General features: G+C 61.9%; 48 protein-coding genes. 18 read left to right on the forward strand and 30 right to left on the reverse strand.

The window, feature by feature from the left end:
* Positions 1–105: 105 nt before the first annotated feature.
* The 5 genes from cysB to QMX88_RS17175 all read right to left on the reverse strand — a co-directional run bounded on the left by cysB (position 106) and on the right by QMX88_RS17175 (position 4,100).
* The gene (gene cysB / locus QMX88_RS17155) at positions 106–1,080 is read right to left on the reverse strand and encodes an HTH-type transcriptional regulator CysB (protein ID WP_122534560.1); all 975 of its coding nucleotides are present in this window, start codon (positions 1,078–1,080) and stop codon (positions 106–108) included.
* 151 nt (positions 1,081–1,231) lie between these two features.
* Complete coding sequence (locus tag QMX88_RS17160) at positions 1,232–1,723, reverse strand: universal stress protein (RefSeq protein WP_282371408.1); 492 nt, start codon at positions 1,721–1,723, stop codon at positions 1,232–1,234.
* Positions 1,724–1,816: 93 nt separating this feature from the next.
* Complete coding sequence (locus QMX88_RS17165; protein WP_282371410.1) at positions 1,817–2,737, reverse strand: 5'-nucleotidase; 921 nt, start codon at positions 2,735–2,737, stop codon at positions 1,817–1,819.
* 46 nt (positions 2,738–2,783) lie between these two features.
* Positions 2,784–3,752, reverse strand: a complete 969-nt coding sequence (locus QMX88_RS17170) for a putative 2-dehydropantoate 2-reductase (RefSeq protein WP_282371412.1) — start codon at positions 3,750–3,752, stop codon at positions 2,784–2,786.
* 12 nt (positions 3,753–3,764) lie between these two features.
* Positions 3,765–4,100: a thioredoxin family protein gene (locus QMX88_RS17175; protein WP_282371413.1), complete on the reverse strand. Its 336-nt coding sequence runs from the start codon at positions 4,098–4,100 to the stop codon at positions 3,765–3,767.
* A gap of 212 nt (positions 4,101–4,312) precedes the next feature.
* Here QMX88_RS17175 and QMX88_RS17180 point away from each other — a divergent pair, with 212 nt between their 5' ends.
* The gene (locus QMX88_RS17180; protein ID WP_192172424.1) at positions 4,313–5,389 is read left to right on the forward strand and encodes a 3-deoxy-7-phosphoheptulonate synthase; all 1,077 of its coding nucleotides are present in this window, start codon (positions 4,313–4,315) and stop codon (positions 5,387–5,389) included.
* A gap of 65 nt (positions 5,390–5,454) precedes the next feature.
* Here QMX88_RS17180 and QMX88_RS17185 read toward each other — a convergent pair whose 3' ends face one another.
* The gene (locus QMX88_RS17185) at positions 5,455–5,736 is read right to left on the reverse strand and encodes a GNAT family N-acetyltransferase (protein WP_065988521.1); all 282 of its coding nucleotides are present in this window, start codon (positions 5,734–5,736) and stop codon (positions 5,455–5,457) included.
* A gap of 645 nt (positions 5,737–6,381) precedes the next feature.
* Here QMX88_RS17185 and oprI point away from each other — a divergent pair.
* Positions 6,382–6,633 (forward strand): outer membrane lipoprotei OprI, encoded by a 252-nt coding sequence (gene oprI / locus QMX88_RS17190; protein ID WP_003199355.1) that lies wholly within the window; start codon positions 6,382–6,384, stop codon positions 6,631–6,633.
* Between the two features lie 77 nt (positions 6,634–6,710).
* Here the strand turns inward: oprI and QMX88_RS17195 are convergent, their stop codons facing one another.
* The 5 genes from QMX88_RS17195 to QMX88_RS17215 all read right to left on the reverse strand — a co-directional run bounded on the left by QMX88_RS17195 (position 6,711) and on the right by QMX88_RS17215 (position 10,887).
* Positions 6,711–7,679 carry a L,D-transpeptidase family protein gene (locus QMX88_RS17195; protein ID WP_282371420.1) on the reverse strand — a complete coding sequence of 323 codons (969 nt, stop codon included), beginning with the start codon at positions 7,677–7,679 and terminating at the stop codon, positions 6,711–6,713.
* 84 nt (positions 7,680–7,763) lie between these two features.
* Complete coding sequence (locus tag QMX88_RS17200) at positions 7,764–8,060, reverse strand: hypothetical protein (RefSeq protein ID WP_192172422.1); 297 nt, start codon at positions 8,058–8,060, stop codon at positions 7,764–7,766.
* 71 nt (positions 8,061–8,131) lie between these two features.
* Positions 8,132–8,596 (reverse strand): thiol-disulfide oxidoreductase DCC family protein, encoded by a 465-nt coding sequence (locus tag QMX88_RS17205; RefSeq protein ID WP_282371422.1) that lies wholly within the window; start codon positions 8,594–8,596, stop codon positions 8,132–8,134.
* Between the two features lie 165 nt (positions 8,597–8,761).
* Positions 8,762–10,072, reverse strand: coding sequence for a hypothetical protein (locus tag QMX88_RS17210; protein ID WP_282371424.1), 1,311 nt, complete (start codon positions 10,070–10,072; stop codon positions 8,762–8,764).
* A 209-nt stretch (positions 10,073–10,281) separates the two neighbouring features.
* Positions 10,282–10,887, reverse strand: coding sequence for an arylesterase (locus QMX88_RS17215; RefSeq protein ID WP_282371426.1), 606 nt, complete (start codon positions 10,885–10,887; stop codon positions 10,282–10,284).
* Positions 10,888–10,897: 10 nt separating this feature from the next.
* Between QMX88_RS17215 and QMX88_RS17220 the strand changes: the two genes are divergently transcribed.
* Complete coding sequence (locus QMX88_RS17220) at positions 10,898–11,581, forward strand: ABC transporter ATP-binding protein (protein ID WP_192172418.1); 684 nt, start codon at positions 10,898–10,900, stop codon at positions 11,579–11,581.
* The gene (locus QMX88_RS17225; protein ID WP_282371430.1) at positions 11,581–14,094 is read left to right on the forward strand and encodes an ABC transporter permease; all 2,514 of its coding nucleotides are present in this window, start codon (positions 11,581–11,583) and stop codon (positions 14,092–14,094) included. The genes QMX88_RS17220 and QMX88_RS17225 overlap by 1 nt, the downstream gene beginning before the upstream one ends.
* Positions 14,095–14,155: 61 nt before the next feature.
* On the opposite strand, the gene greB is transcribed toward QMX88_RS17225, so the two are convergent.
* Positions 14,156–14,629, reverse strand: coding sequence for a transcription elongation factor GreB (gene greB, locus QMX88_RS17230; RefSeq protein WP_172613149.1), 474 nt, complete (start codon positions 14,627–14,629; stop codon positions 14,156–14,158).
* A 102-nt stretch (positions 14,630–14,731) separates the two neighbouring features.
* Positions 14,732–15,715, reverse strand: a complete 984-nt coding sequence (locus QMX88_RS17235) for a GlxA family transcriptional regulator (protein ID WP_282371495.1) — start codon at positions 15,713–15,715, stop codon at positions 14,732–14,734.
* A 261-nt stretch (positions 15,716–15,976) separates the two neighbouring features.
* Here QMX88_RS17235 and QMX88_RS17240 point away from each other — a divergent pair, with 261 nt between their 5' ends.
* On the forward strand, positions 15,977–17,155 hold the full coding sequence (locus QMX88_RS17240; protein WP_282371432.1) for a GGDEF domain-containing protein: 1,179 nt from the start codon (positions 15,977–15,979) through the stop codon (positions 17,153–17,155).
* Positions 17,156–17,179: 24 nt separating this feature from the next.
* Positions 17,180–17,704 carry a GNAT family N-acetyltransferase gene (locus QMX88_RS17245; RefSeq protein ID WP_282371434.1) on the forward strand — a complete coding sequence of 175 codons (525 nt, stop codon included), beginning with the start codon at positions 17,180–17,182 and terminating at the stop codon, positions 17,702–17,704.
* Between the two features lie 366 nt (positions 17,705–18,070).
* Here QMX88_RS17245 and QMX88_RS17250 read toward each other — a convergent pair whose 3' ends face one another.
* Positions 18,071–19,210: a sensor histidine kinase gene (locus QMX88_RS17250; RefSeq protein WP_282371436.1), complete on the reverse strand. Its 1,140-nt coding sequence runs from the start codon at positions 19,208–19,210 to the stop codon at positions 18,071–18,073.
* 290 nt (positions 19,211–19,500) lie between these two features.
* Here QMX88_RS17250 and QMX88_RS17255 point away from each other — a divergent pair, with 290 nt between their 5' ends.
* From QMX88_RS17255 to QMX88_RS17265, 3 genes are all read left to right on the forward strand, one after another.
* Entirely contained in the window at positions 19,501–19,854 is a 354-nt protein-coding gene (locus QMX88_RS17255) for a hypothetical protein (RefSeq protein ID WP_282371438.1), read from the forward strand.
* A 236-nt stretch (positions 19,855–20,090) separates the two neighbouring features.
* Positions 20,091–20,573 (forward strand): DUF2938 family protein, encoded by a 483-nt coding sequence (locus QMX88_RS17260; protein ID WP_282371440.1) that lies wholly within the window; start codon positions 20,091–20,093, stop codon positions 20,571–20,573.
* A gap of 136 nt (positions 20,574–20,709) precedes the next feature.
* Positions 20,710–21,771 carry an SDR family oxidoreductase gene (locus QMX88_RS17265; protein WP_282371442.1) on the forward strand — a complete coding sequence of 354 codons (1,062 nt, stop codon included), beginning with the start codon at positions 20,710–20,712 and terminating at the stop codon, positions 21,769–21,771.
* Between the two features lie 91 nt (positions 21,772–21,862).
* On the opposite strand, the gene QMX88_RS17270 is transcribed toward QMX88_RS17265, so the two are convergent.
* From QMX88_RS17270 to QMX88_RS17280, 3 genes are read right to left on the reverse strand one after another with little or no spacing between them, the layout of a single operon-like run.
* Positions 21,863–22,072 carry a DUF2945 domain-containing protein gene (locus QMX88_RS17270; protein ID WP_282371444.1) on the reverse strand — a complete coding sequence of 70 codons (210 nt, stop codon included), beginning with the start codon at positions 22,070–22,072 and terminating at the stop codon, positions 21,863–21,865.
* Positions 22,073–22,097: 25 nt separating this feature from the next.
* Positions 22,098–23,948, reverse strand: coding sequence for a glycoside hydrolase family 15 protein (locus tag QMX88_RS17275; RefSeq protein ID WP_282371446.1), 1,851 nt, complete (start codon positions 23,946–23,948; stop codon positions 22,098–22,100).
* On the reverse strand, positions 23,941–24,741 hold the full coding sequence (locus tag QMX88_RS17280) for a glucose 1-dehydrogenase (protein ID WP_192172409.1): 801 nt from the start codon (positions 24,739–24,741) through the stop codon (positions 23,941–23,943). Before QMX88_RS17280 ends, QMX88_RS17275 begins: the two co-directional genes overlap by 8 nt.
* A 343-nt stretch (positions 24,742–25,084) precedes the next feature.
* On the opposite strand from QMX88_RS17280, the gene QMX88_RS17285 reads away from it, so the two are divergent.
* The 8 genes from QMX88_RS17285 (at position 25,085) to QMX88_RS17315 (ending at position 34,479) form a co-directional block, all read left to right on the forward strand.
* Positions 25,085–27,517, forward strand: coding sequence for a type VI secretion system Vgr family protein (locus QMX88_RS17285; RefSeq protein WP_282371450.1), 2,433 nt, complete (start codon positions 25,085–25,087; stop codon positions 27,515–27,517).
* A complete protein-coding gene (locus tag QMX88_RS17290; protein ID WP_282371452.1) occupies positions 27,514–28,341 on the forward strand; it encodes a DUF4123 domain-containing protein in 828 nt (275 codons plus the stop codon). The genes QMX88_RS17285 and QMX88_RS17290 overlap by 4 nt, the downstream gene beginning before the upstream one ends.
* A gap of 137 nt (positions 28,342–28,478) precedes the next feature.
* Positions 28,479–28,856 carry a DUF3304 domain-containing protein gene (locus QMX88_RS29750; RefSeq protein WP_442969469.1) on the forward strand — a complete coding sequence of 126 codons (378 nt, stop codon included), beginning with the start codon at positions 28,479–28,481 and terminating at the stop codon, positions 28,854–28,856.
* Positions 28,857–28,931: 75 nt separating this feature from the next.
* Positions 28,932–29,432: a DUF3304 domain-containing protein gene (locus tag QMX88_RS17295; RefSeq protein WP_282371454.1), complete on the forward strand. Its 501-nt coding sequence runs from the start codon at positions 28,932–28,934 to the stop codon at positions 29,430–29,432.
* Positions 29,419–31,320, forward strand: coding sequence for a T6SS phospholipase effector Tle1-like catalytic domain-containing protein (locus QMX88_RS17300; RefSeq protein WP_282371456.1), 1,902 nt, complete (start codon positions 29,419–29,421; stop codon positions 31,318–31,320). Before QMX88_RS17295 ends, QMX88_RS17300 begins: the two co-directional genes overlap by 14 nt.
* Positions 31,317–31,808: an META domain-containing protein gene (locus QMX88_RS17305; RefSeq protein WP_282371458.1), complete on the forward strand. Its 492-nt coding sequence runs from the start codon at positions 31,317–31,319 to the stop codon at positions 31,806–31,808. The genes QMX88_RS17300 and QMX88_RS17305 overlap by 4 nt, the downstream gene beginning before the upstream one ends.
* Positions 31,808–33,418, forward strand: a complete 1,611-nt coding sequence (locus tag QMX88_RS17310) for a type VI lipase adapter Tla3 domain-containing protein (protein ID WP_282371460.1) — start codon at positions 31,808–31,810, stop codon at positions 33,416–33,418. Before QMX88_RS17305 ends, QMX88_RS17310 begins: the two co-directional genes overlap by 1 nt.
* A gap of 137 nt (positions 33,419–33,555) precedes the next feature.
* On the forward strand, positions 33,556–34,479 hold the full coding sequence (locus tag QMX88_RS17315) for a LysR family transcriptional regulator (RefSeq protein ID WP_192172408.1): 924 nt from the start codon (positions 33,556–33,558) through the stop codon (positions 34,477–34,479).
* 145 nt (positions 34,480–34,624) lie between these two features.
* Here QMX88_RS17315 and pstB read toward each other — a convergent pair whose 3' ends face one another.
* The 8 genes from pstB to QMX88_RS17355 all read right to left on the reverse strand — a co-directional run bounded on the left by pstB (position 34,625) and on the right by QMX88_RS17355 (position 42,787).
* Positions 34,625–35,404 carry a phosphate ABC transporter ATP-binding protein PstB gene (gene pstB / locus QMX88_RS17320; RefSeq protein ID WP_122623165.1) on the reverse strand — a complete coding sequence of 260 codons (780 nt, stop codon included), beginning with the start codon at positions 35,402–35,404 and terminating at the stop codon, positions 34,625–34,627.
* On the reverse strand, positions 35,404–36,282 hold the full coding sequence (pstA, locus tag QMX88_RS17325) for a phosphate ABC transporter permease PstA (RefSeq protein WP_192172407.1): 879 nt from the start codon (positions 36,280–36,282) through the stop codon (positions 35,404–35,406). Before pstA ends, pstB begins: the two co-directional genes overlap by 1 nt.
* Positions 36,279–37,274, reverse strand: a complete 996-nt coding sequence (gene pstC / locus QMX88_RS17330; RefSeq protein WP_192172406.1) for a phosphate ABC transporter permease subunit PstC — start codon at positions 37,272–37,274, stop codon at positions 36,279–36,281. The genes pstA and pstC overlap by 4 nt, the downstream gene beginning before the upstream one ends.
* Positions 37,275–37,344: 70 nt before the next feature.
* Entirely contained in the window at positions 37,345–38,364 is a 1,020-nt protein-coding gene (pstS, locus tag QMX88_RS17335; RefSeq protein ID WP_282371469.1) for a phosphate ABC transporter substrate-binding protein PstS, read from the reverse strand.
* A gap of 389 nt (positions 38,365–38,753) precedes the next feature.
* Positions 38,754–39,644, reverse strand: coding sequence for a class A beta-lactamase (gene bla, locus QMX88_RS17340; RefSeq protein WP_282371471.1), 891 nt, complete (start codon positions 39,642–39,644; stop codon positions 38,754–38,756).
* Between the two features lie 200 nt (positions 39,645–39,844).
* The gene (locus tag QMX88_RS17345) at positions 39,845–40,048 is read right to left on the reverse strand and encodes a hypothetical protein (protein WP_192172403.1); all 204 of its coding nucleotides are present in this window, start codon (positions 40,046–40,048) and stop codon (positions 39,845–39,847) included.
* A gap of 29 nt (positions 40,049–40,077) precedes the next feature.
* Positions 40,078–42,135: a 2Fe-2S iron-sulfur cluster-binding protein gene (locus tag QMX88_RS17350; RefSeq protein ID WP_282371473.1), complete on the reverse strand. Its 2,058-nt coding sequence runs from the start codon at positions 42,133–42,135 to the stop codon at positions 40,078–40,080.
* 28 nt (positions 42,136–42,163) lie between these two features.
* The gene (locus QMX88_RS17355) at positions 42,164–42,787 is read right to left on the reverse strand and encodes a glutathione S-transferase family protein (protein WP_282371475.1); all 624 of its coding nucleotides are present in this window, start codon (positions 42,785–42,787) and stop codon (positions 42,164–42,166) included.
* Positions 42,788–43,089: 302 nt separating this feature from the next.
* On the opposite strand from QMX88_RS17355, the gene QMX88_RS17360 reads away from it, so the two are divergent.
* Positions 43,090–44,382: an MFS transporter gene (locus tag QMX88_RS17360; protein ID WP_282371477.1), complete on the forward strand. Its 1,293-nt coding sequence runs from the start codon at positions 43,090–43,092 to the stop codon at positions 44,380–44,382.
* 5 nt (positions 44,383–44,387) lie between these two features.
* Here the strand turns inward: QMX88_RS17360 and QMX88_RS17365 are convergent, their stop codons facing one another.
* From QMX88_RS17365 to cydP, 5 genes are read right to left on the reverse strand one after another with little or no spacing between them, the layout of a single operon-like run.
* Entirely contained in the window at positions 44,388–44,690 is a 303-nt protein-coding gene (locus QMX88_RS17365) for a cyd operon YbgE family protein (protein ID WP_282371479.1), read from the reverse strand.
* A complete protein-coding gene (cydX, locus tag QMX88_RS17370) occupies positions 44,680–44,796 on the reverse strand; it encodes a cytochrome bd-I oxidase subunit CydX (protein WP_065988546.1) in 117 nt (38 codons plus the stop codon). Before cydX ends, QMX88_RS17365 begins: the two co-directional genes overlap by 11 nt.
* A 25-nt stretch (positions 44,797–44,821) precedes the next feature.
* Entirely contained in the window at positions 44,822–45,964 is a 1,143-nt protein-coding gene (cydB, locus tag QMX88_RS17375; protein ID WP_282371487.1) for a cytochrome d ubiquinol oxidase subunit II, read from the reverse strand.
* A gap of 10 nt (positions 45,965–45,974) precedes the next feature.
* Entirely contained in the window at positions 45,975–47,567 is a 1,593-nt protein-coding gene (locus tag QMX88_RS17380; protein WP_282371489.1) for a cytochrome ubiquinol oxidase subunit I, read from the reverse strand.
* Positions 47,564–47,761, reverse strand: a complete 198-nt coding sequence (gene cydP, locus QMX88_RS17385; protein ID WP_282371491.1) for a cytochrome oxidase putative small subunit CydP — start codon at positions 47,759–47,761, stop codon at positions 47,564–47,566. The genes QMX88_RS17380 and cydP overlap by 4 nt, the downstream gene beginning before the upstream one ends.
* Positions 47,762–48,076: the final 315 nt, after the last annotated feature.

A 48,076-nucleotide genomic window follows, 5' to 3' on the forward strand; every position in this document is an offset into this window, starting at 1 on the left:
CGCGATGACGGTCTGGCAGACGCCGTTCAGCGCCTGAATTGACGCATCGCGAGCAAGCTCACTCCTACAGGTCAAGCGCAAGGCGTGACCCGCAGGTCGGGCCTGTTAATGCTCCGGCAGTTCAACCCCGGCAAACAGCTCTTCCAGCTCCTGCTTGTTGTGGCACTGAATGGCTTTGGCCATGACGTCGCGGGTCAGGTGCGGGGCGAATTTCTCGATGAAATCGCACATGAAGCCGCGCAGAAAGGTGCCGCGGCGGAAGCCGATCTTGGTCACGCTGGCTTCGAACAGTTCGCTGGCGTCGAGCACCACCAGATCGCTGTCCAGCTTCGGATCGACGGCCATTTTCGCGACGATGCCAACGCCCAGTCCCAATCTCACGTAGGTCTTGATGACGTCAGCGTCGGCGGCGGTGAACACCACTTTCGGCGTCAGGCCACGGTGGCTGAATGCTTCGTCGAGTTTGGAACGGCCGGTGAAGCCGAACACGTACGTCACGATCGGGTATTCGGCGAGAATCTCCAGGGTCAGCTTCGGCACCTTGGTCAGCGGGTGGCCCTGAGGGACGACCACGCAGCGGTTCCAGGTGTAGCACGGCATCATCACCAGATCGCCGAACAATTCCAGCGCTTCCGTGGCGATGGCGAAATCGACCGTGCCGTCGGCGGCCATTTCGGCGATCTGCATCGGTGAGCCCTGATGCATGTGCAGCGCGACGTCCGGGTACTGCTTGATGAAATTGCTGATCACCGGCGGCAACGCGTAACGCGCCTGGGTGTGGGTGGTGGCGATGGACAGCGTGCCCTTTTTCTCGTTGGAGAATTCCTGGGCGATCTGCTTGATGCTCTCGACCTTGCGCAGGATCTCGCCGGCGGTGGTGATGATGCGCTCGCCTGCCGGGGTGACGCGGGTCAGGTGCTTGCCGCTGCGGGCGAAGACTTCGACGCCCAACTCGTCTTCCAGCAGGCGGATCTGCTTGCTGATGCCTGGCTGCGAGGTGTAGAGGCTTTGCGCGGTCGCTGAAACGTTGAGGTCGTGGTGCGCCACTTCCCAGATGTAGCGCAATTGTTGGAGCTTCATATGTATCCCTCAAAGCCGGAAGACGCCACGGGCATCAGCGACGGTATATAACTGGATTATTGGTCAGGAAGGCAAAGCTAGAACTTTTTATCACTTTTATCCAGTAATGGCACGCAGCTTTTAACGCCCTTGGCACATTCCCGGAACGCGATCACGTTTGTGTACGACTTTGCAGCATCGGCACCATGTACACCGGCACGCCGGCCAGTTGCAGCACTCGCGCCGCCGTTCGGCCAATCGGCGTATCGCCCTCCCCACCGTGACTGCGACTGCCCACCACCAGCAGATCAACGCCGAGCAGGCGCGCCTGATCGAGTATCACATTGGATGGGTCGCCCTGGACCACGCGAACACTGCGAATCAGCGCCAGGTCCTCATGGCCCTCGCCCAGTTCCTCGCGAAAACTGGCCAGCACCCGCGCCTCAATGCCGTCGATGACCGTGTTGACGCCCTCGCTGTGCAGTTGTTTCAAGACGTCTGCCGCCAGATAGCTCTGCAGCACGGACTCGGCAAACACGCCCATCTCCACCACATGCACAACGTGCAGCTCGGCGTCGAAGGTCCGCGCCAACACCAGCGCGTGCTGCAACACATACGGCGCATAAGCACCGAGGTCCGTGGCGTAGAGCATCGAACGGATCATGGGACCCCCGGCAGCCTGTGAAGTGAAGACTTCATCAGCGTAGCAGCGCGCTGCGCACTGCGACGGCCGACTGCTGCTTTTCGGTCTAACGCCTCAGGGTTTTAGCTCGTTGCTGATGCCGTGGGGCACGTGCCCGGTCGCCACCACCTCGCGTGCACGCTCGCAGTGGCCCGGCTGATCGTCGAAGAACACGTCCGCGGCGAAGGCTTCGAGAAACGCCGATTTGTCCAGGCCGCCGAGAAACAGCGACTCATCCAGACGGATATCCCACTCGCGCAGCGTACGGATCACCCGTTCATGAGCCGGAGCCGAGCGCGCGGTCACCAGCGCCGTGCGAATCGGGCAGGACTCTTCGGGGAATTCGCGCTGCAAGGCGTTCAATGCCGCGAGAAAGGGTTTGAACGGGCCACCGGGCAACGGCCGTCGCGCCGCCTCGCGCTCGTTGGCCTGGAACGCCTCCAGCCCTCCGGACTGATACACGCGCTCGGACTCATCGGAGAACAGCACGGCGTCGCCGTCGAAGGCAATACGCAGCTCGGCACTGGCCGCACGACGGGCGCCACCGGAGAGGATGGTCGCGGCGGCGAACCCCGCGTCCAGCGCACTGCGCACGTCGTCGGCGTGGGTCGACAGGAACAGATGACTGCCGAAAGCGGCCAGATACGGAAACGGACTGCGGCCGCCGACGAACGCCGCGCGGGAAATGTCGAGGCCGTAGTGCTGAATCGAATTGAACACGCGCAAGCCGGTGTCGGCGCTGTTGCGTGAGACCAGCACCACTTCCACCCGGGACTGGTTCAGGCTGGCGTTCAGGCTGAGCAGTTTTTCCACGAGCCGGAACGCATCACCGGGCTCGAGAATTTCGTCTTCGTGGTCGATCTGGTACTGACGATAGGCAGCGACCCCATTGGCCATGTAAACGTCATGGCTTTCCCGCAGATCAAACAGCGCCCGCGAGGAAATCGCCAGCACCAGTTTGCTCCCCGGGGTTTTAACATTCAGCTCGGTGCTCATCAGTCTTCCTTAAAGCAGCAGTTGGGCAAGCGCACGGCCATGGCCGTCAACGATTGCCGCGATCAATGAACGCCAGCGCGTGGTACAGGGCGCGCACCTTGGGCATGTCACAGCCAGCGGCAAGCGCAGCTGCGAGGGGCCGGGCATAGATGGCGTCGAGTTCCAGCGGGCGTTTTTCGGTGAAGTCGTGGTACATGCTCGGCCGGTAATCCGGCATATGGCCGGTGACCTTAAGCAATTGCTCGGCGTAACCCACCGGCAGCACGTGGCCGCACGCCTCGGCGCCTTGCACCACTTCCGCCATCAGGCCCTGAATCAGCGCGCGACTGTCGGCATCGGCCATCAGCGGCGTGGTGCTGGCGTTGAGCAGCACGGAAAGCCCGTTGTAGGGAACGTTCCACACCAGTTTCTGCCAGCGCGCCTTGTCGAGGTTGTCCATCGCCACAGAGTCGACGCCGGCCTGGTGAAACAGCGACGCCCCCTCCTCGACCCAATGCCCGCGCGTTGCCGTATCGGCCGGCCCGCTGTGATAGCCGATATTCACGGCACCGAAGGCCTGATGGGTAATCTGGCCCGGACCGGTGCGATGCACGCAGACAAAACACAAGCCGCCCAATAGATGAAGGGAATCCGGTAGCTCGGCGCGCAGCTCTTCCTCGACGCCCAACCCGTTTTGCAGCAGCAGAACTTTGGCGTCCGGCGCCGCGGCCTGAACGATGGCGGAGGCCACCCCGCCGTTGCCGGTGGTCTTCGCGCCGATCAGCAACCAGTCGCAGGGCGGCATGTCGGCGGCGGAGGCGTAGGCCTGGACATTTTCCAGCACTAACGGGCCATGCACATGGCTGTCTACCCGCAGGCCGTTGCGGGCGACGGCCTCGAATTCGCTGCGCAGCAGAAAGTGCACATCGAAGCCGGCCCGGGCCAGCATCACGCCGTAGAAGCCGCCGATCGCGCCGGTGCCGATGATGCCGATCCGGGGTCTGGTTGAGCTTTCGCTCGCTGTGCTCTCGCTCATGGAAACTCCGCTTCAGGGTAATTCGTCTGGCGGCGTCGCCAGCGCGTGGGCCAGGCCCGGGACAATGGCCTCGGCGGACATCTGCGTGCGAAGGGGCCCGAAGAAGGCACCTTCGCGGATCACAAACATCGTCGGCAGATGAAACACGCCGTAGCGCTGCACCGCGCCGCCGTTTTCTTCGGCATCGATCCAGCACAGGCGGTCAACAGGCAGCGATTGCTCGGGTAAATGATGCCGGGCCCAGCGACAACTGGAGCAGCCCAGGCTGGTGAAAATCAGCAGTGAGACGCCGGGCAGGTTGAGAAGTTGCTGGTCGAGGTCGAAGTCCGTCAGTTGCAATTGATCCACGCGCTTCTCCTCTGAATGATGTTCGGGTGATGCCTGTCGCCACCCCAGACAGGTCAGACAATGCCGCAACCGTTGGACGAAAGCCACGTTTACCCATTGTCGAACCACCGGCTAACGCGCTAAGGTTCGGCTCCCCCGTTGCGCTCAATCATGCTCGGCTCCGCCGCACGGGGACGCTGGCGGCCAGCATCCGTGACCTGATGAGTAACACGATGGCTGATTTACCGATTGACGACCTCAACGTTGCCTCCAACGAGACACTGATCACCCCGGATCAGCTGAAACGCGAAATCCCGCTGACCGCCGCCGCCCAGGCCACTGTCAGCCAGGGCCGCGAAGTCATCCGCAACATCCTCGATGGCAAGGATCACCGCCTGTTCGTCGTGATCGGGCCCTGCTCGATCCACGACCTCAAGGCCGCCCACGAATACGCCGATCGCCTGAAAGCACTCGCCGCCGAGGTGTCCGATACGTTGTATCTGGTCATGCGCGTGTATTTCGAGAAGCCACGCACCACCGTCGGCTGGAAAGGCCTGATCAACGACCCGTACCTGGACGACTCTTTCAAGATTCAGGATGGTCTGCACATCGGCCGTCAATTGCTGCGCGACCTGGCCGAAAAAGGCCTGCCGACCGCGACCGAAGCCCTCGACCCGATTTCGCCTCAGTACCTGCAGGACCTGATCAGTTGGTCGGCCATCGGCGCGCGCACCACGGAGTCCCAGACTCACCGGGAAATGGCCTCGGGCCTGTCCTCGGCAGTCGGCTTCAAGAACGGCACCGACGGCGGCCTGACCGTTGCGATCAACGCCCTGCAATCGGTGTCCAGCCCCCATCGCTTCCTGGGTATCAACCAGGAAGGCGGCGTGTCCATCGTCACCACCAAGGGCAATGCCTACGGCCACGTCGTGCTGCGCGGCGGCAACGGCAAGCCCAACTATGATTCGGTCAGCGTTGCGCTGTGTGAACAGGCGCTGAACAAGGCGAAGATCAAGCCGAACATCATGGTCGATTGCAGCCACGCCAACTCCAACAAGGACCCGGCGCTGCAACCGCTGGTGATGGAGAACGTCGCCAACCAGATTCTCGAAGGCAACCAGTCAATCATCGGCCTGATGGTCGAGAGTCATCTGAACTGGGGCTGCCAGGCCATTCCCAAAGACCTCGCCGACCTGCAATACGGCGTGTCCATCACTGATGCATGCATCGATTGGGAAAGCACTGAAAAGACCCTGCGCAGCATGCACGCCAAGCTCAAGGACGTATTGCCCAAGCGCAAGCGCGACTGACCTGCCCGCAGAAACGACAACGCCGAGCACATGCTCGGCGTTTTACTGTGTGACGCGCGCCTGGGTCAGATCTTGGCAGCCTGGCGCTGGTTGCGCTCCATGTAGCGTTCCACGTAGGAGCACGAAGGAATCACGGTGTAGCCGATCCGGTCGGCGTAGTCGAGGGCCACCTTGGTCAAGGCTGCCGCTATCCCACGTCCGCGCAATTCGTTGGGAACGAACGTACGGTAGATATCCAGGGTCTCTTTACCCAGGTCCATGTAAGTGAGATAGGCACGGTAGCCGTCAATATTGACTTCGAACTGGTGACCGGTCTCGTCATGGTGGATGGACAACGCCTCGCTCATCACTACTCCTCGCGGGTCTTGGAATTGGACCCTTACCTTATCGACATTTTCCCGGCGAAGGAACCTCTACAGGCAGTATGAGAACTATTGCCTTCTGCAATAGCGACTTCTGCAGTAGAGCTGACTGCGCCACCCTGTGCCGTTTGGACACCGCGAAGAGCGTCGCTGTTCTCAAACAATTTGAGCACAGGCAAATAGTAGGCGCCCTGAGCAAGTGCGCTCAAGTGAATCAACTGTTAATTGCGCTGCCGCACATCTGAAGGCGTGCACCATGGAACCTGTTGTCGCCGGGCAATGTCCATTGAGACGCAACGCCCGCACTCAAGTCACTTGAAGGTCATTAAAACCGCCCTCAGGGATGCGCCTGTCACGATAATCGACTATACAAAAATGGTCGCCGGTACGTCGCTGGTAGTGGGAAATCGCCTGGGCCGGAGTCACCTGACAGACACCACCGCCTGGGGCTGTTTGCGTGCGAAGAAAAAGCGTGAGGAGTTGCACGGAACACGTTCATACCCAAGAATTTTCTGCAGATCTTGCGCGCGGTCCGTTTACTTACTACAAACAATGAGTAAGATGTACGCCGGTCATTTTCTCACTCTCGAGAGATGACTAATTTGATAGAAGTCCTTTAAGGGGAACACGATGAACAACGTTCTGAAATTCTCTGCTCTGGCCCTGGCCGCAGTTCTGGCTACCGGTTGCAGCAGCGCATCCAAAGAAACCGAAGCTCGTCTGACTGCAACTGAAGACGCAGCCGCTCGTTCGCAAGCCCGTGCCGATGAAGCCTATCGCAAGGCTGATGAAGCTCTGGCTGCAGCTCAAAAAGCTCAGCAAACTGCTGACGAAGCCAACGAGCGCGCTCTGCGTATGTTGGACAAGGCTAGCCGTAAGTAATAATCCCCCGGGATTATTGATAAGCCGACCCGTTAACGGGTCGGCTTTTTTATTGCCCGGCGTTTGGCGTCGCAGCGTTACTGCAGCGTCATCGGCGCGCCGCCCACCGCGGGCGCAGGCGTGGTCGGCACGGCAATCTCGACCGGCATGCCGTCTTCGGCAGCCACCACGTCCCGCACTTCGTCCCAATTGATGCGCAGGCTGTTGGCCAGGTCTTCACGCTTGAGCAGTGCGTTGATCACGGCGGTGTGCTTGTCGACTACCGACGGCTTGCCGCTTTCGTCCAGCGGCGTGTGCGCTTCGAGGTAGACCTTGCCGCCGCTGACGCCGAACTTATAGGGCTCGCTCATGATGCGCACAGTGGTGCCCACCGGGACCATGTCCGCCATTACCAGCACGTTGTTGTTGTACATGCGGAAGCAGCCGTGACTGGTGCGCATGCCGATGCCGAACTTCTTGTTCGAGCCATGGATCAGGTAGCCCGGCAAGCCGAGGCCGAATTTGAACGGGCCCAGCGGGTTGTCCGGCCCGGCCGGGACCACGTTGGGCAGGATGTCGCCGTCGGCGGCATGCTCGGCCTTGACCGACGCGGGCGGCGTCCAGGTCGGGTTCGGCGTTTTGGCGGTGACCTTGGTGGTGGAAACCGGCGAACCCCAGCCCTCGCGACCGATACCCAGCGGGAAGGTGTAGACCACGTTCCGACCTTTCGGGTAGTAGTACAAACGGTACTCGGCCAGGTTGATGACGATGCCTTCGCGCGGACCCGGCGGCAGGATGAAACGCGTCGGTAACACTATTTGAGTGCCTGCGCCCGGCAGCCAGGCATCGACGCCCGGATTGGCGGCAATCATTTCCAGATAGCCCAAGTCGTAGCGGGTGGCCAGATCGGCGAAGGTGTCTTCGTACTTGGCGGTGACGGTCTGCACCTGACCGATGATGTCCTCACCGGGCGGCGGCAACGGAAACTCCAGGGCGGAGACGGGGCCGGCCGCGCACAGCGCAGCGAGCGACAGACAGCGGGCGAAAGCTGGAATGCGCGACAACATCCGGAGAATCCTTGGTAAACGGAAGGCTTGATTGTGCGCGATTGTACACGCACGCCTGCGCATTCGGGGAGTGCGCGCGAGCCCTTAAACGCCGGTTTCCAGTTCCGGCCAGATCGGGTGCCAGCCGCGCCGTTGCGCGTCTATGATCGCCCGGCACAGCGGGCACAGTCGCTCATCCTGATAAACCGTCTGCCGGACTTCCGACCAGCGCGGCTGGGCGGGCAGCAAGGTGCCGCACAAGGTGCGGTCGGCGGAGCCTGCCAGCTCGAGCTGGCGAGCGACCAGATGCACGAGGATTTCCTGGCACGCGAACAGGTCGAGCTGTTCGTCGGGCTCGATCAGTTGATAGGCATAAAGGGACCAGGAAGGACGGCGCGGCATTGGGGGCTCCAGAGCGGGGGCGCCACATTAGCCGAAAGCCCCCGTCCGGAAAAGGCCTGCAGGCCTTTAAATCAGCGGTTTTGGTCTGAAGGTCGGGAAACCGCGCAACGGTCGTCGCGGCATCGGCGACTCCCGTCCGGATGAGGCAGCCACGCCAAGTGGGGACGCCAGCGGCAGAACAAGCGATAACCGACGTTCAGCAAGGGCCTCAGTGGCCGCCACGACAGCGGCGCAGCCCAAATGCCAAGACCGGCTGCGCGCCAGCTCCAGAGGGTGGCGTCCAGGCCCGTGACCCAGGTGCCATCGTCGAATCGGGCGTGCAATACCGCCTCCATCTGTTCACGGGTAAATCCGAGCGCCCTGGCGTCAAACCCCTCTTCGCTGATGTCGACGAACATCAATCGCGCTGCGGTTGCGTCTGCGTCTGCCGACACGTGCGCCGATGCGTGAGAACACAGGAGCTTGATCTCCCGCGCGCAAAGCGGGCAGTCACCGTCGAAGTACAGCGTGAGTGGCCACTGTTCTTTCTTGTACATCTTTTGGGTCCTGTACAGGTTTGCGCCACCATAGGCGCAAACGGGGCCGCTGACAATGGACGAGACGTCACCCTGAACACGGGCCACGCCACAAGACCATTGGAGGTCTCACGCCAGGCCGAGAAAGACGCCTATGGTCCATAGTCTGTCCCCAGACAGTCCCGTTTAATTTATTAAAATGTCCGACTCATCGACCGGTTTGTCGAAGAAGTGCCGTGGAACCATCACGGTAGGCCGGAACAATCCATTCATTACGCGATTAACAGATTCGCCTTCTAGCAGCTCGCGACTCATGTCGTCTGGCATGCTGTTTCTACAGGTTTGAATAATGGACAAGGCGAGCCCTATTTTCATATGCCGGCCATGAAATGTCGCTTCGCCAGGGGTGAACGCGCGCGATTCAAGTTTATCGATAGCGTCCGCTGCCTCTTCTTCGTCCATATGGTCTTCAATGGCGTCAAAGCGTGAGCCCACAGAGGGCGGTACGGCGGTCAATGGGTCGACAAGATGCAGAGTCGCATGGCTGAGGATCTTGGGCTGATCAAACTTGAATCTCATCAATTTGTCGCCAAACCGGCTGCTGTCTTTCTGAGGTTGATCACCCGCCTCAAGTGAAAAAAACACGTGATCATCGTTGGCAAGCATGGCGATATCGTGGTCCGTCGTGTTTTCAGTGTTGAATTCTATTTGTCTTTCCTCCAGCTTTCTTCTGGAAAATAACGAAACCGTACCGTCCGGACGTTTTATGTCGGCATCAGATGGTGCTGCGTGGGTGATGTAAAGCGGCTCATCAATCAGGCTTTTAATGAAGGCCTTTTCATAATCTTTAAGGCTTGCAGCGTTGACCTCGCTTCTCAGGGCGTCGATGTTTTCAGCTGAAAGCTTCTTCAGCGTCAGGTCTTCCCCGGATTCCAGTTCCCAATACCATTTCGGACCGTTTTTCAGCATCGATGCCTGGACGTTATCCGCGGTTTTCGACCTCAATCCTGAGATTAGTTTTTCTGCAAAGTGGCCGAGCTTGCTATCAAACCGGAGATCCAGAACCGTTTCTCTATCGGAGACTCGGGCTGCCACGAGTGATTTAAGGTACTTATTTTGATCCACGTCAACGGACACGGCTAAAACATCTGGCCCGGGCGTCTGGTTTTCTTCGGTCTCGTGCTGCACCAAATAGGAAACGATTCCGTCCTGACGTTGCGTGGTAGGCGTGTTTTCGTCTGGATTCAGCGCCGTACGCAAATAGGCTCTTGACTGAGCATCAAGCCGGCTTCTGAGCGTTCCTATCAGAAAGGAATCTCCGCCTACTTTCACCTTTGAAGGCATCGCTACGGAACGGTTTCTGGAAGGCGCCAAGTCGGCTGGATAAGTTTGGTTCGACGAACGCGCTGAGGTTGGGGCATTGGAACCATGCGGCTGCGCGCTTTCAGGAATGTGGAAAGCAGGTTGCTGACCTTGATAGGGGCGAATGGGATTCATGTGGGCCTCCTGGTGCCTGGAAGCATATAGGTGGTCTAAGGCGGTCCCCCGGTTCCCAGCGTGATCATTACTGCTCATCACATTGGGCGTCACCGTCGCTGATGAGAGCATTGATTGTCACAACGGTGGGACAAAGCTGTAATAAACCGCATTACGAGCCGACTGAGGCACCAGAAGGGAACTCCATCCTGAAGCCTCAGAGATTGCATTTAAAGAAGTGGCTCAAGCACCGGCCACACGTTATCCAGCAGGTAAGGCTGAGCCTGGACGTTGGGGTGAATGCCGTCTTGCTGGGTCATGTCAGGCCTGCCGCCCACGCCTTCCAGCATGAAGGGCACCAGCGCAGCGTCGGTGGCTTCGGCGACTTTCGGGTACACCGCCGCGAAGGCCGTGGTGTAGCGCTCACCGTAGTTGGGCGGGATTTTCATGCCCAACAACAGCACCTTGGCCCCCGCCGCTTTGGACTGCTCAACCATGTCGGTAAGGTTTTGTTGCAATTGCGCCGGCGGCTGCCCGCGCAGGCCGTCATTACCGCCCAGTTCGAGGATCACCAGATCCGGTTTGTGCTCGGCAAGCAGCGACGGCAGCCGCGCCTGGCCTCCTGCACTGGTGTCGCCGCTGACCGATGCATTGACTACTTCTTCCTTGAAGCCTTCCTTTGCCAGACGCTGTTCCAGCAGACTGACCCAACCCAACCGGGTATCCAGGCCGAAAGCCGCGCTGATACTATCCCCAACGATCAGCACCGTGCCTGCCATCGCGCCTTGTGATACCAGCAGCAAACCCAGGCCAGCACTTAAAAACCACGCACGCATCGGATTCTCCATGAGCGAAAGTATTCTCAGTGCTCGGAACCTCAGCAAAGTGGTCCCAAGCACCGAAGGTGACTTGACCATCCTGCACGAACTCTCCCTGGAACTAAACAAGGGCGACACGCTGGCCATTGTCGGCGCGTCGGGCTCGGGCAAATCCACCCTCCTCGGTCTGCTGGCCGGCCTCGACCTGCCCAGCGCCGGTTCCGTCGTCCTGTCGGGACGCAATCTCAGCGACCTGGACGAAGACCAGCGCGCCCGGGTTCGCGCCGAACACGTGGGCTTTGTGTTCCAGTCCTTCCAGTTGCTCGACAGCCTGAACGCGCTGGAAAACGTCATGCTGCCGATGGAGCTGGAAGGCCGCAAAGACGCCCGTGATCAGGCCCGGCATCTGCTGGAACGCGTCGGCCTGGGTCAGCGTTTGACCCACACGCCACGGCAACTATCGGGCGGCGAGCAGCAACGCGTCGCCATCGCCCGTGCGTTTGCCGCCGACCCGGACGTTTTGTTCGCCGATGAGCCCACCGGCAACCTGGACAGCCACACCGGCGAGCGCATCAGCGATCTGCTGTTCGAGCTGAACCAGGAGCGCAACACCACCCTGGTGCTGGTCACCCACGATGAGCGTCTGGCCCACCGTTGCCGTCGCCTGATCCGTCTCGAGGGTGGCCGACTGGTCGCCCCCATGGAGCCTTAATGGCACGCCTGCCTTTTTCCCGTCTGCTCAGCCTCGCGGCGCGCCAGCTCATGCGCGATGCCCGCGCCGGCGAGCTGCGTGTGCTGTTCTTCGCCCTGGTGGTGGCGGTTGCCGCCAGCACGGCCATCGGATATTTCGGCGCACGCCTCAACAGCGCCATGCTGCTGCGAGCGACGGAGTTTCTCGGCGCCGACCTCATTCTCGGCGGCTCCGCACCGGCGACGCCTGCACAGATCGACGCCGGCAAGGCGCTGAAGCTGGATCATTCGCAGATCGTGATTTTCTCCAGCGTGGTTGCCACCGATAACGGCATTCAGCTGGCGAGCGTCAAGGCCGTGGACGCGGCGTACCCGTTGCGCGGCGAGCTGAAAAGCGCCCCTGCCCCCTATGAAGCCGAAACCGTGGGCGGTGAGCCCCAAGCCGGCGAAGCCTGGGCGGAAGCGCGGATTCTGGTGGCGCTGAACCTGAAAGTCGGCGACAGCATCGACGTCGGCTCCAAGACCTTGAAGCTGACCCGGGTGCTGACCTACGAACCCGACCGCGCCGGCAACTTCTACAGCCTGACGCCTCGGGTGATGATCAACATGGCCGACCTTGAAGCCACCAAGGTCGTGCAGCCCGGCAGCCGCGTCAGTTATCGGGAGCTATGGCGCGGCACGCCCCAGGACCTCGCCGCGTACCGCAAAGCGATCGAACCCGGGCTGGCGCCGAATCAGAAGATCGACGACGCCCGCGATGGCAACCAGCAGATTGGCGGCGCGCTGGGCAAAGCCGAGCGTTACCTGAACATGGCCAGTCTGGTCGCCGTGCTGCTGGCCGGCGTGGCCGTGGCCTTGTCGGCGGCGCGTTTCGCGGTGCGCCGCTTTGACGCCAGTGCGTTGCTGCGTTGCCTGGGTCTGTCGCGCAATGAAGCGCTGGTGCTGTTTGGCTTGCAACTGGCCATGCTCGGCGTCGTGGCCAGCGCGGCGGGCGCTTTGCTCGGCTGGTTCGCCCAACTCGGGCTGTTTCATTTGCTGGAAAACCTGCTGCCCGCTGCCGTCCCGCCCGGAGGCTGGCTGCCCGCAGTCGCCGGAATCGGCACCGGACTGGTCGCCCTCGCCGGCTTCGCACTGCCGCCCCTGGCTGCTTTGGGTCGCGTGCCACCGCTGCGGGTATTGCGTCGGGACATGCTGCCCATCCCGGCGAGCACCTGGCTGGTCTACGGCGCGGCATTGTTCGCACTGGGCCTGATCATGTGGCGCCTGAGTCTGGACCTGGTGCTGACCTTCGCCCTGCTCGGCGGCGGTCTGATCGCGGCGCTGATACTCGGCGGCGTGTTGCTGCTGGCCCTGAAAAGCCTGCGCCGTTTGCTCGCCGGGGCCTCGCTGCCGTGGCGTCTGGGCCTGGGTCAGCTGTTGCGCCACCCCATGGCCGCAGCCGGCCAGTCCCTGGCGTTCGGTCTGATTCTGCTGTCCATGGGGCTGATTGCGCTGCTGCGCGGCGAGCTGCTCGACACTTGGCAGAACCAGCTGCCCAAGGATGCGCCGAACTACTTCGCGCTGAACATCCTGCCCAACGACAAAGACAACTTCGCGGAACGCATCGGCCGCCTGTCGACCCACAGCGCGCCGCTGTACCCGATGATTCCGGGGCGCTTGATGACCATCAATGGCGAGCCGGTGAGCAAGTTTGTCACCAAGGACTCCCGTGGCGAAAACGCCACCCAGCGCGACCTCAACCTGACCTGGGCGGCGACGCTGCCGGAAGGCAACAGCATCACCGCCGGCCAGTGGTGGACCAGCGATCAGCCGCCAGCCGACGGCGTGGTTCCGGGCGTGTCGGTGGAAACCAAGCTGGCCAACAGCCTGAACATGAAGCTGGGCGACACCCTCGGTTTCGTGATCGGCGGGCTGACCCGCGAGGTCAAAGTCACCAGCCTGCGCGACATCAACTGGGACACCTTTCAGCCCAACTTCTTCATGATCTTCCAGCCCGGCACCCTCAAGGACGTGCCGGCCACGTACCTGACCAGTTTCTATCTGGCGCCCGGCAATGATCAGCAGATCGTCGAGCTGTCCCGGGCCTTCCCGGCGGTGACGATCCTGCAGGTGGAAGCGTTGCTGGAGCAGCTGCGCAGCATCCTCGATCAGGTGACGATGGCGGTGCAGTACGTGCTGCTGTTCGTGCTCGCGGCGGGGATGGCGGTGTTGTTCTCCGGCTTGCAGGCGACCCTGGATGAGCGGATCCGACAGGGTGCGCTGCTGCGGGCGTTGGGCGCCAATCGTGCGTTGCTGACCAAGGCCCGGCGCATCGAGTTCGGTCTGCTCGGCGCGGTGAGCGGAGTGCTGGCGGCAATTGGGTGCGAGCTGGTGAGCTTTGCGCTGTACCGCTACGCCTTCAACCTGCAGTGGCACCCCCACATCTGGCTGCTGGTGCTGCCGCTGATCGGCGCCTTGCTGGTGGGCGGCGCGGGCGTGTTCGGCACACGGCGGGCGCTGAACGCCAGTCCCCTGCAAGTGCTGCGCGAGGGCTAAAGGTGGGGGCCTGACGGTGGGCGGCAATGCGCTGCCCACCGTCAACCGCGCAAAGCCCCTGCTATTTCAGGTATTCGATCTTGGTGATCCACCATTGCTTGCTGCCGGACGGAACCGGCACCGAGACTTCGTCACCGACTTCTTTCTTCAGCAGCGCCCGGGCCATGGGCGAATCGATGGAGATGTAGTCCATGCGTCCGTAGATCTCGTCATAACCGACGACGCGGAAACGCTTGCTCTCACCCTCCTCGTCCTCGACTTCGACCCACGCGCCGAAGAACACCCGGCCTTCCTGCTCCGGCGAATAGGCGACCACGCGCATGTCTTCCAGACGCTTGCGCAGGTAGCGCACACGCCGGTCGATCTCGCGCAGCAGCTTTTTGTTGTATTGATAGTCGGCGTTCTCGCTGCGATCCCCCAGGGAAGCGGCCCACGCCACTTTCTGCGTGATATCAGGCCGGTGCTCGCGCCAGAGGTAATCGAGCTCCTTCTTCAGGGCGGCATGGCCCTCGACGGTGATTATTTTGGTGCTGATCTCACTCATTCACGCTGTCTCTGCCCCGGGCTGGGTACGTTTGTTCTGTTGAGGACGAAGCCTACAGGGTTGGGCTGGCCGAGGGGCAAATCAAGGCAGCGCTCATTTGACCAGACGCTTTTCTTTGGAAGGCCGATAGCCGAAGTACGCGCTGTAGCATTTGCTGAAATGGCTCGGCGAGACGAACCCGCAGGCCACCAGCACTTCCATCTGGGTCAGCTCAGTGTGCTGCAGCAGGCGGCGGGCCTCGGTGATGCGCAGTTCCAGGTAGTAGCGCTGCGGGGTGGTGCCCAGTTGTTCCTGGAACAGCCGCTCGATCTGTCGCCGCGAACGTCCGGCGTACACCGCCAGTTGCTCCAGTTCCAGGGGTTCCTCAAGGTTGGCGTCCATCAGCTTGACCACTTCCTTGAGCGGCGCGCTGACTGTCATGTGCCGGCTCGGCTTGATCCGCCGATAGCGCGACTCCTCGAAAGACAGAATGTCCTCGATGCCTTCGATCAGCGCCTTGTCGTGCAGCGTCTTGATCCATTCCAGCGCCATGTGGAAGGCCCCGGCGGGACTTGCGGCAGTGAGACGATCGCGGTCGATGACAAAAGCTTCGCTGGTGACTTCGCTGACTTTGCAGATCTCCGCCAGGGCGGCGCGGTGCTCGGGATGAATGGCGCACCGATAACCGTCGAGCAAACCCGCTGCGCCGAGGAACCAGGCGCCATTCCACAGACCCGCGAGGGTGATGCCCTGTTCGGCGGCGGTGGTCAGCAGGTGCACCAGCGGCTCGTCGGCCTTGAGCTCGGTGCGATAACCGCCACAGATCACTAGCAGGTCCAGCGCCTTAAGCGCCGGCGCGTCGAGTCGCGTGTCGGGCCGGATCACCAGCCCCAGATCACTGACCACTTCGCCCTCGTGCAAGCCAAATGTCCTCGACGTGAACAGATCGGGGCGCAGCAGGTTGGCGGTGACGAACGTGTCCAGGGCCTGGGTGAAAGCCGGCAACGAAAAGTGTTCGAGCAGCAGGAAGCCGGTTCGGGTCTGGGCCGAGGGGCTTCGCCTGTTTTCATCCACGTAGCGAAGGTTCTTGCCCTTCATGCCTCCGCTGAATTCTCGCCGCTCGATCACTGCCGCCTCGCTTGTGCGTCCTGCCTGGGGGTACCGATGGTTGCAGCCGTTCGCAGCCAAAATAGACCTGGAATAACGGCGGCAGGACCGGGTCCGCGCCATTCTAGCGGAACGGCGCCGGCGTTAAAGTTTTGTCGGGGTGGCCGATACACAACAGCCAGCGAATGAAAGCCCCCCCCCGGGGCGCTTCGACTCGCGACGACACCGCACCCCTTACCCATCAGGCTGCTTATGGCGCTCGACCCGATCACCCTGCTGACGATGACCATCGCCCTCGCTGCGGCCGCCGCGCTGTACCTGGCCGTGGAGTGGCGGACGGTGCGGGAGCCGTCGCTGCTGTTCTGGAGCGCGGGGTTTGCCGTTATTTCAGTGGGCTCGACCCTGGCATTGCTGCGCAGCAGCGGCATTCTGGTGATTGGCATCTGGTTCGCCAACGGCTTGCTGGTCACCGCCCACTGGCTGTTCCTGCTGGGCGTTGCGCGGTTTACCGAGACCCGGGTGTCGCGGGCCTGGTACCTGATCTTCGTCCTGTGGATCGGGCTGTTGTTGCTGCCGGACCAGCCGTGGTGGTCGAAAGTGATGCTGGCAGCCAACTCGCTGTTGATCTCTCTGCTGATGGTCAAGGCCAGCGGGCTGCTGCGGCCTCACGGCAAGTCCCTGAGCGTCGGCGCGGTGCAGTTGCGCTATGTGCTGCTGGCCCACGGCGTGTTCTATTTTTCCAAGGCGGTCACGGCGGTGGTGCCTGGCACGCTGATCGATCTGGCCGCCTTTCGGGGCGAGATCATCCAGATTTCGCTGGTCGAAGGGACGATGGCGGTGATGCTGATCGCCCTGTCGATGACCGGCTCAGAGCGTCATCGCCGGGAAAAACGCATCGCCCGGCTGGCGGCGCGGGATCCGCTGACGGCCCTGTACAACCGCCGCGCGCTGGAAGTGCGAGGGCAGCGTCTGCTGGATAACGTTTCGCAGGCGCAGCCGGGGGCGCTGCTGCTGATGGACATCGACAATTTCAAGCTGGTCAACGACCTTTATGGCCACAGCGCCGGAGACCGGCTGCTGGTCGCGCTCAGTGAAATTATCCGCGGGGCCTTGCCCACCGGTTCGCTCGCCGCGCGCCTGGGCGGTGATGAATTCGTGGTGTTGCTCAGTGACACCTCCAGCGAGCATTTGCTGGCCGTGGGGAGCACGCTGCGCGAGGCCTTTCACGCGACCGCCTCGGCAACTTTTTCCACCCCCCAGCCCGTTACGTTGAGCATCGGTGCCAGCCTGTTCAGCCAACCGCCATCCAGCCTGGCAGAATTGATCGAACGCAGCGACGCCGCCTTGTATGAATCCAAACGCGGTGGACGCAACCGCATTCAACTGGTAGATCAGGACGTCAGCAGCAGCGATCCGCTGCAAATACTCTGAGGGCTAACCGAAGGATCACTTGCCATGGCCATGAGCAGCGCTCATCTGATCTACCGCGCACCGGAACCTGATGATCTCGCCCGCCTGTTCGCCATCTACAGCGACCCGCAGACCCAGCTGTTCAACCCTTCCGGGCCGATGACCGACGAGGCCCAGGCAGCAGCCATGCTCAAGGGCTGGATCGAGCACTGGCAGACCCACGGTTTTGGCTGGTGGGCGATTGCGCACAAGGAGGCCCCCGAACACATCATCGGCTTCGGCGGCATCGGGTTTCATGATTTTTTGGGCGTGCAAAGGGTCAATCTGGGCTATCGGTTCGCCGTTGAGGCGTGGGGACAGGGGTTTGCCACGGAGATGGGCAGAGCGGCGCTGGACTTCGGGTTTTCAAGCTTGAAGCTGGAAGAGGTCTACGGTTACGTCCGGCCGACCCACGCGGCGTCGATTCGGGTGCTGGAGAAAATCGGCATGCACCGTTGCGGCGAGCTCGATGACGTACCCGGTCAGGCCCCGAGCCTGATGTTCAGCGCCGTGGCGGAGCCATCGCAGTAAGCGATCGGCGACAGGGTCCAATTCAGTGGGAGGTCTGCAGCATTCCGCAGCTCGCGTCGAGCTCATCCCAGGGATGGGCGGCCTCTCGGGCATAGCCGCAGGTCGGCAGATGCACAAAGGTCGCTTCTCGCTCGGCTTCGCTTTGCCTGGCTTTGCAGGTCCTGCACAACACTGTGTGGTCGGTTAACCGCCAGTGGCTGTTCCACCGGACTAGATCGTCGGTCACCATATACTTCCCCTAACCTCACCTACGTAACCAGTTGATTCAACTTGTTGCTCGAGGTTTCCCGAGCCTGACCGCCGGCTGATCGGCGGTCGTTGCCCTGTGTATCGATTGCAGCATTTGTGCCCCGAGATCTGCGCCCTTCAGTCGCCTGCGTCCCCGATCAACGGCAAGGACACGGTGAAGCTGGTGCCGCGGTCGGCTGCGGAGTCGACCTTGATGCTGCCGTTATGGGCGTCGACGATCGCCGCTGCGATATACAGCCCTAGGCCAAGACCTGCGGCCGCGCCGTATTCCACTTTTCCGTCCTGAAAATTGCGCACCATCGGGTTGAAGAGTGTTGCTTTCACGCTGTCCTCAATGGGCGGGCCCTCGTTGTGCACCGAGAGGGACACCGTTTTGGCACCCGCCACCAGTGTCACGGTGACCGGGGTCAGGGGGTTGCCATGCTTGATCGCGTTGCCGATCAGGTTGGACATGACCTGTTCCATCCGTGACCGATCAAATTGCGCGACGACTCGGGTGTCGCCGTGCATGTCGATCTCACGATCCGGATGGTAGGCCCTGGCCTCTTCCACCATGGCTTCGCAGGCCTGGAAAAAGTCATCCCGCGCCACTCGCACCGGAATTCCCGAGCCCAGTTGAGTCCGGGTAAAGTCCAGCAGATCACCAACGATTTTGGTCGAACGCTTGACGCTGGTGTAGATGCGCGACACGTTTTTGGTCGCCTTGGGTGGCAGGTCGCCTGCACGCAGCAGCACTTCGGCGCTGAGGGAAATCGCCCCCAGCGGGCTGCGCAAATCGTGACCGAGGATGCCGAGGAAGACGTTGCGCGCAGCATCGACGTTGTCGGTGTAGGTCACGACGGACTCGGCCAGGGCCTGATCGATGGCTTCGTTGAAGCGCAGAATGTCGGCAATCTCGTCTGCCCGGTTCACTTCCTTGGGCGGCATCCACAGCATCAGCACACTGGTGCGCAAGGCCCGGTACTCGGCGATCATCTGACCGATGGTGAAGCCGGACGAATGACGGACTTCAGCATGGGTCTCGGCCGAAGTGACGTTATCGGAATCGGGCGCTTCGCCCTTGGACTTGGATACTCGCGCCTCATCGGTCTGTGAGGTCTGGAGGTCAGCGGCGATCGTGCGGAGCATCTGTTCGGCGTGGTCGCGAAGTTCGGCGGAGTCCATGCCATTGGCGGCGGGCGTCATGGTCCTGGCGAAGGCTTCCCACTTTTTCAGGATGGGTTCGATGTTCTGCAGGATGAAGTCGGCCAGGCGCATGGGCTGTGTTCCAGTGTCAACGATGTCAAAAAGAGGTGCCTGAGGTGGCAGGGGAAAGCGTGACACGAGGAGGACAAGGCCGTCGCAATCCATTGGACTTCACAAGTGACCTCTCGGATGGCCGAACGTTACATCGTCGCAGGCGGTTAACCGATCGCCGGTCGTGCACTGCTGCGCCGATTGAGCACATCCGGGTTTACCCAACCTTTACCGATCCTAGACGTGGGTTTACACGGATCCGGTGTTTCATACGTCCATGGCGAACCCACTCTTTCGCCAAAGGAGACACCATGATTGCCAAGATGACCCAAGCCCTGATCCTGTCCGGTCTGCTCGTTGGCGCCGGCACGGCGTCCGCCAGCGAACGCAACGTGATTGTGCCTGTCATCGCCGGAGCCGCCGTCGGTGCCGTACTGGCCGCGGTGATCAGTCAGTCGAACAACGACCGTCACGGTCGCTATCAGGATTACCGCCCGCAACCGCGCTACGCGCCGCGTTATCAGCCGCAGTACCAGCAGGTTGTCTATGTGCCGGTGCGTGAGCGGGTCGAATATCGCCGTTTCGCGCCACCACCGCCCCACGGTTACTACGACGGTGGCTACCGCCGGGGGTTTGACCACGGTCGTGGCAATGACCGCTGGTAAGTGCTTGAGCGACCTTTAATGCAGGACAGGCTTCAGTTGGGAAGGCTTCGGATGTCACACCGCAAATCTCGCGGTGTTCATGCAGGCCTCTTCCCGGCTGAAGCCGGTCCTACAAGAAAGCGCCGCGTTCATTCAGTGGAACCTGCCTTGTCTGCACCGCCGCTTTTTGTGGCAAAACTGCTAACGTGTCCGGCCATCACTCGCCCATCGATCACTGACAGCACGCAGGGACGGACATGTTCGAATTCATCTACCTGGCAATTTTCATCGGCATCGGCGGCACCGCGCTGCTGGATCTCTGGGCGCTGCTGCTCAAGGCGCTGCTGGGTTTGCCGACCCCGCCCTGGCACCTCGTCGGTCGCTGGTTCGCCAGGATGCCCAAGGGGCAGTTCGTGCACCGCAATGGCATTGGCAATTCCCCTCCCGTTCCCAACGAGCTGGCGATTGGCTGGTTCATGCATTACACCGTCGGCGTGCTGTTCGCTGCCGCGCTGCTGTTTATCTGGGGCGTGCAGTGGGCGCACGCGCCGACCTTTCTCCCTGCGCTGATCGTCGGGCTGGTCACCGTCGGGGCCGGCTGGTTCATCCTGCAGCCCGGCATGGGTGTCGGCGTGGCGTGCAACAAGGCGCCGAAGCCGAACGTAGCGCGGTTGCAGAATGTGGTCGGCCATGTGGTCTTCGCCATCGGCATGTATGGTGCGGCGCTGCTGGTCGGATGAGTTAACGGAGGGCGCCGGCGTGGTGTGTGGTCGCACCCGACCAATTGAGCTGAACCTATGGGCAGCGATGCCGTTCTGAAACCTGAGAGCTACATCGTTATGAAGCTCGTTCAACCCGATCAAACAGGAGATCCCCATGACCCAAACGGCCTTGGTCGTCGGCGCCAGCGGCATCGTCGGCAGCGCAACCACTCAACTGTTGCTCGATAACGGTTGGCAGGTGGCCGCTCTCTCCCGCCGTCCCTCCCAGACGCCTGGCGTGATCCCCGTCGCGGCAGACCTGCAAGACCCCGCATCGGTACAGCAGGCCCTCGCGGACCTCAAGCCGACCCACGTCTTCCTCACCACCTGGTCGCGTCAAGCCACGGAAGCTGAAAACATCCGCGTCAACGCCGCCATGGTGCGTAACGTGCTGGACGCGTTGAGCCCGGCGAAGAGCGTCAAGCACGTCGCGCTGGTCACCGGCCTGAAGCATTACCTCGGCCCGTTCGAAGCCTACGGCAAAGGCACCCTGCCGCAGACGCCGTTCCGTGAGTCCCAAGGGCGGCTGGACATCGAGAATTTCTATTACGCCCAGGAAGATGAAGTGTTTGCCGCCGCCGAACGCGACGGCTTCACCTGGAGCGTGCACCGTCCGCACACCGTTACCGGCGTCGCAGTGGGCAACGCGATGAACATGGCGACTACCCTCGCGGTGTACGCGTCGATCTGCAAAGCCACCGGCCGCCCGTTCGTGTTCCCCGGCTCCCGCGTGCAGTGGGACAGCCTCACCGACATGACCGACGCGCGGCAACTGGCCAAACAGCAGCTGTGGGCAGCGACGACCCCTGCGGCGGCGTATCAGGCGTTCAACATCACCAACGGCGACGTGTTTCGCTGGAAGTGGATGTGGGGCCAGATCGCCGAGTACTTCGGTGTGCACCCTGCTGCATTCCCGGAGAAGGTGTCCCCGCTGGAAGAGCAGATGGCCAACGATCAAGGGGCATGGGACGAGCTCGTGCGCGCCCACGGTTTGAAAGAAGCCGACATCAGTCGCCTGATTTCGCCGTGGCACACCGATGCTGACCTCGGTCGCCCCATCGAAGTGGTGACCGACATGTCGAAAAGCCGGGCCCTGGGCTTCAAGGAGTTCCAGGCCAGCGACCAGGCGTTCTTTGACGTGTTCGACACGTTGCGGGCCCAGCGCCTGATTCCTTGATCTGCTGAACCGGCCACAAAAAAACGCAGCGATGATTTCGGTCATCGCTGCGTTTTTGTATCCGGGCCATCTGTCATCAAAGACGCGGGACTCAAGCCTTTTCCAGCGCGTCCTCTTTGTGCATCGCCAAGTGCCCGGTCTTGTCGCTCTTGACCTCGTACTGCGGCGCGTCGGGCGAGGCATGGCGATGGCGGCCCATGAACTCGACCTCCTTGGTGTGCACCGTCGTCACTTTGCCGACGATGTGCCCGGCTTCGGAATTCCAGCGCACGTGATCACCGACCTTGAATGCATGAGCCATCGATTTTCTCCTTTGATCCCGGAAGTCAGGGCTGCCAGAGGGTCTGGCTGCCTTCGAGTTTGCGATCCAGAAAACTCGCCGCACTGATCAGCGCTAGGTGGCTGAGGGCTTGCGGCGTGTTGCCCAGGTGGTGGCCGTGGGCGTCGAACTCCTCGGCGTACAGACCCAGCGGGTTGGCATAGCGCAGCAATTGCTCGAACTCCAGATGCGCCTGCTCCACACGCCCGGCGCGGGCCAGGCACTCGACGTACCAGAACGAACAGGCCACGAACGCGCCTTCCTCACCCTCAAGGCCGTCCTGATGGTCATCGTCGTTGCGATAGCGGAAGACCATGCCGTCGCGCACCAGCGTGCGTTCGATGGCGTCCAGGGTCTTTAGCCACTTCGGATCACTGGCGCCGACGAAACGCACCAGTGGCATCAGCAACATGGAAGCGTCGAGGTTCTTGCTGCCCTTGTGCTGGACGAAATGGCCCAGATCGGCGTCCCAGAAATTTTCCCAGATGTCGTCGTGGATGGCCTGACGCTCCCGGTCCCAGCGCTCAAACGGCGCCGGCAGCGAACGTTTCAGCGACAGCCGCAACGCCCGGTCCAGCGCGACCCAGCACATCAGCCGCGAATGCAGGAAATGCTGGTCGTCGCCGCGCATTTCCCAGATCCCGACGTCCTTGCTGTTCCACGTTTCGCACAGATCATTGACCAGCCGCGTGACGTGCTTCCAGCCCTCGTGGGAAATGGCCTCGCCGTATTTGTTGGCCAGGTACACCGCGTCGAGCAGCTCGCCGTAGATGTCCAGCTGCGTCTGCTTGTAGGCCTCGTTGCCGATGCGGACCGGAGACGCGCCGCCGTAGCCGCTGAGGTGATCCAGTTCTTCTTCGGGCAATTCTTCGCGACCGTCCAGCGCATACAGAATGCCGAGCTTGTTGGCGTCTTCGCAGCAGTCGCCCATGCGCTCACGGACCCAATGCATGAAGGCATTGGCTTCTTCGGTGTAACCCAGGCGCATAAAGGCGTAGACGGTGAAGGAGGCATCGCGGATCCACGTGTAGCGGTAGTCCCAATTGCGCTCGCCGCCCTCTTCTTCCGGCAGGCCGAAGGTCGCCGCAGCGACAATGCCGCCGTGCTTGCGCGAGGTGAGCAGCTTGAGCGCCAGGGCCGAGCGATTGACCACTTCACGCCAGCGGCCGCGGTAATTGGAATGCCGGCTCCAGTGCTGCCAGTAATTGACGGTATTTTTCAAATCGCAGTCGCAGTTGGTGGCTTTGACCAGCGGATCATCGGCGCCGCCGAGCATGAACTCGACGACATCACCCTGCTTCATCCCGAACTCGGCCACCGCGGCCTGGCCTTCAAGCGTCAATGCGGTGGTCGCCGCCAAACGCATGGCCGGCTGACCCTCAGCCTCGAAACGGATGTCGTCGCCGTCCATCTGCGCGGTGGTGTCAGCGCGGCTGTAATCGTGGCGCACCCGGCAGAGCATGCGCACCGCCGTTTGGCCGTGACGAACATGGATGCGGCGGATAAGGCGCGGCAGGTTGTCGACTTCAGAAGCAATGGGCATCAGGTCAGTGACTTCGACGACGGCGTCCTTGGCGATCCAGCGCGTCATCAGCACGTTGGTTTGCGGCAGATACAGCTGCTGGCGGCGGGCGTCGGGCAGGATCGGCGCCAACTGGAAAATCCCCGCGTCGGGGGTGTCCAGCAGCGCGGTGAAGATGCTCGGGCTGTCGAAGTCGGGCCAGCAGCAGAAGTCGATGCTGCCGGTGTCGGCGACCAGCGCCGCACTGCGCATGTCGCCAATGATCCCGTGGTTTTCGATAGCGTTCTGCGGTTCTTGCTCGGTCTGCTCATCGGGGTTCGGTGTGTGTTCAGCCATTGTTGCGGAACTCCGGGTAGAGGCTCATGCCACCGTCGATGAACAGCGTCGTGCCATGCACATAGTCGGACGCATCCGAGGCCAGCCAGACGATGGCGTTCGCCACATCATCGGCCTCGCCCACCCGGCCGTAGGGGATCAGCTCCAAGAGTTTCTTCTCGGCGTCGCCGCTCGTAGCCTTGGTGTTGATGGCGGTGCGAATCGCCCCCGGCGCGATGCTGTTGACGCGGATGCGCTGCTCGCCGACCTCTTGGGCAATGCTGCGCATCAACAGATCGACGCCGCCTTTCGACGCGGCGTAGTTGACGTGGCCGGCCCAGGGTATGACCTGATGCACCGAGCTCATGTGGATGATCTTGCCCAGGGCGCGAGACACCTCGGGGCGGATGTCCTGTTTGGCGAACTGCCGCACTGCCGCACGCGCGCAGAGAAACTGACCCGTCAGGTTGACATTGATGACGGTGTTCCAGTCCTCAAGGGTGATGTCGGCGAAGGCCGCATCCTTCTGCAGCCCGGAATTGGCGACGAGGATGTCCAGACGGCCGAACGCCTTCAGGGTCTCGGCGAACAGCCTTTCTACGTCCTGCTCGTTGGAGACGTCGGCGCCAATGGCGATGGCTTGGCCGCCGGCGTCGATGATTTCTTGCGCGAGCTTCTGCGCGGGTTCGGGCTGCGAATGGTAGTTGACGACCACTGCCGCGCCGGACGCTGCCAGCCCTTTCGCCGCGCCGGCACCCAGTCCGGAACTGGCGCCGGTGACGAGGGCGACCTGGCCTTTCAAGGAAATCTGCATGGAATGTAGAGCCTCATGGTGAGCGTTTTAATGCTGACTCATGGGGTTCTGCTGAAGTTCATCGGGAAAAGCGCATTGCCTGTGCTCATTTGAATGCGCTGGCAGCGGGGGAAGTAACACGCTCTTCAGCGCCTTTAATAAAGAGCGGTTTGTAAGGCATGTCCCCGTAACAAACCCGATCCCCCCTACGCCACGCCCAGAATCGGCCTACATCCCCGCACCGATCGGGATGCTTGACTGCCGCCCGACACCTTTCACCCCGCAACGCCCTGAATGGACGCAATGAACCCGATATCGCCCGGCCACCGACCCATCGATCGGATGCCCGGGCGCAGGAGACCGCATGCTCAAGGAACTGCCCGATATCTTTTCACCGCAGAACCGCCGCCTGATCACCTTCAAAACCGTGCTTCACGGCGCGCAGGAATTGCTCCTCGATTCGTTCACGGGCCGAGAAGCGCTGTCGGAGCTGTTTACCTACGAGCTGGAACTGCTCGCCCAGGATGCCCACATTGAGCTGAAGTCGCTGATCGGCACGCCCGCGCAGGTGAAGATCGAGCTCGCGGACGGCGGTGTGCGCTTCATCGACGGCTGTATCAGCCGCTCCAGCATGATCAGCAGTGACGGCGGGCTGTGCCGCTACTCGGCGACGTTGGGCCCGTGGCTATGGCTGCTGAGTCAGCGTCAGGACTCGCGGATCTTTCAGGAGAAGACCGTCGAGGACATTCTCCGCGCTGTGTTCGCCGCTTACGGCTCGGTGGCACGCTTCGAACTTCGCCTGTTCGATGAGCTGCAGCCGCACAGCTATATCACCCAGTATTTCGAAAGCGATCTCGATTTCGTCCTGCGCTTGCTTGAGCACGAAGGGCTGCTGTTCCACTTCGAGCACGACGCCGATGGCCACAGGCTGGTAGTCACCGACCGCTCATGGGAACTGGCCGAATTGCCGGAGCAGCCGCGCATCCGCTACCACCGCGCGTCCGTCACCGAACCCGAAGACGCCATCACCCAGTGGAGCGCCCATCGGCAGCTGCAATCCACCCGTATCAGCCTGCAGACCAACGATTACAAACAGCCCGCCAATGCAATGCCGGTGAGCATGGTCAGCCTCAATCGGCAGGGTGATGTCCCGCCCCTGGAGATCTACGGCCGCACGCAACCCTATTCCCATCGTGATTACGTGGCGGGCGAAACGCTGCTGCGCCGGCGCATCGAAGCCCATGAGGGCAAGGGTAAAGGCTTCACCGGCGCCAGCAACTGCCGCAGTTTGCGCGCGGGCTTCACCTTCGAGCTTACTCAGCATTTCGATCATGACCTGGGCGCTCGGGAGGACCGCTGCTTCCTGTTGCTCAGCGTCGAACACCAGGGCCGCAACAATTACCTGTCAACCCGACCCGCCGAGTACAGCAACACCTTCAGCTGCATTCGCCGCACGATCCCCTTTCGCCCGATGCTGACGGTGCCGCGACCCGTGATTTCCGGGCCTTTGACCGCCGTGGTGGTCGGGCCAAAGAGCGATGAAGTGTTCACCGACGAACTGGGGCGGGTTCGCGTGCGCTTCCATTGGCAGCGGCATGCCGAAACCCGGGACAAGGCCCCGCGCGAGGATGCCGAAGACACGGCCTGGCTGCGCGTCGCGATGCCCAGCGCCGGCACGGGTTTCGGCCATCAGTTCGTGCCGCGCATCGGTCAGGAAGTGCTGGTGCAACACGTTGCCGGTGACGTAGACCGGCCCGTCGTCACCGGTGTGATGTACAACGGCAGCCACGCCCAACCCTATTTCAGCGGCGAAGCCGGCCTGCCCGGTAACAAGGCGCTGTCGGGCATCAAGAGTCGTGAGCACAGCGGCCGGGGTTATAACGAACTGCTGTTCGACGACACCTGCGGCGAACTGCGCACGCGGCTGGCCAGCACTCATCAGGCTACGGCGCTGAACCTGGGCAAACTGACCACCCCGCGTGTGCGGGGCAGCGCCAGACCCCGTGGCGACGGCGCGGAATTGCGCACCGACGCCGCCATCGCCCTGCGCGCCGCCCAAGGCATGTTGCTGACGACCTACGCGCGCTCCCAAGCCAACGGCGCACAACTGGATCGGCGCGAGCTGCTCGGCTTGCTGACGGAATGCGGGGAACTGTTCAAGGCGCTCGGGCAAACGGCAGGCGCTCAGGGCAGCCAGCCCATGGACGAACAAGGCTTTGAAAGCCTGCAGCAATCGCTGCGACAGTGGCCGGAACCGGGGAGCGCCCAGTCCGGCGATCCTGTATTGGCGATTGCCGCTGTCGCCGGGACGGTCAGCGCAACCCCCGCCTCCCACCTGCAGGTCGCCGGGGAAAACCACGACACCCTCGCCCGCCGCCATGTGCAGGTCACCAGTGGCCAGGCGACGCGCCTCAATGCCGGGCAAGGCATCGCGCTGTTTGCCGAGGATCAGGGCATCAGCGCCATCGCCAATCGCGGCGCGGTGCGGGTTCAGGCGCAAAACGCCGACATCGCACTGACCGCGCAGCAAAACCTGCAGATCTGCGCGCAGCAGGGCGAAGTGGTGATCAGCGCCCCCAGCCTGCGGTTTGTCGCCGACGACGGCAGCTACATCAAGATCGGCGGCGGCATCGAGATGGGCACCCAGGCCAAGGTGTTAACCCATGCCAGCGCCTATCACTGGACGGGCCCGAAAACCGATCGGGTCTCGGTGACGATGCCCCCACCCGGCGATCCGATCTGCCTGAAGTGCCTGCTCAAGGCCGCACTGAACGGCGCCGCCGAGGTGACCCTGTGAACGCGCTGCCGAAATCCTATACCGCTCTGGTCGAGGCCAAAGCGCTGAGCAGCGTGATCTTGCTCGACGGGGCCATGCAGCAACGGCTCGGCGAACGACTGGCGCGGGACCCTGACGGCGCGGTGTCGCTGTTCGCCGACTATTCCAGGGCGGCCCAAGCCCTCGGGCCCTGGTTGATGACCCCGGAGCGTGCCGCAACGCTGGGCATCGATGGCTGCGCGCGCGGGGTCAACTGGCTGGCGAGCGCCCTGCCGATGGACGCGGTGCGCGAGCATTTGCTGCACTGGATGCGCGTCCCGGACCCGACCGCCAGAACCTGGCAACGGCTGGCGGATGGCCGAGCGCTGACCGCATTGATGAGCGTGTGGGGCCACAGCCAGCGCACCGCGTTTTGTCAGCCGTGGCAGGCCTGGTGTTACGCCGACCGCAACGGCATGGGTCGGCTGCTCGCCCTGCCGGACAAGATGGAAATGTTGACGCCAGTGTCGACGGCGCTGGATGACGCGCAGCAGCAACGCTTGCGCCTGGCGACAGCGGCGGACCGGCTGATCCATGAGCTCAAGACCACGGTTGCTCTGCACGCCTCGATCATGGGCTGTCGCGAAACCCGCCATGCCACGGTGCAGGCTGTGCTGACCCAAGCGGCCGCTGCGGGTTATGCGGTTGAAAACGACCTTGGCCAGTTTGTGGTGTGGGCGTTGCGCACCGGCGCTACAGCGGCGCAGCGATGTGCGGGGTTGACCGCGGTGGAGTTGCGATTGACCGGCAATGCACTGGCCGAGGCGCTTGGGCAGGACATGGGGCCAGAGAAGGTGACGCTGTGAAGCGCGTGCCGTTGGGGGTGTTTGGGGGTGTGACGGTGGTGCTGATCGGGGTGGCTCGGTGGGGTTTAATGCCGCCTTCGGAGCCTGTGTCGACGACGCGGTATTTCGGCAGCAGCGTGACGCCGATGGATCACGACATGAGCGATACGTTTGTGCGTCCGGTATTTGTTAATGGGTCGGGAGTTGGTGCGGCAGGAAGAGGCGGCGGCACTTCTTTAGGGGCGCTTAGTCTGCCGGCGCCATGGCATCCGGGTTTGACGGTTCGGGTTAAGTGGAGGCGGTGTGATCGATTTGATCGGAATAACCCGGTGCCCGATTCGGAGGCATGTCGTTGGACCGAGAAGGATGTGCTAGTTCATCCCTATTCCTCAACAGCAGGTGCTTGGTTGCACATATTAGAAAACGATGAAGCTCTTATAATTCCGACGATGCTAGGCCCTAGGCATCAGAACTACCCTGGCCCTAACTATCCCAAGAAAAACTTCCGCAAGAGAAAGGAATCCCCGAATGAATAATTTAGGAAGGCTTACCTCAGCTATCTCAACGCTGAGTACGAGGAGGTGTTGTATCTGGAGTAATAGATATTAGCCATGAAACAAATCAATCTCGGCATATTTTGGGGAGCAACTGCGACATTGATTGCAGTTATTAACTATACAAAGTACCCGCAACCTGAGCCTGTTGTTAAGAAACTATATTTCGGGAGCAGTGTGATTCCCATGGACCATGACATGAGCGATACGTTTGTTCGGCCAGTATTTCTGAACGGTCGTGGTGTCGGTGCGGCTGGAACCGGTGGGAGCACGGTAGCAGGCGCTCTTAGTCTACCAGCTCCGTGGCACCCGGGACTGAGTGTGCAAGTGAAGTGGAGGCGCTGCCAACCCTACGGGAAAAACTGTCAGTGGAAAGAAAGAGACATTTTAGTTCATCCATACGATCACGCTGGTGGCAGTCACCTGCATATTATGGAGAACGATGATGTATTGATTATCCCCAGTATGTTAACGCCTCGACATCCTGATTACCCCGGCCCGAGTTATCCAAAAAAGAATTTTCACAAACGAAAGGAATCACAAAATGAGCAACCTTAGCTGGCGGCCCTCCGATGCGCCGAACTCACATTTCATCTTGCCGAAACTCTTTGCTCCTACAGAGCAATTTCCCTGTCGTTTAAAAATGAGTTTTTCGGTTTATTTTGATGGGACGCGCAACAGTAAAGACGAGGATAAACCACATAATTCTCATAGCAACATAGCAAGGCTGCACGATCTAGCTGTGAACAATGAACTGGAGTGCGTATATCGACTTTATATTCAGGGCGTTGGAACACGCTTTTCTGAGATAGGTGAATCCGAGCCGCATCCGGATGGCGCTAGAGAAGGAGCAATGGGCGACCACCGTATTCGCTACGCGATGCTGTTTATAGCCAACCGTGTTGCCGACACCGCATACGGACGCTTTTTAGTCGACGAAAATCCCCAGTCCATCACCCACGCCGTCAAAAACGACAACCTGATCCCCCGATGGCGCGACCAGATCACAGCGATGCTGATCCCCCGCGTCGGCGGCCCGAAGATAGACGAGATCACGCTCGACCTGTTCGGGTTCTCACGGGGCGCTACCGCCGCGCGCTCTTTCCTCAATCAACTGCTTAAACACTTCGGGAACAACGACAGCACCTTTTGCGGCATCCCGCTGCGCGTGCGTTTCATGGGGCTGTTCGACACCGTGGCCTCGGTGGGTCTTGCCGACGCCTACCCGCTGCCAGTTGACGGCCATCAGTATTGGGGCGATCAGTCGCTGCTGACCATCCCGCCTTGTGTCGAGCAATGCGTGCACATCGTGGCCGCCCATGAAAACCGGGCCTCCTTCCCGGTGGACCTGATTCGCGCCGGTGATACCTACACGCCCAATTGCCTGGAGATCGTTTATCCCGGCATGCATGCCGATGTCGGCGGAGGCTACGGTCTCAGAGATCAGGGCAAAGGCACTCAAAACGCCGACGGCAGTGTGCGCCAAACTACCGCTGACAAGCTGTCGCAAATTCCGCTCAACGACATGTACCGCCGAGCCTGTAAAGCCGGCGTGCCGATGCTGAGACTGGAGGAGATTACGCGTGAGCAGTTGGTCAACGACCTCGCCATCTCCCCCGAACTCCAGGACAGCTTCGACACCTACATGTCGCAACTCACCGCCCTGCAAGCCGGTGCGCCCGTGACCACCCATTTCCTCGCCCACCGCAAGCTGTACCTGGGCTGGCGCAAGCAGGTCCTCGCCGACGAGCACTTCAGTCAGCTCTCATTCGTGCGCGCCAGTGGCGATCAGGAGCGGGTGGACATGATCGAGGCCAATCGGCAGTTGCATCAGCGTATCCAGGCGTTCAGCGACGACACCCAGCGGCAAAAATACCTCGAAAAGCTGCAGTACAGCCTGGCGTCGCCCCTGGAAAAAGGCTTTCACCTGGAATGGCGTCACGCCCCTGCCCTGCACCCCGAGGTCGGCCTGTTTCTTGAGCAGTACGTGCATGACTCCCGCGCGCATTTCGTGCTCACCGATCCGCAAACCGACGATGAACGCCGGGTGTTGCACGAGTCCCTGGAACGTCAGGACCACGAGTACCAGCAGGCGCTGACTGCGTGGCGCGCCCAGCAAAAAGCCGATGAGCGCGCCGTACTGAAGGGCAAATCCGTGGTCCCGACCGTGCCCCCACGCGACCCCTTGAGTGGACCGGGCCGCGAGATGTTGCGCCTGCACCGCGCCGGCCACCCGGCCATCTTCAGCGATGCCAACCCCGGCACGAGCTTGGACGGCGTGAACGACAGCCGTGACCTTCTCAACCGCTATTCCGGCCGCCGCGAAGACTGGAGTTACCTGCGCCTGCGACAGGTGTTCGCCGGCGCACGGGTGCACTACGCGCCTTACGCCCTACCGGCTCCAAAACCAAGGCGATCCATCGTTGACCTCAGGAGAAGCGCATGAACCCTAAAGGACTGTTCTACGGCCTGCCCTTCGTGCTTGCTGCATTGATGGGCGGCATGGCGGGCTGCGAAAGGCAGCCGGAACCGGCGCCGGATAAATCCAGACCCTTGCAAACCACGGTCTGGAAACTCACCCAACTGGACCTGGGCGGAACGCCCTATGCACTCACCGATATCCCACAGGAGAGCCATGTGGGGTTCGTGATCTTCAAGGCCGAGGACCAGACGCTGATCGGTTTCGCCGGCTGCCAGCAAGTCGACGGCCGCTACCGTGTCGAGGGCGAGCGGCTGTTTGTGGAGGACATCACCCTCACCGGCTCACGCTGTCACAACCCGCGCTTCGATCACGTCGGTGACCGCTTTGCCCAGGCGTTGCGCGGCGTGACCACATATCGACTGGCCAGTGACGACGCCCGTCTGGAGCTGATGACCGATGGCAGCGTCACCGCCGTGCTGCTGTTCCGCCAGCCAGAGAAGGACATGTGGTGATGGATGCTCAAGACACTCTAGATGGACGCCCGGCGATCAAGACCCGGCGCGTGATCAACCAGCCTGAGTTCCTATGGCCTCGAGGCTATCTTCGTGTGCTGGCGTTGCTGATCGGCCTGTGGCTCGCTTTTCTCTTTGCAGTGGCACGCAGTGTGGCTGCCAACGGATTGCCCGTAGCGGACATGCAACATTTAGTCTGGAACGGCTGTGTCGGGATCGCCTTCGCGCTTGCCTTCCTCTTCTTGGCCCATAGCTTGATCAAGTTCATGCTGTGCGAGCGTCGCTGCGAAGCAGAATTCGACGCCCAGCGCCGATGGCTTTACGAGGAAGCGCGACTGACCTGGGCCCTTGAGATTCAAGGTACCGGCTTGGGCATGCATGGCATTACGCTGAAGCAGATCTGGGCCTCGCTAAGCAATGGCGAGCAGACAGTCTCCTTCGCGCCCACTTCGTCGCGCCATGACTACACCATCCGAGACTGGCTCTTCCCGCTTCGTCGCGCTGCATTCCGTGGGTCCGCCGCCCATACGGTAACGTTCTGGCCGATCCCGACGTTCGTGGTCGGCTCACTGCGCCTGGCCGACGAACAGGTCAGCGCCGCATGGATGATCAACGAAGGCCGCAACGCCGCCGTTCTCGGGCAGAGCCAGTTCGTGGCGCAGTTCGCCGAGCGGGGTGACAAAACCCAGGCCATGATCGAGCACCTGTTTGCGTTCATGGAGGAGCATCGCAGGCTGCCGCAGGCCCTGCTGGTCAGCGACGAGGAAGGCGGCTCGGCCGAAACCGACAATTCCCCCACCGCCAACACCGCCGCGCTGTTGCTGAGCAACCGCGTGTCAGGATTGGAGCGGAGCACCGTGGCTACACCCACCGGCGAGGCATTCATGCGTACCGCGCCGGGCAGGCTGTGGACGTTTTTCTGGCAGACCGACAAGGCCTATGCGGCGGAGTATCAGCAGCGTCGAACGGCTGCGGGCGAGCCGGCCGCGATCATCCCGAGGACGATGCCGACCGACTATTGGCACGCGCACCTGCGCGATTTCTTGAAAACCTATGAAGACGACGGCCGTTATTTTGAATCCAGTCTGTGGCTGCCGGTGCGCTGGGCACGGTTCCAGCTAGAGGCGTACAAGGCCGCTCCGGTGCTGAGTTATCTGCATCGGCCGATCAAGGTGGCTACGCGCGCAGCCGCGGGCGCTGCGGCCACGGCGCAAAACCTCCGGATGTTGGAGGACGGCTGGATTCATGCGCTGAATTCGTTGCCCGTGGACGAGCGCCCGGTGAGGATCTTCTACGACAGCCGCCAGCACCCCGGATTAAGGACAATGCTCATGCAAGTGCTGGCCGAGTTGGGCCGGACGGGTCAGGGCCTTGATGCTCGGCATTCCGCCGACCTGTATGACCTTGGGCTGCAGATCGGCGATACCGGCGTCGGCAGCACGTTGCTGCTGCTGAATGTCGCCACCGTCGCCAGTTATGAGAGCGGCGGCATCAGCGCGGTCATGTACGCGGGCGAGGATCAAAGCATCACCGTGCAGATGGTGCGCCCGCCCGATGCCGAGCGTAAAAAGCAAAACCAGCGCAACGCCGACGCGGCCGGGGATGGTTGAAAAGGCGGCGCACTCAGTTGGCGTGACTGGCTTCAGCCAAGAAGGCTGGACGCCGAACGACCGTGCTCCATAAACTGCGTCCATCTGTCGCAGACCTCTACAGAAGGGTGACGAATGTCGGGTAACGGGGACGATGTATGAATCGCAATGAGCTGCGCAAGGCCGACATCAACCTGATGGTGGTGTTCGAGACCTTGATGCAAGAGCGTAACGTGACCCGCGCCGCCGAGAAGCTGTTCCTCGGCCAACCCACCATCAGTGCCGCCCTCAACCGCCTGCGTGCGCTGTTCAACGATCCGCTGTTCATTCGCGTCGGTCACCGCATGGAACCCACCGCGCGGGCCAACGAGATCATCAGTCACCTGTCGCCGGCGCTGGACGCGATGTCCGTCGCCCTGAGCCTCACGCGGGAATTCGACCCGGCCAGCAGTGACATGACCTTCCGCATCGGCCTCTCCGACGACGTCGAATACAGCCTGCTGCCGCCGATGCTGCGCGCCATCCGTGAAGAAGCGCCGGGCATCGTGCTGGTGATCAAGCAGGTCAATTTCTGGAATGTCTCGGAATTGCTCATGTCCGGCGACATCACCGTTGGCGTTTGCCTGACCCGTGAGCTGCCGGCCAACGCCAAGCGGAAACTGCTGCGCAGCGTGCAGCCGATGGTGGTGCGGGCCGATTCGTCGCCTGAGCCGATCACCCTGGATGAATACTGCACCCGGCCCCACGTCGTGGTTTCCCACGTGGCGAACATTTCGAGCTTTGCGGATGAGTGGCTCGCCGCGATCGGGCGCAAGCGCACCGCCGTGCTGTCGGTGCCGCAATACAGCACGTTGCCGGCGTTGATGGAGGGGACGGATCTGCTGTGCAATTTGCCGGATCACCTGACCCGGGCCATGGCCCGAACCGGTCTGCGCGGCGAACCGCTGCCGTTCGTGACGCCGAATCTGGAGCTGTCGATGGTCTGGCTCAGCGTCATGGACACCGACCCCGCCGAACGCTGGCTGCGCAAGCGGCTGGAGGCGTTCATGGGGGATGCCGGCGCTTCGAGCGCCGCGCCGTAATGCTCGACGCTTTCCCATAGTAGGACCGGCTTCAGCCGGGAAGAGGCCGGTTTGGACGCTATCAAATTTGCGGTGTAGCCCCTGATGCGTTCCCGGCTAAAGCCAGTCCCACTAAGACCTCCTGCAGCGCCAGCGATATTTCCACTCAGCCGAAACGACCGGTGATGTAATCCTCGGTCTGGGTCTTGGACGGCTTGGTGAAGATGGTGTCGGTGTCGCCGTGTTCGATCAGTTCGCCCATGAACATGAACGCGGTGTAGTCCGAGCAGCGCGCGGCCTGTTGCATGTTGTGGGTAACGATGATCACGGTGAACTGCTCTTTGAGCTCTGTGATCAGTTGCTCGATGCGACCGGTGGAGATCGGGTCGAGGGCTGAAGTCGGCTCATCCAGCAGCAGCACTTGCGGGCGCAACGCGATGGTGCGGGCGATGCACAGACGCTGTTGCTGACCACCGGACAGGCTCTGGGCGCTCTGCTTGAGCTTGTCTTTGACTTCATCCCACAACGCCGCGCCGCGCAGGGCCTGCTCGACGCGTTCTTCCATCTCGCGACGGGAGAGTTTTTCGTGGTGACGCACCGCGTAGGCGATGTTGTCGTAGATCGACATCGGGAACGGCACCGGCTTCTGGAACACCATGCCGACGTTGCTGCGCAGGCGGTTCATCGAGTAACCCGGGGCGAGTATATTCTCCCCGTTGAGCATCACTTCGCCTTTGGCTTCCTGTTTCGGGTACATCGAGTAAATGCGGTTGAACACGCGCAGCAGCGTGGACTTGCCGCAGCCAGACGGGCCGATGATCGCGGTGATGCGCTTCTCGGGGATGATCATGTCGACCGACTTCAGCGAACGCTGAGCGCCGTAGTAGAAATCGAGACCGCGTACCTGGATTTTGGTTTTTTCGTCGGCGAGGGAAAGGTTGTTCATCAGGACGCCCTATTGCGCAAAAGGAGAAGACGGGAACTGAGGCTCAGTACCAGTACAAACATGGTCATAATCAAAGCGCCGGCCCAGGCCAGGGAATGCCAGTCATCGAACGGGCTCATCGCGTACTGGAAAATCACCACAGGCACGCTTGCGATCGGTTTGAGCAGGTCACTGCTCCAGAACTGGTTACCAAAGGCGGTGAACAGCAGCGGCGCGGTTTCGCCGGTGATGCGCGCCAGCGCCAGCAGGATGCCGGTCACGACGCCGGCCTTGGCCGCACGCAGGACGATCTGCAGCGTCAGCTTCCACTGAGGCACACCCAGCGCCAGCGCGGCTTCGCGCATGGTCGAGGGTTGCAGCTGGAGCATTTCGTCGGTAGTCCGCACCACCACCGGGATCACCAGCAGCGCCAGGGCCAAGGCGCCGGCGATGGCCGAGAAACCGACCTGATGGTTGGTCACGGCGCTGAGGGGCAGGATCACCGCGGTGTACACGAACAGACCGAGCACGATCGACGGCGCCGACAGCAGAATGTCGTTGATAAAGCGCACCGCATTGCCCAGCTTGGTGTTGCGTGCAAACTCTGCCAGCCAGATACCGGCCATCAAACCGATCGGCGTGCCGATCAGCAGGCCGATGCCGGACATCAGGATGCTGCCGTAAAAGGCGTTGGCCAGACCGCCCGATGAGCCCGGTGGCGGGGTCATTTCAGTGAACAGACGCAGGTTCAGCGCTTCGAACCCGTTGACGATCGTGGTCAGCAGAATCCACACCAGCCACAACAGGCCGAAGGCCGTCGCGGCGCAGCTCAGGACCATCGCGATCCTGTTCTTGATCGCGCGGGCGCGGTACAGGTTTTCGTTATCGGCCTTACTCATAGACCCTCCTTGCGCGACAGACGAGAGAGCATCAGACGGGCAATCGCCAGCACGATGAAGGTAACCACGAACAGCAGGAAGCCCAGGGCGATCAGCGCAGAACGGTGCAGGTCGGTGTAGGCCTCGCTGAACTCGTTGGCAATCACAGAAGCAATCGAGCTGCTCGGCATCATCAGCGATGCGGAGAACTGGTGGGCGTTGCCCAACACGAAGGTCACCGCCATGGTTTCGCCGAGCGCACGGCCCAGGCCCAGGAACACCCCGCCGACCACCGCAGAGCGGGTGTAAGGCAGGACGATGTCCCAGACCACTTCCCAGGTCGTGCCCCCCAGTGCGTAAGCCGACTCTTTCAACGCGATGGGCACGCTGCGGAACACTTCGGTCATGACCGAGGTGATGAACGGGATAATCATGATCGCCAGCACGATGCCGGCGGTGAGCATGCCGATGCCCAGTGGCGGGCCCTGGAACACCGGGCCGATCAGCGGCAGCGCGCCGAGGTTGTCGTTGATCCACGGGGCCATGTATTGCGCCATGAACGGGCCGAACACGAACAGGCCCCACATGCCGTAGATGATCGAAGGAATGCCCGCGAGCAGTTCCACCGCCGAAGCGATGGGCATGCGCAACCAGGGCGGTGCGACTTCAGTCAGAAAAACCGCGATGCCGAAGCTCACCGGAACGGCGATCAGCAGCGCGAGAAAGGAGGTGACCAGCGTGCCGTAGATCGGCACCAGCGCGCCGAACTTGCCGTTGACCACATCCCATTCGGTACTGGTAAGAAATTCGAAGCCAAAGGTCTTGAACGCCAGGGCACCGCCCCAGAGTGTCGAGCCGGCGATACTCGCCAGCAACAGCAGCACCAACAGAGCCGCTCCCAGCATCGTGCGCCGAAACCAGGCGTCGTGTCGGTGATCGCGGGCCGCGCGTTTTTCGCTCTCGGATAGTGCATCCGGAATCACAGCGGACATGTATTGGGTGTTCTCATTCATGGTAGGTCCACTCGCAAGGAAACCCTGCCACCGAGCGCTCGGTGACAGGGGTTAGCCGGATTACGTCGAGTTACTTGGTGAACTCGGTTTTCCAGTAGTCTTCGATCTTGCTGACCAGCGATGCAGGCAGAGGTACGTATTCCAGTTTTTCAGCGGCGCTCTGGCCTTTTTCCAGGGACCATTTGAAGAAGTCGAATGCCGCCTTGCTCTTCTCGGCGTTCTTCGGCTGCTTGTACATGATGATCCAGGTGGTCGCGGTGATCGGCCATGCCGTCTTGCCCGGCGCGTTGGTCATGATCAGGTTGAAGTCTTTGGCGTTGGCCCAATCAGCCGTATCAGCCGCTGCGGCGAAAGCTTTGGCGTCAGGCTTGATGAACTCGCCAGCAGAGTTCTGCAGTTGAGTGAAAGCGATGTCGCTCTTGGTGGCGTAGGAGTATTCAACGTAACCGATCGAGCCCTTGATCTGTTTTACGTAAGCCGCCACACCTTCGTTACCCTTGCCGCCCACGCCCACAGGCCATTGAACAGCGGATCCAGTGCCTGGACCGGATTTCCATGCGTCGCTGACTTTGGTCAGGTAGCTGGTGAAGTTGAAGGAAGTGCCCGAGCCGTCCGAACGGTGAACGACAGTGATGTTGGTATCAGGCAGTTTCACGCCATCGTTCAGTTTGACGATTGCAGGGTCGTTCCACTTGGTGATTTTGCCCTGGAAGATGTCAGCCAGAACCTGGCCGCTCAATTTCACGTCGTTGGCTTTGACGCCTTCGAGGTTGACGACTGGAACGATACCGCCGATGACGCTTGGGAATTGACCCAGGCCGCCGGCCTTGAGGTCTTCAGCGGACATCGGGGCGTCGGACGCGCCGAAGTCTACGGTGGCAGCCTTGATCTGGGCGATACCGCCGCCCGAACCGATCGACTGATAGTTCACGCGATTGTCAGCAGTTTTGCTGTAGTCCTGCGACCACTGGGAGATAACCGGGAATACGAAACTCGAACCAGCGCCGGTCACATCAACGGCGTGTGCCATACCCGACAGGCACATCGAAGCCATCAGAAGCGACAGGCGTTTTTTAGTCAGCAGAATCACGGCAATACCTCAACAAGAGAATTTTGTGTGTGTGGTCACAGTTGAAGACCCGAGGCAGATTTAAAACTGGAAACATTTCTGTTTGATGACAGTCTTGAGACCACGCGCCAAACCGGAGGCGTCTGTCAGCCATTTCCTACAGCGTGTAAAGCTGAAGTGCCCGGTTTTGTTGGCTAAGGCTGAGGTTGTCTAGCTGAAGGGAATTTAATATCAATGCGCCACATATCGGCATCAAGGCATCAGATTTGTGGCAATTGAGCGGCGTCTGGGGCGGCACAGGGCTGTGTGAGACGTTGGCGGAGTTCTCCGGCCGTACGGCGCAACCGATCCATCGAGGGCAATGTGTATCGAGATTTTACGACTCGCCTCGATACACCTCGACGCTCGCCCTACACCCCAGCGGCAAGTCGCCCGATATCGGCCATCAGTGCGTTGATCTGATCACCGCTGGCTTTCGATCCGGTGTAATACGCCGTCACCAGAACAGGCGGCCGTTCGCCGGGCCAGATCACCGCAACGTCGTTGCTGGCGTTGTTGGCACCTGAACCGGTCTTGTCGCCCACACGCCAACGGGCAGGGACGCCGGCGCGCAGCTTTTTGTCGCCGGTCTGATTGTTCACCAGCCAGGCCGTCAATTGATCGCGCGAGGCCAGTGTCAGTTTTTCACCCAGCACCAGCGTCTTCAGGGTCTGCAGCATGGCGACGGGCGTGGTGGTGTCGCGCGGGTCACCCGGCCGGTTTTCATTCAGCTCGGGCTCGCGCCGGTCGAGGTGCGTTTGCGTGTCACCGATCGAGCGCAGCCAGGCCGTCAGACCTTCGGGACCGCCCATGCTGTCGAGCAGCAGGTTGGCGGCGGTGTTATCGCTCAGTGTCATCGCCGCCTCGCACAGCGAACCGACGCTCAGCCCCTGCCCGCCCACGTGCAGCTCGGTGGTCGGTGAATACGGCACCAGTTGCTCGGCGGAATAGACGATGCGCCGCGACAGGTCCTCCTGCTTTCGATCAACCCGCGCCAGCACATGGGCGGCGGCCAGGCATTTGAAGGTGCTGCACAGGGCAAAGCGTTCATCGCCACGATGGCTGATCAGGCGCTGGCTCGCCGTGTCCAGAATGGCAACCCCCAGCCGGCCGCCGTAACGACGTTCAAGGTCGGCCAGTTGCTGCTGGATGACTCGATCAGAAGAAGGCTCCGAGCGCCGCTCGAAAGCGAATGAAGGAAGACTCAACAACGTGGGCACAGCCAGCAACGACGCGCCGATGAGGGTTCTGCGGGTGATCAAGATGAACGTCCTTGTGAAGGGCAACGAGCGCCGCACGGATCATGGCACTCACCCCAATGGGACGAGCCGCCGGTGAGCCGCTGCGAACGGTGGGCAAACCGGCGCACATCATCCGGCCAGACGCCGGGACATTTCAACCATAAGCCGCTACACACGCACAATCATCGGCCCGCGCCCTCATCGCCCTTCCCGCGTTGCCTTCAGTGCGATCGTTTGAAGGCCGGGATCGACCGCACCCACATGAACAGCCGCAGGGTCGCCGGCGTGTCGACGGGCTCGTGGCTCGCCGCAAGCTCGCCGGCCAGAGACGCCAGTGACTGCGGCAACAACCAGGAGATCTCCTGCTCGGTGGCCTGATAAGGCATCGGGGTTTCCTCTTTCTCGAACGCTGGCCATGGGTTCATCGCCGTCTCTCCCGCACACGCATGGATGGTTACAGATCGAGCACCAACGGCCCTGAAGCCGGGACTGCGCAGCAGATCAGCACGTGGTCCGGCGCCGGCCTTTCGGCGGGCGGGACCGGGTAATGCACCTGGCCACTGATGAGCCGGGTCTTGCAGGTGCCACAGGATCCGCCGCGACAGCTGAATTCCGGGCTCAGTCCTCGGCTCTCGGCCAGTTCCAGCAGACTGCCAGCGGCGGGTTGCCAACGCGCTTCCTTGGCGGAGCGTTCGAACACCACCGGCACTGCTTCGGTGGCGGCGGGCGGTTGCTCGAAGGCAACCCCCTGTGAATCACCGCTGCGCTTGAGGCTGGACGGGCCGAAGGTCTCGGCATGAATGCGCTCATCGCGAATGTGCATGCCGCGCAGGCCGTCGTAGATCTCTTGGGTAAATGCCGCCGGCCCACACACATAGAAATCAAAATCGTTGAACGGCAGCAGCGCCTTGAGCAGATCGAGGTCAATGCGGCCGGTCAGGTGGAAGTCTTCACCCACCCGCGCCGACGTTTCCGGCTGGCTCAGCACGCGGATCGCTGTCAGCTGGTCGCCAGCCTTTGCAATGAGTGTGTCCACTTCTTCGCGAAACGCCAGGTCGGCCAGACGACGGGCACTCTGGATGAACCAGGTCGCCCGCCCTCCCCGCACCCGTTTGCCTTCGTAGATGACTTCTCGCAGCATCGACAGCATGGGCGTGACGCCGATGCCCGCCCCCAGCAGCACCAGCGGCCGACGCTCCTGCGCATCCACCACAAAACTGCCCTGGGGTGACCGCGCCTGGAGCAGATCGCCAACGCTGACGTGGTCATGCAGGTACGCCGAGGCCAAGCCGTCGCGCTTGACGCTGATGCGGAAGAATCCATCGGACGGCGCGCTGGACAGGCTGTAGGTACGAATCAGCGGCGGCGTGCGGCCGTCCAGGGAGAGGCGCAGCGGCAGGTGTTGACCGGCCTTGAACGCGGGTAACCCGGCGCCGTCGGCAGGCTCGAAATAGAACGAACGAATACCGTCGCTTTCGTCCTCGATCCGCGTCACCCGCAGGGGTCGCCATTGATCGCGCAAGGCGTCGGCCTGCAAGCGGGCGGCGGTCTGCTGCCAGTCGCCGGTCATCAGGCTGTTCGGCGACCAGCCCTGGAATTCCCAGCGCGAGCGCAACGCCGCCGGACGACGCACCACCTGTTCCACCCGCACCTGCCAGAGCCGCTCGGCGCCCTGGAACGCCGCGATTTCCGGCCCGTCGAGGATCAGCCTTACAGTGCCTGCCACCTGCAACAGCTCGCCGGTCTGGAAATCAACGAACAGCAGACCGGCCCTTGGATTGACCTGGAAATTGCCGAGCGTATTGAAAAACAGGTTGCCGGCGAAATCCGGGATGGTCAGCACATCGCCCTCTACGCGCACGAACCCGGCCTGGCCGCCACGGTGGGACACGTCCACCGAACGATGGGGCTGGGCGCCTTCAAGGTCGACATAGCTGGCGACGAAGAAGGTGTCGGCGCCACGAATGGTGGCGATGGCGGCATCATCCAGCGCGGCCAATCGCTGCACCGGGGAACGCTCCGCCTCAGCTTTGAGCGGCACCTGCTTGAGTGCCCGCAGCTGAATGTACTGCGGGCAATTGCCATACGAGTGCTCGACGCTCACGGAAAAACCGTTTTCCCACACATCGCTGATGTGGCCATTGATGCGGTTGCGACGGCGGGTGTGCAGGTCGATGCCGAGCATGCCCACCGCCGCGCCCGGTGCAAACTCGGCGCCGGCCGGGTCTTCGGCGTCGGGTCGTCGGGCGATGTGCAGCTGCCTGGCGTCGGGTGACTGGATAAACCCCGACTGGGCGTCCAGCAGGGTCGCCCACGGCCAGCCCTCAGCGTCCACGGCGCCAAGGATCAGGTACGGCAGGGGCTCGTAAAACTCACGGTGCTGATCGGGCATGTAGTCACGAATGACGCGCTTGCCCAAGGTTTCCATCCGCTCTGCAACGCCGACTTTGGCCTGCAGAGCGCGCTCGCCGGAATGCCATGGCGATGGTATTTCAGTGCGAATCTCGTTCATGGCGCGAACTCCCTGGACTCCCGGATGATTAGTTGACCAGCCCTGCCGCCGTGCGTGGCATGGGCGTGAAGCCCGGCAGGTTCTCGATGCGCGCCAGCCATGCCTGCACGTTGACGTATTCGTCGAGCGAGACGTTGCCTTCCGGCGCGTGGGCGATGTAGCTGTAGGCGGCGACGTCGGCAATGGTGGCGTGATCGGTGGCGAGAAATTCGCGGCCGTTCAGGTGCTGATCGATGGCACGGAGCGCGTCGTGGGCCCGCTGGATCGTGTCTTTCGGATCGAAGCCCGCGCCGAACACCGTGATCAGCCGCGCCCGCGCCGGGCCCAGATAAATCGCGCCGGAGGCGGCAGACAACCAGCGCTGCACCTGCGCCGCGCCCTCGGGATCATTCGGCAGCCAGCGCCCTGACGGGTCGTACTTCTTCGCCAGGTACACCAGGATCGCCGTTGAATCGGCGACGATGACGCCGTTGTCGTCAATCACCGGCACCTGGCCGAAGGCGTTGATGGCGAGGAATTCCGGCTTTTTCTGCTCGCCTTTGGCCAGATCAACAAACTGGATCTCCGGATCAAGGCCCAGCAGCGACAGCATCAGCTCGGCGCGGTGGGAGTGGCCGGACAACGGGAAGTGATAGAGCGTGATGGCGGTCATGGGGTGGGCTCCTGGGCAAGTGAATCGACTCAGCGTGGGGCGGCGGTGCCGCAATGGTGGGCCGCGCTGGTGGAATGAATAGTGGGCCTGACCGCTGGATTGGAGAATGACCAGAAAAAGCAATCCACTGTTTCACGAGGTGAAATGCCGGGCGTCGAATCCCGCTGTTTGAGCCGCTCACACGGCTCGCGCCTGCCCTATCTGCAACATTCAGAAATAGCCCCTTGACGGAGGCCCGATGGCTGAGCGTTCATATTGAAGTACAGCCATCATTCAACTGCTCTGCTCTCTGGTGAATTTCCATGGTTTCGTCCGTTCTGGCGGCTTCGCTGTCGCGCCGTCGCATTCACTACAGCTGGGTGATCCTGGCGGTCACCTTCCTTACCATGCTGGTCATGGCCGGCGCCGTAGGCGCGCCGGGTGTGTTCATCCGGCCGCTGCAAGCGGAGTTCGGCTGGGACACCGCCGAGATTTCTTCGGCGCTGGCGATTCGCTTTGCCCTGTTCGGTCTGGTCGGCCCGTTTGCCGCCGCGTTCATGAATCACTTCGGCGTGCGCAAGGTGGTGCTGACCGCGCTGACGCTGGTCGCCAGCGGCATGGTCTTGTCGCTGTTCATGACGCAGTTCTGGCAGTTGGTGCTGCTATGGGGCGTGGTGGTTGGCTTCGGCACAGGGCTGACGGCGATGGTACTCGGCGCCACCGTCGCGACGCGCTGGTTCTCAAAACATCGCGGGCTGGCAATGGGCTTGCTGTCGGCGAGTTCTGCCACGGGCCAACTGGTGTTCATGCCGCTGCTGGCGAACATGACCGAGCATTTCGGCTGGCGCACGGCGCTGGCATGCATTTGCACGGCCATCGTCATTGCCGGCGTCGCGGTGCTGGCATTGATGCGCAACCGCCCTGCCGATCTGCAATTGCCGCTCTACGGCGAGCAGGACATTCAGCCCGTAGCCGCGAGCACCCAGACCTTCGTTCAGCTGTTGATCACCCCGCTGCGAGTGCTGCGCGACGTGTCGAAAACCTGGACGTTCTGGGTGCTGTTCATGACGTTCTTTATCTGCGGCGCCAGCACCAACGGCCTGATCCAGACCCACTTCATCAGTCTGTGCGGCGATTACGGCCTGGCCGCGACCACGGCGGCCGGAATGCTCGCGGTGATGGGGATTTTCGACTTCTTCGGCACCATCGGTTCCGGCTGGCTGTCGGACCGTTTCGACAATCGCTGGCTGCTGTTCTGGTACTACGGCTTTCGCGGCGTGTCGCTGGTGCTGCTGCCGTTTCTGGATTTCACCGTGTTCGGGCTGTCGGTGTTTGCCTTGTTGTACGGACTGGACTGGATCGCCACAGTGCCGCCGACGGTCAAGCTGACCGCCCAGCGATTTGGCGCCGAGCGCGCCAATATCGTGTTTGGCTGGGTGTTCGCCGGCCATCAGCTGGGCGCCGCGTTTGCCGCCTTCGGCGCCGGCTGGACACGCACGCATTTCGCCACCTACCTGCCGGCGTTTTTCATTTCCGGCCTGCTGTGCGCCATTGCGGCGTTGATCGCGCTGTCCATCGTGCCGCCCGTGAAGTCGACCAGGGCTGCTACTGCGTAAACGGCTTAAAGCCACTGCCGCGCGGTCAGCCACATCCCATAGCCGACGGCCATCAGCGCCCAGGCCAGCAGCGGGTGAAACACCACCCGCCAGGCCATCGCCCGCGGCTCGAAACCGACGCCGTGGACGAATCCCCCGGCCACGCCCCACATGATCAGCATCAGCAGGCTGTGGGAGTAATGGCCGTTGGCATCGAGCATCGACGCCGGGTGAATCAGCAGCACCAGGCTCAGCGGCACGGCCATCAGCAGGGACAGCGCCCGGCCGATGGCGTGTCTGAAGGGCGCGTTGAGCGCTTCAGCGGTCACGGCCGCTCTCCAGCGCCGCGGCGTCGGACGACTCCAGCCACAGCGCATTGATGATGCCGAAGCTGCAAGCCAGCAACACGCCGAGAATCCAGGCGAAATACCACATGATTGTCTCTCCTCTAAAACGTGGCTCAGTACAGGCCGTGGGCGTTGTGGTCGATGTGCGCGGTGGTGACCTTGCCCCACATCTTGGCGTAGCACCACAGCGTGTAGCAGAGGATCAACGGCACGAAAATCGACGCCGCGATCAGCATGATCATCAGGGTTTTATGGCTGGAAACGGCGTCCCACACGGTCAGGCTCGACGCCGGGTCCAGGCTCGAGGGCATGACGAATGGGAACAACGCAAAACCGGCGGTGCACAGCGCGCCGACGATCGCCAGGCTGCTGCCGAGGAACGCCGTTCTGCCCTGCCCCGCACTGGCGCCGAGCAAGGCCAGCAAGCCACCGAAAATTCCGAGCAATGGCGCGATGACCGTCAGCGGGTGCTGCTGATAATTCGCCATCCAGCCGTGGTTGCTGGCTGTCACGGTTTTCGCCAGCGGGTTCAGCGCCGCCCCGGCCTCGAACGCCGAGGTGATCGCCAGGCCCTGAATGCCGCCGAGCAACAGCCACACGCCGGCGCCGATGAACGACAGCAGAAACAGCAGCGACAGCCACTGCGCTGCCCGGCGTGAGCGTCGGGCAATGACGCCTTCGGTGCGCATCATCAGCCAGCTGCCGCCGTGCAGGCCGAGCATGCTCAGGCTGACCACGCCAGCGAGCAGGCCGAACGGGCTCAGCAGTTGCCAGAAGTTGCCCTGATAGCTGGAGCGCAGGGTGTCGTCGAACTGAAACGGCACGCCCAGCAACAGGTTGCCGAACGCCACGCCGAAGACCAGGGACGGCACCACGCCACCGACAAACAGGCCCCAGTCCCAGCTCTGCCGCCAACGGGTGTTTTCCAGTTTGCTGCGGTAGTCGAAGCCCACCGGGCGCACGAACAACGCGAACAGCACCAGCAACAGCGCCCAGTACAAACCCGAGAACGCCGCCGCATACACCAGTGGCCACGCCGCGAACAACGCGCCACCGGCGGTGATCAGCCAGACCTGATTGCCGTCCCAGTGGGGCGCGATGGTGTTGATGACCACGCGCCGCTCGGTGTCGCTACGCCCGACGTAGGGCATCAGCATCGCCGCGCCCAAGTCGAAGCCATCGGTGAGGGCGAAGCCGATCAGCAATACGCCGACCAGCACCCACCAGATCATTTTCAGTGTCTCGTAATCGAACATCGGGGATTCCTCAGGCCAGGGCCGGGTGTTTGGCGTGGGCAGCGTTGCCGGGCGCGCCTTGCTCGAAGTGGTAGCGACCGGTGTGCAGGCTGCTCGGGCCGAGTCGGGCGAACTTGATCATCAGGTACATCTCGATGATCAGCAGGACGGTGTAGAAGCCCACCAGCGCCACAATCGAACCGAGGACATCCCCCGCCGACAGGGTCGAGGCCGACAGGTGCACGGGCAGCACTTCGCCGATGGACCAGGGCTGACGGCCGTGCTCGGCGACCCACCAGCCGGTCTGGGTGGCAATCCACGGCAGCGGCAGGCTGAACACCGCCCATTTGAGCAGCCAGCGCTTGCGGGTTTCGTTCTTGCGCGCCGAGGCCCAGAAGGCACAGGCAAACAACAGCAGCATGAGCATCCCGCTCAGCACCATCACGCGGAAGGTCCAGAAGATCGACGCCACCTGGGGGATCGAATCCAGCGCAGCCTGTTTGATCTGCTGCTCGTTGGCGTCGACCACCTTGTCGGTGTACTTCTTCAGCAGCAGGCCATAGCCGAGGTCCTTCTTCACTGCATTAAAGGCGTCGAGGGTCTGCTCGCTCTTGTCGCCCCCGCGCAGCTGGCCGAGCAGGTCGTAGGCGGTCATGCCGTTGCGGATGCGACCTTCGTGTTCGCGGACCAGGTCCTTGATCCCGGTGACCTGTTTATCCACCGAGCGGGTGGCGATGAGGCCCATCACGTAGGGAATCTTGACCGCATAATCGGTGCGCTGCTCGGCCTGATTGGGCAGGCCGAACAAGGTGAAGGCCGCCGGGGCCGGTTCGGTCTCCCATTCGGCTTCGATGGCGGCCAGCTTGGTTTTCTGCACGTCGCCGATCTCGTAGCCGGATTCGTCACCCAGCACGATCACCGACAGGATCGAGGCCATGCCGAATGCCGAGGCGATGGCGAACGAACGCCGGGCGAAGGCGATGTCGCGGCCCTTGAGCAAATACCAGCTGGAAATCGCCAGGACGAAGATCGCCCCGGTGACATAGCCGGACGCCACGGTGTGGACGAACTTGACCTGGGCGACGGGGTTGAACAGCAGGTCGCTGAAGCTGGTGAGTTCCATGCGCATGGTGGTGAAGTTGAACTCGGCGCCGACCGGGTTCTGCATCCAGCCGTTGGCGATGAGGATCCACAGCGCTGACAGGTTGGAGCCGATCGCCACCAGCCAGGTGACGGTAAGGTGCTGGACGCGGGTCAGGCGGTCCCAGCCGAAGAAGAACAGGCCGATGAAGGTTGATTCGAGGAAGAACGCCATCATCCCTTCGATGGCAAGCGGCGCGCCGAAGATGTCGCCGACGTAGTGGCTGTAGTAGGCCCAGTTGGTGCCGAACTGGAATTCCATGGTCAGGCCGGTGGTGACGCCGAGGGCGAAGTTGATGCCGAACAGCTTGCCCCAGAACTTTGTCATGTCTTTGTAGACTTGCTTGCCGGTCATGACGTAGACCGATTCCATGATGGCGAGCAGGAAGGTCATGCCGAGGGTCAGGGGGACGAAGAGGAAGTGGTACAGCGCGGTCATCGCGAACTGCAGCCGGGAGAGGTCGACGACTGATTCCGATATCATTTTGGGTTTTTCTCAGAGGGTGCGGGTGGGGTGCTCAGTAGGTGCAGGCCGGCTTGCACGCCGTCGTCCTTGACTTCGACCGGGGCGTCGAACCAGACGCTGCGGATGCCCATGAGCAGGACGAGTTTGATCAGGAGGATCAGGCTGATGTCTCTGGCCAGGGGGTGTTTGAGGAAGTCGAAAGGACCGGGCATGTTGAGGACTCGTCGGGGTGCGAGGTATTTTTCCTACAGACGTTTCCTGCGGGATTGATCCAGGTCAATGAGGCGCGTTTGATCCGATGTGGCAGAACGCCACAGCTCTGCCTAACGGCAGAGGGTTTCGCCTTCGGCGAGTTACTTGGAAAAGCACCCCAAGTAACCAAGGGTGCTTGCTCTCGGTTGGGCCCTTCCTTCGTCAGGGTTCCCTCTCTCCGACGACGCTCCGTGGGCCCGCGCCGAACGGACATCCATGTCCTAGCGGCGCTCTCGCGGCATCCATGCCGCTCGGCCCACTCCGCGTCGTCTGCG

Source organism: Pseudomonas sp. PS02290 (assembly GCF_029960075.1).
GTDB lineage: Bacteria > Pseudomonadota > Gammaproteobacteria > Pseudomonadales > Pseudomonadaceae > Aquipseudomonas.

What these genes read in the sequence shown, in the direction of transcription:
- cysB (WP_122534560.1), bottom strand. Translation starts at nt 1,080, where the DNA reads ATGAAGCTCCAACAATTGCGCTACATCTGGGAAGTGGCGCACCACGAC.
- QMX88_RS17160 (WP_282371408.1), bottom strand. Translation starts at nt 1,723, where the DNA reads ATGATCCGTTCGATGCTCTACGCCACGGACCTCGGTGCTTATGCGCCG.
- QMX88_RS17165 (WP_282371410.1), bottom strand. Translation starts at nt 2,737, where the DNA reads ATGAGCACCGAGCTGAATGTTAAAACCCCGGGGAGCAAACTGGTGCTG.
- QMX88_RS17170 (WP_282371412.1), bottom strand. Translation starts at nt 3,752, where the DNA reads ATGAGCGAGAGCACAGCGAGCGAAAGCTCAACCAGACCCCGGATCGGC.
- QMX88_RS17180 (WP_192172424.1), top strand. Translation starts at nt 4,313, where the DNA reads ATGGCTGATTTACCGATTGACGACCTCAACGTTGCCTCCAACGAGACA.
- QMX88_RS17185 (WP_065988521.1), bottom strand. Translation starts at nt 5,736, where the DNA reads ATGAGCGAGGCGTTGTCCATCCACCATGACGAGACCGGTCACCAGTTC.
- oprI (WP_003199355.1), top strand. Translation starts at nt 6,382, where the DNA reads ATGAACAACGTTCTGAAATTCTCTGCTCTGGCCCTGGCCGCAGTTCTG.
- QMX88_RS17195 (WP_282371420.1), bottom strand. Translation starts at nt 7,679, where the DNA reads ATGTTGTCGCGCATTCCAGCTTTCGCCCGCTGTCTGTCGCTCGCTGCG.
- QMX88_RS17200 (WP_192172422.1), bottom strand. Translation starts at nt 8,060, where the DNA reads ATGCCGCGCCGTCCTTCCTGGTCCCTTTATGCCTATCAACTGATCGAG.
- QMX88_RS17205 (WP_282371422.1), bottom strand. Translation starts at nt 8,596, where the DNA reads ATGTACAAGAAAGAACAGTGGCCACTCACGCTGTACTTCGACGGTGAC.
- QMX88_RS17210 (WP_282371424.1), bottom strand. Translation starts at nt 10,072, where the DNA reads ATGAATCCCATTCGCCCCTATCAAGGTCAGCAACCTGCTTTCCACATT.
- QMX88_RS17215 (WP_282371426.1), bottom strand. Translation starts at nt 10,887, where the DNA reads ATGCGTGCGTGGTTTTTAAGTGCTGGCCTGGGTTTGCTGCTGGTATCA.
- QMX88_RS17220 (WP_192172418.1), top strand. Translation starts at nt 10,898, where the DNA reads ATGAGCGAAAGTATTCTCAGTGCTCGGAACCTCAGCAAAGTGGTCCCA.
- QMX88_RS17225 (WP_282371430.1), top strand. Translation starts at nt 11,581, where the DNA reads ATGGCACGCCTGCCTTTTTCCCGTCTGCTCAGCCTCGCGGCGCGCCAG.
- QMX88_RS17235 (WP_282371495.1), bottom strand. Translation starts at nt 15,715, where the DNA reads ATGAAGGGCAAGAACCTTCGCTACGTGGATGAAAACAGGCGAAGCCCC.
- QMX88_RS17240 (WP_282371432.1), top strand. Translation starts at nt 15,977, where the DNA reads ATGGCGCTCGACCCGATCACCCTGCTGACGATGACCATCGCCCTCGCT.
- QMX88_RS17245 (WP_282371434.1), top strand. Translation starts at nt 17,180, where the DNA reads ATGGCCATGAGCAGCGCTCATCTGATCTACCGCGCACCGGAACCTGAT.
- QMX88_RS17250 (WP_282371436.1), bottom strand. Translation starts at nt 19,210, where the DNA reads ATGCGCCTGGCCGACTTCATCCTGCAGAACATCGAACCCATCCTGAAA.
- QMX88_RS17255 (WP_282371438.1), top strand. Translation starts at nt 19,501, where the DNA reads ATGATTGCCAAGATGACCCAAGCCCTGATCCTGTCCGGTCTGCTCGTT.
- QMX88_RS17260 (WP_282371440.1), top strand. Translation starts at nt 20,091, where the DNA reads ATGTTCGAATTCATCTACCTGGCAATTTTCATCGGCATCGGCGGCACC.
- QMX88_RS17265 (WP_282371442.1), top strand. Translation starts at nt 20,710, where the DNA reads ATGACCCAAACGGCCTTGGTCGTCGGCGCCAGCGGCATCGTCGGCAGC.
- QMX88_RS17270 (WP_282371444.1), bottom strand. Translation starts at nt 22,072, where the DNA reads ATGGCTCATGCATTCAAGGTCGGTGATCACGTGCGCTGGAATTCCGAA.
- QMX88_RS17275 (WP_282371446.1), bottom strand. Translation starts at nt 23,948, where the DNA reads ATGGCTGAACACACACCGAACCCCGATGAGCAGACCGAGCAAGAACCG.
- QMX88_RS17280 (WP_192172409.1), bottom strand. Translation starts at nt 24,741, where the DNA reads ATGCAGATTTCCTTGAAAGGCCAGGTCGCCCTCGTCACCGGCGCCAGT.
- QMX88_RS17285 (WP_282371450.1), top strand. Translation starts at nt 25,085, where the DNA reads ATGCTCAAGGAACTGCCCGATATCTTTTCACCGCAGAACCGCCGCCTG.
- QMX88_RS29750 (WP_442969469.1), top strand. Translation starts at nt 28,479, where the DNA reads ATGAGCGATACGTTTGTGCGTCCGGTATTTGTTAATGGGTCGGGAGTT.
- QMX88_RS17295 (WP_282371454.1), top strand. Translation starts at nt 28,932, where the DNA reads ATGAAACAAATCAATCTCGGCATATTTTGGGGAGCAACTGCGACATTG.
- QMX88_RS17300 (WP_282371456.1), top strand. Translation starts at nt 29,419, where the DNA reads ATGAGCAACCTTAGCTGGCGGCCCTCCGATGCGCCGAACTCACATTTC.
- QMX88_RS17305 (WP_282371458.1), top strand. Translation starts at nt 31,317, where the DNA reads ATGAACCCTAAAGGACTGTTCTACGGCCTGCCCTTCGTGCTTGCTGCA.
- QMX88_RS17310 (WP_282371460.1), top strand. Translation starts at nt 31,808, where the DNA reads ATGGATGCTCAAGACACTCTAGATGGACGCCCGGCGATCAAGACCCGG.
- QMX88_RS17315 (WP_192172408.1), top strand. Translation starts at nt 33,556, where the DNA reads ATGAATCGCAATGAGCTGCGCAAGGCCGACATCAACCTGATGGTGGTG.
- pstB (WP_122623165.1), bottom strand. Translation starts at nt 35,404, where the DNA reads ATGAACAACCTTTCCCTCGCCGACGAAAAAACCAAAATCCAGGTACGC.
- pstA (WP_192172407.1), bottom strand. Translation starts at nt 36,282, where the DNA reads ATGAGTAAGGCCGATAACGAAAACCTGTACCGCGCCCGCGCGATCAAG.
- pstC (WP_192172406.1), bottom strand. Translation starts at nt 37,274, where the DNA reads ATGAATGAGAACACCCAATACATGTCCGCTGTGATTCCGGATGCACTA.
- QMX88_RS17345 (WP_192172403.1), bottom strand. Translation starts at nt 40,048, where the DNA reads ATGAACCCATGGCCAGCGTTCGAGAAAGAGGAAACCCCGATGCCTTAT.
- QMX88_RS17350 (WP_282371473.1), bottom strand. Translation starts at nt 42,135, where the DNA reads ATGAACGAGATTCGCACTGAAATACCATCGCCATGGCATTCCGGCGAG.
- QMX88_RS17355 (WP_282371475.1), bottom strand. Translation starts at nt 42,787, where the DNA reads ATGACCGCCATCACGCTCTATCACTTCCCGTTGTCCGGCCACTCCCAC.
- QMX88_RS17360 (WP_282371477.1), top strand. Translation starts at nt 43,090, where the DNA reads ATGGTTTCGTCCGTTCTGGCGGCTTCGCTGTCGCGCCGTCGCATTCAC.
- cydX (WP_065988546.1), bottom strand. Translation starts at nt 44,796, where the DNA reads ATGTGGTATTTCGCCTGGATTCTCGGCGTGTTGCTGGCTTGCAGCTTC.
- cydB (WP_282371487.1), bottom strand. Translation starts at nt 45,964, where the DNA reads ATGTTCGATTACGAGACACTGAAAATGATCTGGTGGGTGCTGGTCGGC.
- QMX88_RS17380 (WP_282371489.1), bottom strand. Translation starts at nt 47,567, where the DNA reads ATGATATCGGAATCAGTCGTCGACCTCTCCCGGCTGCAGTTCGCGATG.
- cydP (WP_282371491.1), bottom strand. Translation starts at nt 47,761, where the DNA reads ATGCCCGGTCCTTTCGACTTCCTCAAACACCCCCTGGCCAGAGACATC.